Consider the following 57,671-nt stretch of genomic DNA (forward strand, 5'->3'; position numbering starts at 1 on the left):
GTGTTAACACAACCTGTGGCGCATCCAACATCTCATTCGGCCTGCCGAACCGTCACGCCATGAACGCGCACTTCCTTGCCATGGCTGCTGCTGCTGGTATGACTTCCGCGATCATGAACCCGCTGCACGAAGAAGAACTGGCCGGGATCCGTGCTTCTGACGTTCTGCTTGCAAAGGATCAGGACTGTCTGAAGTGGATCGGCAAGTACCGCGAGCCAGCCCCAGAAGGTCAAGCTGGCGCACGTGGCGAGCGTCGCAGCAGACGCAGACGGGCCTGATAGCTCCACAGAAATTTGGTAGTTATGAAAGGCTCTCTTCATGTCATTTTCGAAGAGGGCCTTTTTCATCTAAATAAAACAATTCTCTTTGATATCGGATATAGTTTTTTCTATTCCAAACAAAGACACTAAAATAAAAGTATAGCCCCACGTGTCACATGCCAACACGTACAATAACGCAAACAAGGGGCAAAGGTACGAGGAGAGATCCGTGGCTAAGAATGCACATATCGTCTTTACCCCTTCTGGTCGACGTGGGGACTTTCCGATTGGAACACCTGTCTTAACCGCTGCCCGCAGTCTGGGTGTCGATATTGATTCGGTTTGTGGTGGCCGTGGCATCTGCGGGCGCTGTCAGGTCGAAGCCGGTGAAGGCGAATTCGCGAAACACAAGATCGTCAGCTCCTGTTCAAATATGACAGGTTTTTCCAGCGTCGAAGAACGATATGCCAGTAAAAAAGGCATGAAAGAAGGGCGACGTCTATCCTGTCAGGCCATGATTGAAGGCGACCTTTTGATAGATGTTCCAGCTGAAAGTCAGGTCCACAAACAGGTCGTCCGCAAACGTGCAGATGTGCGTGAAATAGAAATTGACCCGCCTATTCGCCTGCATTACATCGAAGTTGCTGAACCTGACATGCACCATCCATCCGGCGACCTTGAACGCCTGGAAGATGCCCTTGAAGCACAGTGGGGGCTAACAAACCTGCACTGTGACCTTCGTACACTGCAAACGCTACAACCTGTTCTAAGAAAAGGGAAATGGCAGGTAACGGTTGCGGTAGAAAACGAGAAAACCATTATCGCAGTTTGGCCCGGCTATAAAGAAAATGCGTTTGGTATTGCCGTCGATTTGGGATCAACCACTGTCGCGGCACACTTGTGTGATTTACAAACAGGTGAAGTCACAGCTTCATCCGGCATCATGAATCCCCAAATTCGTTTTGGCGAAGATCTTATGAGCCGTGTTTCCTATGTAATGATGAACCCCGGTGGTGATAAGGAAATGACCGTTGCTGTCCGGGAAGCCCTGGATATCATCATTGGTGTGGTTGCAGACGAAGGCAAAATCGAGCGTTCAGATATTCTCAGCATGACCTTTGTGGGTAACCCCGTCATGCATCACCTCTTGCTTGGCATTGACCCGACAGAGCTTGGTGGTGCCCCCTTTGCCCTCACCCTGAATTCATCTATTGATCTCTATGCAAGTGAGCTGGGATTGAATATAAGCCCGGATGGCCGCGTTTATGTTCTTCCCTGTATTGCGGGTCATGTCGGCGCAGATACAGCGGGTGTCATTCTCTCCGAAGGCCCTCACCTTCAGGACGAAGTGACCTTGATCTGTGATGTCGGCACAAATGCCGAGATTGTTCTCGGTAGCAAAGACAGACTGCTTGCCTGCTCTTCACCCACCGGGCCTGCCTTTGAAGGTGCTCAGATCACCAGTGGACAACGGGCTGCACCCGGGGCCATCGAGCGTATTCGCATTGATCCGGAAACACTGGAACCCAAGTATAGAGTCATCGGTTGTGACCTCTGGTCCAATGAAGAAGGCTTTGCCGAGCAAACAAAATCAACCGGAGTTACTGGCATCTGTGGTTCCGGCATTATCGAAGCTATCGGTGAAATGTTCTTGGCTGGCATTATCCAGACAGACGGTATTATTGATGGATCACTGTCCGAAAAATCACCCCGTGTGAAGTTTAACGGCAAGACTTATGATTACGTGATCAGCGAGAACGAACCACTGATCACCGTCACCCAGACAGATGTCAGGGCAATTCAATTGGCAAAAGCTGCCCTTTATGCCGGGGTTAAGTTACTTATGGAGAAACTGGGTGTTGACAGTATCGACCGCATCCAGTTAGCTGGGGCTTTTGGCAGCCATATTGATGTTAAATACGCTATGGTAATCGGCCTGATACCCGACTGTGATCTGGAGCGCGTAAAATCAGCGGGCAATGCTGCGGGAACAGGGGCACGTATCGCCCTGCTCAACAAAGCTGCGCGTAAAGAAATTGAAGATGTTGTTCGTCGCGTTGAAAAAATTGAAACAGCCGTCGAGCCAAAATTTCAAGAACATTTTGTCAATGCCATGGGAATGCCCAATACTATTGACGAATTTGTTAATTTGGCAAAGGTCGTCAATTTGCCGGAACGAAAAGTCGGGGCACCTGCAACAGAAGGTACTGCCGAAGGCGGACGCAGAAGAAGACGAAGACGATAAAATTCGAATATGACAGATTATATCAAGGGGCGGATTTCATTCGCCCCTTTTTGTTTGCACTCTCACTCTTCAAGAAACCATAACCAAAAATCAATTTAACCTTAAAACTATTCCTTCAGGTTGATTTTTCAGACACATTTCGAACACAAACATTAACAAAAGTTAAGAAATTAACTTTTCATTAACTATTAAGTACTGTATAATCTGCATATGAACAGAAAAATGTCACAGGCAAGGCATCAATACCTTCGCTTCGAATTATCGTTATCCGAAGCGGAATAGAGGAGGCAAAAGGAAATGCCGACAACTGAACAACTGGAAACCCGTCTTGCTGAGGATAACATCACCCACCAGACTTTTGGGATAAGCAAACGTGCTTATGGTGGTGTCATTGCCTATCAGCTTGAAAAGCATGGATTTAAAGGCGCTCTTAAAGTCATTAAAGAGCAGGTTCAAACGCTGCAGACGACACACTAGTAACTGTTATAGTGTCTGCACCTACTTAAAAAAACCTGCAGACCCAAAGAAGCAGGGTTCTATGCTTTGCCATGCTCGCGTGTAAAAACAAATTCAGCAGCATTCGAGAGATCTGGCCGGTAAGAATACCCACCAGTCGTAAAGTCCTTTAACCCGTCAACTTTGTCGATTTTTTCTTGAATGATATATCGCGCCATCATGCCACGGGCCCGTTTTGCTGAAAAACTGATGATCTTGGCAACCCCGTCCTTAATTTCTTTAAAAACAGGGGTTACAACTTTCCCTTCCAGCTTATCAGTCTGCACAGCTTTGAAGTACTCATTTGACGCAACATTTACCAAAACCTTTTCCTCTTGCTGGGAAAGTTGAGCACTAAGCTCTTTCGTAATTTTATCGCCCCAGAAATCATAGAGATCTTCACCATGAGGATTGCGAAGTTTTGTGCCCATTTCCAAACGATATGGCTGCATTAAATCAAGCGGACGCAGCAAGCCGTAAAGCCCGGAAAGGATGCGAAGATGGTCCTGAGCATACTTTAATTCATCTTCGTTCAAGCTTTCAGCATCAAGGCCGACATAAGTATCTCCCTTGAAGGTATCAACCGCAACTTTGGCGTTATCCTGTGTGAATGGAAAAGAAAAATTGCGATAACGTTGATAATTTATATCGGCCAGATTTTCACTTATACCCATCAAGTTCCTAAGATCTGCACGGGTTAAATCTTTTGTTACGGAAAGCAGGTCCTTTATCTGCTCCTCAAACACAGGCTGAGATGTCATAAAATCAATTTTAGCAGCACTCTCATCTAGTTTTTTCGCAGGAGAAACAACAGCTAACATAAGGACCTCAGCATTTAGATTAAAAGGATTCAGATGACTTCCATAAGGTAAGAACTATAGCCCGATCAAACAAGAACCATAATAGCTTTCCATATATTTTTTTAGTTACAATATTCACGCTCTTTTGATCACAGGTACTCACTAAAGCCTTACATCTCAATTTACCATACCTATGTTAATGTCCGTATGACAGAAACAGGCCTATAACAATCCAGCGGAAAAACCTATGCAGCGTATCAAGCTTACATTCCAGAACTCTCACGGAAATGATCTTTCTGGAGCACTTGAATTACCTGATCAAAAGCCATTAGGTTATGCGCTTTTTGCACACTGTTTTTCCTGTGGCAAAGACATTCCCGCAGCAACAAGAATTAGCCGTAGCCTGGTAGAAAAGGGATTTGCTGTTTTTCGTTTTGATTTTACTGGGCTGGGCGGTAGCAACGGCGATTTTGGTAACACCAACTTCTCATCCAATGTTGCTGATTTGGTCGCAGCGTCCAAATTACTCAAAGACCAATATCAGGCCCCCAGCCTGTTAATAGGTCATAGCCTTGGCGGGGCCGCAGTCCTTGCCGCTGCGAAAGATATTCCCGAAGCAGAAGCTGTCATCACAATCGGTGCCCCAAGTGATCCTGAACACGTAAGCCATCTTTTTGCTGATCAGTTAGAAACCATTGAGACCGAGGGGGTCGCCCCTGTCCAGTTAGGTAGCAGAACGTTTAATATTACCAAGCAATTCCTGACTGATATCGCAAAACACAATATGAAAGAACACATCGGCAATCTGGGAAAAGCCCTACTGGTTTTTCATTCGCCATTGGATACGACAGTCAGCATTGATGAAGCGAGCAAGATTTTTACCGCGGCAAAACATCCCCGAAGTTTTATCTCTCTGGATAAAGCCGATCATCTGTTAACCGATGCCGCCGATGCAGCCTATGTCGGCCACACAATTGCCGCCTGGGTAGAGCGTTATATATCCTCTCCCTCTTCGTCTGGGGAAAAGACGCCAACACCGGAAAAAGGACATGTGATCGTCAAGGAAGAGAACAAGGCGTTTTTACGGCATATAAAAACAGATCATCACAACTGGCTCGCCGATGAACCCTTAACAATGGGCGGGGGCAATCAGGGACCTGATCCATATGAGATGTTATTGGCAGCACTTGGTGCCTGTACATCCATGACTATCCGTATGTATGCAAATCATAAACAATGGCCGCTTGACGACCTGGATGTTGAATTGTCTCACTCTCGGGAACATTGCCAGGATAGCGCTGACTACGAGCAATCAGGACAGCAAATTGATCTCATTACCCGCAACATCACGCTGATAGGCGAAGAACTTACCGACGAGCAACGACAACGTTTATTGCAAATTGCAGGTAAATGCCCGGTTCATAAAACATTGGAAAACAAGATTGTTGTACAGGACAACCTTACCCCCAAAGAGTAAGTTGCCCCATAAACAACGATATCACTTGAAATCCCCAGCCTCACCCAATATACAATTCATATATAAAACATATACGGATTCGTTAGATGGGAATTGTTAAGGTATCAAGTGAAATACACGAAAACATTCGTGTCGCCAGTAAAGCTATGACCAGATCAATCAATGCACAGGCAGAACATTGGATGAAAGTTGGTATGCTTGCAGAAAGAAACCCCGGGCTCAATTATGGTGAAATCCTGTCCTTGCTCCTCAAAGAAGCAGAACAGTCCAGTCACCCGGAAAACCAGAATATCCCCAAACACAAAAGTGCTGATAATCGGGCGACGGGAACTGATAAATAATGCAACAACCCGTTATTAAAACCGCGTCCGAAATTGCTAAAATGCGTATTTCTGGCGCCCTTACTGCTAAAGTACTGGAAGAGGTCGAAAAAATTATCACGCCTGGGGTCTCTACAATGGAGATCAATGATTTTTGTGACGATTTCATCCAACATGAAATCAATGCCATTCCGGGTAGTAAAGGACAATACGATTATCCCTTTGCTGTTAATACATCCGTCAATCACATTATATGTCACGGTATACCTTCAAAAACTGCAAAGTTAAAAAAGGGCGATATCATCAATGTTGATTTAACCGTTTTAAAGGGCGGATACTACGGAGATAGCAGCAAGATGTTTGCTGTTGGTAAAATTCAACCTCATGCCCAGAAGCTAATAGATATCACCCGGGAATGTTTGTATCAGGCAATACACATTGTTAAACCCGGCAAAACTTTTGGTGATATTGGCTTTACAATCCAAACTCTGGCTGAAAAAAATGGTTATTCCGTTGTTCAAGAGTTTTGTGGCCACGGTATTGGCGCAGAGATGCACGAACCGCCAGAGGTCAGACATTATGGTAATGCTGGTGAAGGAATTACCCTCAAAGAGGGAATGACCTTTACAATTGAACCGATGATCAATCAAGGCAAAGCAGCTATAAGACAACACCCTGATGGCTGGACCGTATCCACAAAAGACAGGCGCTTGTCAGCCCAATGTGAACATACGATACTGGTGACATCATCGGGGTACGAAATCTTGACTTATCGCGATGAAGAAAAAGAACTCATCCCCAGGATAACACCATGACTATTTGCTCATCATAAGTGGTGGCCCATTATCTTCCCAGCCTCTTTCCCATACTCACACGCGGTTCAATACGATACCCCAGACTTTCGTAAAGCTTTACTGCACCTTCATTGCCATCTCGAACCTGTAGATTCAATTTTGTACAACCAAGTGATATCAGTTCCTGCTCTGCCAGTGCGAGTAACTTGCTGGCAATGCCTTGCCGTCGATGAGACGGTGCCACGACGACACTGTATATCCAGCCACGACGACCATCATAACCCGCCATTGTTGATCCGACGATTGTTCCGCTGTCTTCCGCGATAAAAAGTAACCCAGGTTGGTAACTTTGTTTGTTATCAAGAATATCAGCCGCCCTATTCCAAGGTGACGGATTGGGATCATCCTCTTCCCATAACCGAATTATCCCTGCCCTGTCTTCCGGGCGATAAGACCTAATATTCATGGCTTCCTCTTTGTTGAATAGCGCGTACGGGTGCTTTCCTTAACAAGTCGCATATTTTGTCAAAATTGGCGGTTTCCGACTTGCCTAGAGTAAAGATATTGGTCTAGGGTTAGCCGACTTGAAAGAAGATTCTTTTAAGTATGTGCAATTAGGCGCTTGTTCTCAGGGCAGGGTGAAATTCCCGACCGGCGGTAACTTTTAGATACAGTATGTAGAAAAAAGAAGCCCGCGAGCGCCCTTGGCTTCAGGATCATTTCGGATCCAGAAATCAAGGGGTCAGCAGATCTGGTGAAATTCCAGAGCCGACGGTAACAGTCCGGATGGGAGAGGATAGGCAGGAATAGGCATGGCGATAAGCCTGTTTGTTCTGCGTGTGCGGATGATCTGTGTCTTTGTCAGATACACTTATTCGCCCTTTCTGAACACGCCCTGATTCTGGTTACGCCGCTTATTAGGAGTGACAACCATGAATCAGATCGCAAACGATCATAATAATACGCACCAGTCTCTGCTGGCGCAGTTCGGCACGCCATACGAAAGAGTAGAAAAGGCTCTTTCTTCCATGCGGGCTGGCAAGGGTGTTCTCGTCGTCGATGACGAAGACAGAGAAAATGAAGGCGATCTTATTTTCGCAGCCGAAACCCTCACCAATGAACAGATGGCAATGCTCATCCGCGAATGCAGCGGTATTGTCTGTCTCTGTATGACGGATGAAAAACTCCGCAGTCTTGATTTGCCACAAATGGTACAGGACAACAATTCGTCTATGGGAACAGGTTTTACCGTTACCATAGAGGCAAAAGTTGGTGTCACAACCGGGGTCTCCGCGGCAGACCGTGTAACAACGGTTAAAACCGCAATTGCTGATGACTGTAAGCCCGATGATTTGGCCCGGCCCGGCCATGTATTCCCTCTACGGGCAATGGCTGGTGGTGTTCTGACACGCCAGGGACACACAGAAGCAACCTGTGATCTCTCAGCTATGGCCGGATGGAAACCCGCCGGTGTTCTGTGCGAAGTGACTAATCCGGACGGGACAATGGCCCGCCTGCCCGAAATCATCGCATTCGGACAAAAACACGATCTGCCTGTTGTATCTATCGACGATATTATCTTGTATCGTAAAAAAACAGAGGCAGCCGCAATCGCCGTCTAGGTAACCAGCATTTTTTTGCTATCTATTCCAAAGAGGCCTCTTATCGATTATGAGGCCTCTTTCTTTTACAGATGCCCCCTCTTTTAAAGTTGCCCCATTTAAAAATTACCCCATTTAAAAATTACTGGGCAAGAACCAGATATTTTGAAAAGCATTCTTTAGGTATCCCTTATGAACACGAAGCATGGAGATACCGATGTCAGCCCAAAACTCAGATATTAAATCTAACTCACCGATTAAATTTATAGCGATTCAAACAGAACATGCCCGCCACATTCAATCAGGCGGTAGTGACGCGAACGGTTTAGCTCCAGAAAAGATGGTTTCTGACGGCGAAGGTTTTCCCTGCCGTCATTGTTTGAAAGGCATTGAAAAAGGCGAAGAAGTACTGGTGATTTCCTATCGTCCTTTTCCAGAAAAACAGCCCTATGCTGAATCTGGTCCAATTTTTATTCACAGCAAAGCTTGTGAAGCACACCATAGTAACGGCGAGATCCCAGAGAATATAAGATCACAGGGCGTAACCCTAATACGGGGTTACAACAGTGAAAACCGGATCGTTTATGGTACAGGAAAAACGATTAGATCATCAGATATTCGAACAGAGGCTTTAAAGATGTTCGAAGCAGATAACATTGCCTATATACATGCTAGATCTTCGACAAATAACTGTTTTACCTGTCGTATTGAACGCACATAATTTTTCTGAACCCAACAGATAAGCGTAAAATAAAAAAGCCCTGTGTTACAACAGGGCTTCTCTAATTTGAAAAAAATTTCTGTTACTGTACAAGGACCCAGCCACCATTGGTTTTCTTGGGTAGCATCGATGCGATATCAGCGTCCTTTTCAATTCGAAAATCTGTCGCAGACAGTATACGGCCATCCCCGGCGCGAAGTAAGCGCAGATTAACAAATACGCTATGCTCACTAACAGAGTAGGTTCCCGTTAAAACAGCCTGAGCATTTTGGCGACCAGCCAAAAAAGCCAAATCCCTAGAAAGCATCAACTCACCCTGACGGGGACGAACAGCTAATGAGTCGCGCATTTTAACCTCTGAAACACTATAGCCCAACTGTGCAATACGCCCGGAAAGCTGTTCGCTAACGGTACGCCCAAACGTTGAACTGGTCTCCAGCGCATCGATATCAACAATAGAAGATACGAGTACCGATGCATTCTGATCCAGCACCTGATTAGATGTCATGACCAAGGTATCTGCAGCTCGATAAACTTCTGGTAACAATTCAACTGTCGTTTTCGGACTTTCAACGGGTTCGCTGTAAATATTAAGCGATTCAGGTGAACATCCCGCTAATCCGATGACTAACGCAGCTGACAAAAAAAGACGGCTCATATTCGCAACTCCCTACTGCGTCACTATAGCAATGGTTTGAACGGGTAATTTTTCTACGGGCCCCGTTGCTGTCGCACGGGTTGGTCGATCAGCCGGTAAACTTGTCATATATAAAGAGAGCTCTTCTGGACGAATATACAGGACTTCTGATTTCTGATGAACCAGTTCAGCACCATGGGCAATTGACGTCGTCAAAACCATTTCAGCATCGGTCACTGCACCAAAGTCAATTAATCCACGAACAAGCTCGGTTACAACCAGTCCTGCCCCGATTGTACTTAACGATCCCCAATTACCGTACTCTTTGATACCAATAGCCGTTGCCAACCCAAAAACAGATTCCGGAGATGCTGGTAAACGATAGCCCTTATCGTCATAGAAGAAGCTCTGTACCTGGTAGTTCACGATAATTGCGTCTTTAGGCGAAGAGACAACAGGAACCCCCTTTGCCAGCAGCTCATTTTCCAAAATTCGTTTGAATGCCCTGCTAAAAGGCATATCAAAGGGTCCAGGCTGAACATAAAACGGTTTGGGGGACGAGTAGCTGGTTAATGCATTTTCTTTTCCGTCAGAAGAAACTTCTAAAACGGGAGAAACCCCAAAATCAGGCATTTCCGATAAATCAGTAACAATGCGTGTTGTTGATCTTTTCCCTAAAAGATTCCAGTCATTCCATGTCAGAACTTTGTATTGGCTGTGGGTCGTTTGTGGCTCTTGATCACGCTTCACCCAAGGCTTTCCACAAGCTGACAAAGTAAAGCTGGCAATAGCCAGAAGTATCACGGCTGGCTTCAACATGAAGCATCTCCAATACAGATTCAACACACGGCAAACTATGGCATTCTTTATTTATGCCTAACACCTGTTTACCGATAAACTCTTTCTGTACCGTTAATTTTCGTATGAAACTTAATTCAATTGTTCTTCAAATTGAACATTAAGGGTAAATTAATTCACGCCGCCTTCAGGTACCCACCCTGTTTGCCACTTTTCCAGAGGGGAAACCGTTGCCTTTTCACCGTTCTTGAAAAAGGAACTATCAACAGACCACATGGTCGCTGTGTTATTCTCTTTTCCTGAAACCTGTTCCAATACGGCTGTTGCATGCAAAATATTACCATTCACCCAGCTTCTCAACTGTGGTTCTCTTAGTTCATGATATCTCAGCAAGCCGCCTCTTTCTATGAGAGAGATAAAATTAGAAGCGTTTACAGCTTCATCAATGCAGTCCAGTTGCCGATCACCAACGTCGCTAAGAAAAGTACCAGCCTTGTCTTTATCGGTTCCATTCTGCTGGCCTGCGATATGCTCTATACGTCCAATAGCAACTGTTATTGCCTGGCGCTCTTCTGCCGGCGATAGTTTTTTGGCATTAAATAACTTTTGTATCTCTAACCATTGTCCCTCACTCAAGGAAACCTGACCTTTATGCTGACAGCCATGACCATAACAATATCCTATGTCATCAACAGCATAAGAAGTCGAAAGATGAGATAAAGCTTTTTCTGATGGTTTAGTAACTTTACAGCCAGAAACGGTCAGTAATAAAACCACACCAGAAATCAATAAGCTTTTGGACACAGTGAGCTCCACCCAAATAGAAAATAACCGCTGCACAAATGCCATTAGGTGGCACTTATTGCAATAAGATATCGCACGAAAACACTGCACGAGATAAAATCATTGTGTATATACGACCTATGAAGAGCAGTTATGCCAAAGAAGAACAGTTCGGCACGTAAAATTCTAGACAGTACAAGACAGATAAGCTACCAGCTTCATCTTGGAACTACTGATTTCATCATAGAGAGCTATAACGAACAGCTCACCCAAGGAGACACCAATGAGCCAGCTGCAAATTCCGACAGAAATCCCAGTTCACGACGATAACCGTGATTTGATGAATGCGCTGCTCATGATTGCCCAACGGGCAGGTGACATCATTATGGAAATCTACAACAGACCCGCGGGGATCGAGGTAGAGAAAAAAGATGACGCATCCCCTGTTACCGAAGCAGATAAAGCAGCAGAAGCATTTATTCTTGGCGCATTGAACACTGTCACACCAGACATTCCCGTTGTTTCAGAAGAAGCAGCTTCAGCAGGGGAAATTCCTGAAATTGACAATGGATTATTCTGGCTGGTTGACCCTGTTGATGGCACCAAAGAGTTTATCAGCAAAAATGGTGAGTTCACAGTCAACATCGGCTTGATTGAGAACGGGGTACCTGTTGCAGGTGTCGTCCATGCCCCGGCAAAGGGATTGACCTGGGTATCCGCAGACATCTGTGTTTTCTTTGAAGAAGGTTATGAGCCTGTTGTTGCACAGGTCCGCTCTATTCCAGCCGAAGGTGCCACAGTTATTGCGAGCCGCCGTCACGGTGATAACGACGATTTGAATAACTTCTTGAAAACACGTAAAATTCATGAACAAATCGGGGCTGGTTCTTCCCTCAAAATCTGTTTGATAGCAGCAGGCAGAGCAGATCTGTACCCGCGTTTTGGCCCGACAATGGAATGGGATACAGCGGCAGCCCACGCGGTTCTTCTCGCTGCAGGGGGACATCTCAGCGATGCGGACGGAGATCCTCTGACCTATGGAAAATTCAATTTCCGGAATCCATACTTTGTTGCCGAAGGTGAGCATCTGGATGCCGGTTTTGATTTGTCTGACGAAGATCTTCCCGCAGAAGAGAACTAAACCGAAATACACCGATGGCGACAGTCTCTCAAAGTAGATATCCAAATATCTTTACCGCAGATCAATCAGGATTGGATCATGCGTGTGCTTTACTGCGTTCGGGTGGGCTCGTCGCCTTTCCAACAGAGACTGTTTACGGGCTAGGAGCCAATGCAACAGACGCAAAAGCCTGTGCATCCATCTACAAAGCCAAGGGAAGACCAAGCTTCAACCCCTTGATCGTACATTTCCCGGACCTGTCAGAAGCTGAAAAGCGCGTAGTCTTCAATGAAAAGGCACAAAAACTGGCCCCAATCTTCTGGCCCGGCCCTTTAACATTGGTCCTGCCCCGCACAAAAAGCTGTGACATTGCCGACCTTTGCTCTGCGGGCCTTCCAAGCCTGGCAGTACGTGTGCCCGGTCACCCGATAGCACACGCCCTCCTTGAACAGTCTGGTCTTCCGCTTGCAGCCCCCAGCGCCAATGCATCCGGAAAGATAAGCCCAACCAAATCAGAGCATGTTGCTCACTCGCTTGGAGACAAAGTATCCTGTATCCTTGACGGAAAAGACACGGCTTGTGCAGTTGGCCTTGAATCAACCGTCATTGATTTAACAGGGGAAATCCCAGTACTTCTTCGCCCTGGAAATATAACCAAAGAAGAAATAGAAGCTGTTATTGGTCCCATCCAAATGGGTAAATCCTTGATGGAAAGCAAAGCTGAGTCTTCACAAGATAACCAAGCGACTGAAGATACCTTTGAAAGCCAGAATGCACTTAAATCTCCAGGCCTTTTGAAAAGTCATTACGCCCCGACACTTCCGCTGCGCTTAAACGCCACAGAAGTTACCGCCAGTGAAGCACTGCTCGCTTTTGGTCACAAACCACTTTTGGGGGCTGCATATTGCCTCAACCTAAGTGAAAAAGGCGATCTATTAGAGGCAGCAGCAAATCTCTTCTCTGCCCTTCATGAACTGGATCAAAAAGAAGGTGTCCAAGGCATTGCCACAATGCCAATCCCGAATACTGGTTTGGGCCTTGCCATTAATGATCGGCTAAAACGCGCCGCTGCCCCCAAATAATACAGCCTCTAAATTTAGCCCTTTAGTATTCCAAACTCTTGCAACGCGCTGTTCATCAATGCCGGGTCTGTAAAGTGAATAGCTTTGAATCCCAGATCCTTGGCAACCATAATGTTATCTTCACGATCATCAATAAAAACACACTCTTCAGCTTTTAAAGAAAAATCAGATAACAAACGGTGATAAATCCTTGGGTCCGGTTTTGCCAGCTTAACAGTACCCGAGACCGTTATGCCTTTGAAATATTCCAAAAAAGGAAAACGTTCTTGCGCATAGGGAAAGGTCTCTTCAGACCAGTTAGTTAAGCCATAAAGTGGTGTCTGTTGAACATGAAGCTTCTCAAGTGTTTCAACTGTCCCTGTAATTTCATTACCAAGAGTATCCGGCCATCTAGTTAATAACAGAGCAAGCGCATCCTTATATTTGGGAAACTTCCCCTGAAGCTCACCAATAACACTGGAGAAACTTTCCCCGGCATCAAGCCTGTGATTTGCCTCAAATGTAAAAACATCACTCAGGAAACATTCCATTTCCTCTGTACTGGAAAATTCTGATTGGTAAAGGTAACGCAAATTCCAATCGATCAGCACACCACCAAAATCGAAAACGACATTTTTTATCATGAATCTCTCTAGAAAAATTTGTTAGAACAAACGGGAAAAAGAATAATTCTGGCCCCCCAGAGAAAAGAGATTTAGGCTAGACCAATCCCTTTATCAATTAACCTTGCAAGAAATCCTGTCAAAATAATGGCCGACAAAAACATTCTTTCGATGCTACCGCAAAAGTTCCTCTCTGATCTGGAAGTTGCTATCGGTGTCAAGGCGATGATAACGAACCAAGATGATATCGCGCCTTATATGATTGAACAAAGGGGACGGTTTATCGGGCAAACGTCTTTGGTTGTGACCCCAGCCACAACACAAGAAGTATCGGATATTGTCAAACTATGCGCGGAACATAGTATTGGCATTGTTCCCCAAGGCGGCCATACCGGGCTCGTGAGCGGTGGCATCCCCTTTGCGGGTGATAATGCAATTGTCCTGAGCACAAGCCGCTTGAACAAAATACGAACTATCGATCCCACCAATAACACAATGGTTGTCGAATCTGGCTGTATTCTACAAACAATACAGGAACATGCTGCACAACATGACCGCCTGTTTCCCCTATCACTTGGCGCAGAAGGAAGTTGCCAGATCGGCGGTAATATCGCAACAAATGCCGGCGGCATTAATGTCATCCGATATGGGAATACAAGGCAACTGGTACTGGGGCTGGAAGTCGTTACCCCGACGGGCGAAATATGGAATGGTCTCAGGGCCTTGCAAAAAGACAATACAGGCTATGACCTGAAACAGCTCTACATTGGATCAGAAGGCACTCTCGGAATTATCACAGCAGCAGTTCTCCAACTATTTCCAAAACCGAAAGAGCAACAAACTGCCGTTTTGGCTATTAAAGAACTAGAAGACGCCCTGCCCTTACTTAATCTGGCTCAATCAATGCTCGGTGATGCGCTGACTTCGTTCGAGCTATTGCCACGAATTGGCATAGATTTCTCTCTTAAACATGGTCAAGGCGTGGTTGACCCAATTGAGGGGCAATACGACTGGTACATCCTGATGGAAGCTTCTGTTGCCATTACCCATTCCAATCTAAAAGATCTTTTCCAAAACTACCTGGAAACGGCCTTTGAAAAAAATTGGGTACAAGATGGTGTCTTGGCGCAAAACAAATCACAGTCCGATAGCTTTTGGTTACTCCGGGAAAACATTACCCTATGCCAGAAACCAGAAGGTGGCTCCATAAAACACGATATTTCCGTACCTGTTTCATCGGTACCAGCCTTTATCAAAACAGCTAATGAAGCCGTTCGGAAAATGATTCCAGGTATCAGACCCCATCCATTTGGACATTTGGGTGACGGCAACATTCACTATAACTTGTCCCAGCCCATAGATATGAACAAAGAGGATTATTTAAATCACTGGGAAGAGGTAAACAGAATTGTGCACGACATTGTACATAGCTTCAACGGATCAATCTCAGCGGAACACGGCATAGGGCGTGTCAAACGCGATGAAAACCAGTATTACAAATCAGCTGTGGAAATGCAGTTGATGCAGAATATTAAAACAGCTTTGGACCCAAAGGGCATTATGAACCCCGGAAAATTAATACCAGTCAGTTAAATTTACGCAAAAGTACATTCAATTATGATTATTAGACCCCATACTCCCAAAGACGCAGTCACTTTGTTGCAACTGTTTCACGATACAGTCCACAACGTAAATATTCAGGACTATACTCAAGAGCAAATAAATGCTTGGGCACCGGAAAGTTTCGACCTCAATCGCTGGCAGGAAAGAACAAAAGGTTATTTTATTTTCGTTGCAGAGGACGATAGCGGTATCGTTGGTTTTGCCGAACTTGAAACCAATGGTCACATCGATTGCTTTTATGTCCACCATCAAAAACAAGGGCTTGGAATCGGACACAAGCTAATTGAGGCGGTAGAGGAAAAAGCCAAAACCCTCAACCTAAATGAAATATATGCCGAGGTAAGCATTACAGCACGGCCATTTTTCGAGAAAAAAGGTTTCAAAATTCAAGAAGAACAAGAAGTTTCTATCAGGGGGCAAAAGCTTAAAAACTATAAAATGAATAGATTTCTTATATAGCTGACAACTGATATCACACCATCTGACAACATCTGATACAACGGGTAAAAAAAGCCCCGGACAATTGACCATTCCGGGGCTTTTACTAATACGAATGAAGCTTATTTCATTGTTGGCATCATAAATTCCGCACCACTACGAATGCCCGTTGGCCATCGGGTTGTGACCGTCTTTAAACGTGTGTAGAAGCGAATACCTTCGGGACCATGCATGGAATGGTCACCAAACAGGGATCTCTTCCAGCCACCAAAGGAATGGAACGCCATCGGCACCGGAATTGGCACATTTACACCAACCATACCAATTTGGATTTTGTGCGAAAATTCACGTGCAGAATCTCCGTCGCGGGTAAAGATAGCGGTGCCGTTCCCATATTCATGATCGTTGACTAGCTTAACAGCTTCATCAAAGGTATTTACACGAACCACAGCCAACACCGGACCAAAAATTTCTTCTTTGTAGATGGTCATATCCGGCGTAACGTTATCAAACAGGCAACCGCCAATGAAATAGCCGTTTTCAAGACCTTCCGGTTTTTTACCGCGACCATCGACAACCAGCTTTGCCCCTTCATTCACACCAGCATCAACAAAGCCAGTGACTTTTGCCAAGTGTTCAGCAGAAATCAAAGCACCCATTTCAGCATCCGCGACTTCATAGTGCGCGATCTTAAGGGCTTCAACTTTTGGCGCCAATTTCTCAACAAGGGTGTCCGCAGCTTCATCACCAACGGCCACCGCAACTGAGATCGCCATACAGCGTTCACCGGCAGAACCGTAGGCTGCACCCATAAGCGCATCAACAGCCTGATCCATGTCGGCATCCGGCATCACAACCATGTGATTCTTTGCGCCCCCCAGAGCCTGAACGCGTTTTCCGTTTGCCGTGCCGGTTTTATATACATATTCAGCAATCGGGGTTGATCCAACAAAGCTGACAGCCTTGACCCGCTCGTCTTCGAGCAAGGTATCAACCGCTTCCTTATCCCCATTAACAACGTTAAGAACACCATCAGGCAAACCGGCTTCTTTCAAAAGTTCCGCAAGGCGCAGCGGACAAGATGGGTCTTTTTCAGAGGGCTTGAGGACAAAGGTATTACCGCAAGCGATTGCGATTGGGAACATCCACATCGGAACCATTGCCGGAAAGTTGAACGGTGTGATCCCCGCACAAACACCAACAGGCTGACGCGCTGAGTGACTATCAACACCTGTGCCAACATTCTCACTATGTTCGCCTTTCAAAAGGTGCGGAATGCCACAGGCAAACTCGACAACTTCCAAACCACGGGTAATGGACCCAACGGCATCACTGATCACTTTACCATGTTCAGCACTCACCATAGCCGCTAGCTCATCCATGTTCTGTTCAATAAGCTCTTTAAACTTGAACATAACCCTTGCACGTCTTAACGGGGGTGTCGCTGCCCACCCTGGCAACGCAGCTTCTGCCACAGCAATGGCATCACGAACCTCATCAGCAGACGCCAATGCCACTTCTCCAGAAACCTGCCCCAAAGCAGGATTGTGAATTTTAGCGGACCGACCGCTGTTTCCAGCAACTTTTTGCCCGTTAATAAAATGTCCGACTTGTTGGCTCATCAGCCTACTCCCACATTGATAGTTACGGCTATTTTCAAGCTGTAACAAAGTTTTCTAGTTTACATTTATCATTTTGAATTTTGGGTATTCTCGCTTTATGGCGTTAGCAAAAATAGCTTTAGTTCTTCGAGAACATTTATAAGTTTGCGGCCTCTTGTTCATATATCCAGTTTTATCTATTCTCTATATCCAGATATATTTTTATTCGTTGAATAGTATATGTTTTCTGCAAATAATTCATACATCTGCTCATTAAAAGCAGGTGCTAGAATTAGAAACAAACAGAGACAACAAAACCAAACATTCCATAAAATATAATTTCAGAATAAATATTCCATACACAAAAAATGTCAAGTCTTATGAACAGATTAAAGCGACGCACAAAGGGCACAGGATAATGTCAGAAAGCCTTTTTATTTTGGACAAAGGAAGTACAGAATCTCTTCAACTTCAAATCAGAAGGCAGTTTGTCTCTGCGATATTGGGGGGAAGTCTACCCGCCGGAAAACCGGTTCCGTCCAGCAGAAAATTAGCTGAACAACTTGGCGTATCCCGTATTACAGTGACTCAAGCCTATAATTCCCTGATTGACGATGGATACCTTACATCCAAAGAACGTAGTGGTATCTATGTTAGTGATCGTCTCACCCTTCCGCTAACAACGGAACAATCAAGGCAAAAAAAGAGAAGTTCTTCATCTGATCCGGCTTTTCAAAAAATGAAACATCGACCAAGTCACCAGCAAAACATTGAAAAGCCTGAAAACTGGCGAGACTATCCTTACCCCTTTGTGACGGCTCAGGTTGATAAATCGCTCTTCCCTATTGCGGCATGGCGGGAATGTTCCAGACAAGCGTTAAGTCTGAATGCAATGGCGGATTGGACCGAAGATCGCCTGGGGATTGACGACCCTTTTTTAATTGAACAAATCAGAACCAGACTACTTCCCACGCGAGGTATTCATGCCAGTGAAGAGGAAATTCTGGTAACGGCAGGTGCCCAAAACAGCCTTTATATCCTGTCCCGCCTTTTCCTCAACAACAATACTCTGTTTGGCATGGAGAACCCCGGTTATCCGGATCTGCGTAACATTATTCAGCTAATTGGGTCCCGTATTCAATATCTGGAACTGGACAATCATGGTTTAATTCCTGATCAGCAAATAGACACCTGTAATGTCCTCGCCGTAACCCCAAGCCACCAGTTCCCGACAACCGTCACAATGCCTTTACAAAGAAGAAAGGCATTACTTGATCGGGCCGAGGCAAACAATACGCTGATCATTGAAGATGACTATGAGCCCGAACTAAATTTCGAAAGTTCCCCAACCCCTGCCCTGAAATCTTTGGATACCACCGGACGTGTTGTATATGTTGGAAGTCTTTCCAAATCGTTCTTTCCCGGATTACGACTTGGCTATCTTGTTGCCTCAAAAGAAATAATTCGCGAAGCAAGGGCACTCGGCCGTCTCGTGCATCGACACACACCAACAAACAATCAGCGCACTATGGCACTGTTTCTCGCGCTTGGACACCATGATGCTTTGCGGAAAAAGTTAAAAAGAATATATAAAAACAGGTGGCTAGAGATGAGAAATGGGCTGGAATCAATCGGCCTCAATTTCCAACAGTCATCCGGGGGATCCAGTTTTTGGGTAAAGGGATTTAAAAGCTTGGATAGCAAAGAGCTCTTGCAGAAAGCTCTTCGGAAAGGCGTTGTTCTGGAACCTGGCGCCATCTACTATTTTGATGCTATCCCCCCCAAACATCATTTTCGCTTGGGCTATACAGCAATTGAACGCGCTTCAATAGCAGATGGTCTAAAAGAGCTTAACTCTGTGTTGAATGAGCTAAGGAAAGCTTAATGAAGCGTTGGCCCAGCAACTGGAACCAAATCAAATTCTTCGTCGCTCAACAATTCCGACATAACCATAACACTATCATTCTTTTCGCCACCGTCCTGATCGGAAGCATCGGAATGCATATAAAATGAAAGCATCCCCTGATTGAGAAATGGTGTCGGACGATAATGCTCAACATCAGTTGTATCTATGCTCATTTCATCAGAATTATCGCTAAAGTCACTGGCATCATCCAGCAGCAGATCAGATATCTTTGATGAAATCGTTTTAATGGATCGAAGGGATTGGTTCAGATCACCGCAATCAGGCTGTGCGTTATTTTCAAAAGCAACTGAATTGGCAAGCATATCCTGCAAAGCATGTACTCCTTGCTCAGAACCAGCCGGAATACTCAAAAGGCCATCTTCTATTTTGACCAGACTTTCTTCTCTGAATGTCTCAGCGAAACTTTCTCTCAATTCTGCGACAGCAACCATAATACCCTCCTACAAGCAGGGTAATTTTAATAAATAAAATCTAAAATTTACGTTAAATATTTCTTGACGAAAATTAACCATAAATTGTGATTCGAATTGTTTTGCCGAGTAGATACAAACAGCTTAAAGTTTTTTTAATGACAATCAGTTATCCATGATTTTGAATCACATACTGTAAGGGAGATCTAAAAGGTGAGTGAATCAGCTGAGGATCGCAGGGTATTTCCAAGGGCCGAAGTGGTTTTGGCGGGGCGCGTCGATGGTAACCTTCGAAAAAAAGACTGTGCTGTAATGGATATCTCACTGACCGGTGCAAAACTTGAATTTGATACCCCGTTAACAGGTGAAACCATCGAAACACTCCGCTTTTCAAAATCAGCGGCCCTCAATGTTTCCGTGGCTTGGGATCATGGTACAAACGTTGGTGTTAACTTTACAGATGCCCCCCATGATATCGCCAATGTACTAGAGCCTCTTTTACCAAAGAGCTGTTTCGAGCCTTTTGATAATAAACATTAAGAACCCGAATATCTCCTGAATTTAATACAAAAAATCCTGTGAAATTATTCCACAGGATTTTTTTACTAAAAGCTCAATAACAAAGAAGGTGTTAAATATCTTCTTCCTCACCGGGAAGTCCCGGTAACCCACGTTCTTTCCGTGGTGTTCTACCAAAAAAGTCGCGGTAACATTTCGAGAAATGAGACGCAGAAACAAACCCACATGCCAGCGCAACATCAATCACAGACATATTTGTCTGTAACAGAAGAAGACGTGCTTTGTTTAATCTCAGTTCCAGATAATATCGTGCAGGAGAACGGCTAAGGTATTTACGGAATAACCGTTCAAGTTGTCTTGTGGAGAGGCCAGCATCTTTTGCCAGTTGAATACGTGTCAACGGCTCTTCCAAATTTTCTTCCATCAGCTTGATAACCGCCAAGAGTTTTGGATGCCTGACCCCCAAACGTACAGGCATAGACATGCGTTGCTGGTCATGCTCGTCCCGGATACGGTCATGCATAAATTGATTTGCAACTTCCCCAGCCAATTCATGGCCATGCTGGGAAGAAATAACATTCAACATCATATCAAGTGAGGCAGTACCGCCAGCACAGGTAAAGCGATTACGATCAATCTCGAACAGTTCAGGTGTAACTTCGATCTCGGGAAAATCCTCCAAAAACCCGGCCAGATTTTCCCAGTGAATAGTACAGCTGTACTCATCAAGAAGTCCGGCCTTTGCCAGAATGTGAGCCCCCGTACAAAGCGCGCCAATATCAACACCCTTTCGCTCTATACGACGTAACCAGGAATGGATCCGACGGTCAGCAATCTTATGTGCATCTTCTCCACTGCAAATAACAGCGGCATGGAAATTATCCAGCTCATCAAGGTTAATGTCAGGAGAAATCGGGATACCACAGGACGATAGAACAGGTTGATCATCAACACTGACCAAATTCCAGCTATAGAGCTTTCTTCCCGCTTCTCTATTCGCCAGTCTCAGAGGTTCTATCGCAGACGTAAAAGCAATAAGAGAAAACTTTGGAACCAGAAAAAAAACAATGCGCTGAGGCAATTCTTGCGGGGCTTTTCTAATCATCTCTAAACTTTCACCTGACACGCATATTAGCAATATGAAGAAATTTATTAGTAAGTGCGTACAAAGTACCGTTAGGAAGAAGAATAACAGTATTCTCTTGCCTGATCCTTAAAATACACACTTAATTTTCATGTTGAGCTTTTTACTCTTTAAAATGCCAATTATCAGAAAGTTTATAAGTAAACAAGAACCGAATACTACTTTTATTACCCCAAAAGAAGAAAAGGCGACAAAAGCCGCCTTTTCCAAATAAATAAACTTACAATGAGTGCTTAGGTAAAAGCATCAGGCATGGACTCTTTTTTCTTTGTTATAAACTCGTTCAAAGCTTCGTCAATTGATGCATCTAGATCTGGTGCTACATATTGCTCCAAAGTCTTCTTCACAACCGCACTTGCACGTTGATAGGCATCAAGTGATCCTTCTGATTCCCACTGCTCAAATGAATTGTTATCAGCAATATTTGAGCGATAGAAAGCAGTTTCAAAGTTTGCCTGTGTATGCGCACAACCAAGAAAATGATTACCGGGGCCAACTTCACGAAGCGCATCCATTGCCTGACCATTTTCGGTCAAATCATAACCTTCCAACATACGCTGCATCATACCCAACTGGTCAGCATCCATTACAAGCTTCTCGTAGGATGAAATCAAACCGCCTTCGAGCCATCCAGCAGCGTGAAGGGTAAAGTTCACACCAGCCAATGACGTTGGAACGATTGTATTTGCTGACTCATAAGCAGCCTGAGCATCAGGGACTTTAGAACCGCAAAGCGATCCGCCAGAGCGGAACGGAACACCAAGACGACGGGCAAGCTGTGCCATACCATAGAGAACCAGCGCGGGCTCAGGAGTACCGAAGGTAGGCGCACCAGATTGCATAGAAATCGAGCTTGCAAACGAGCCCAAAACAACAGGAGCTCCTTTACGAACCATCTGTGCGAATGCGATCCCGGCCATCCCCTCGGCCAAGGATTGGGCCATAACACCAGCAGCTGTTACAGGGGCCATGGCACCAGCCAGAATAAACGGCGTGACAATACAAGCCTGCATATGGCGCGCATATACCTTTAATGCACCCAGCATCGTATCGTCAAAGGTCATCGGTGAGTTCGCGTTGATCAAACTGATCATCACCGTATTGTTTTCAACGAAATCATCGCCAAAAACCAGCTTTGACATAGCAATGGAATCTTCTGCTCGTTCCGGTGCTGTCACAGACCCCATATAGGGCTTGTCTGAAAAACGCATGTGTGCATAAAGCATGTCCAGGTGACGTTTGTTCACCGGAATATCAACAGGCTCACAAACTGTACCGCCAGAATGGTGAAGTGCAGGCATTGAATAAACCAGCTTCACAAAATTCCGGAAATCTTCAATTGTTGCGTACCGACGACCGCCATCTAGATCACGAACAAAGGGAGGACCATATACAGGGGCAAAAACCGTGTTTTTACCACCAATAATCACAGATCTTTCTGTGTTACGGGCATGTTGTGTAAACTCGCTTGGTGCATGCGCACACCATTGACGCGCCAGACCTCGCGGGAAACGAACACGCTCCCCCTGAACATCACAGCCGTTATCTTTTAAAATTTGAAGGGCTTCGGGATCATCACGAAATTCAATCCCGATCTCTTCAAGAACTGTTTCCGCATTGTATTCAATAATTTCAAGTGCTTCTTCGTTCAGCGTCTCGAAATAAGGAATATTACGTGTAATATATTTCAGTTGCTCTGAAGAGCCACCAGATCTGGCGGCACGTCGTGAAGCAGCCCCACCGCCACTACGACCTCGACCGGCGCGCCCCGCGCGACCTGATCTTTTTTCTGTATCACTCATTAAATGCCCTCCTGTAGAGATCTCGAATATTCCCTTCTGGATGATCAGGCTCTGTCTAGATTGCGACGGACAAAAAACCAAATGCGGCAAGAAGGGTTAACAAGCTCATTTCCCTATTAAAAACCATGAGAACAAACGTAGTTTCTGCCCCATTAAACCATATTTTTTGAAAAAATTTAAACTGTCCTCGCACTGAATGATCAAAGCATGTGCGAGTCGATTGTTTATAAAGGCTGACGCAAAACGACTTTCTTTGTCCTTTAAAGGTCAAATTCTGTTAAAGTTAAAATGTCGTAAAAGATCATTGATGTCGTAAACTGCAAGTGTGGTGACGCAAACCGATAGGACGTTAAACCGACGGATCATCATCATAATACCAGGATGTAATCGGTGATTGTTACAATACAGAAATGCACAAAACTTTTTGTCATTTAACAACAAAGTACCGAAACATAACAAACAACTTTGACCCTGTGCATAAGCACGTTTAGTCGCATTAATTTGGAGTCAGGCGATGAAATCTCACTACAAAGCCGTCGTTATCGGTGGTGGTGCTGTTGGTGTTGGTACACTTTACCACTTGGCAAAAAAAGGTTGGTCAGATGTTGCGCTGCTAGAGCGTCACGATCTGACATCTGGTTCCACCTGGCACGCTGCTGGCCTGCTGCCTCTGTTCAACATGAGTTACTCTGTTGGTAAAATCCACCAGTACTCGGTAGATCTCTATTCTCGTCTGGAAGAAGAAACCGGCCTGAACTCTGGCCTAAAACAGGTTTCCAACATTCGTCTGGCCCGCACACAGGACCGTATGGACGAATACAAATACTACGTTGGTGTGGCCAAAACACTTGGTGTCAATGTTAAGTGGCTTTCTGTTGAAGAGCTCAAGGAAATCTGGCCTCTGTGTAATACAGACGGTATTCTTGGCGCAATCCAGCACGTTGATGATGGATATGTTCAGCCTGCTGAGCTGACACAGGCTCTTGCAAAAGGTGCCCGTAACAACGGTGCTGAAATTCACCAGCACACAACTGTTATTGGTCTGGAGCAGCAAGATGATGACAGCTGGATCGTTCAAACTGACAAAGGCGATATCTCTTGCGAGCACGTGATTTCCTGTACAGGTAACTTTGCCCGCAAAACCGGTGAAATGGTTGGCCTCGACATTCCTGTCATTCCGGTTGAACACCAGTTTATTGTTACTGAGCCACACCCGGACATCAAAGCACGTCACGCAGAAGGCCTTCCAGAAATGGGCGTTCTTCGTGAATCAGATTCTTCATGGTATATGCGTGAAGAAGCTGGCGGCCTGTTGCTTGGCCCATACGAAGTTGGCGCACCTTGCTGTTATGTTGACGGCCCAGCACCAGACGCAAAGTACGAACTCTTCAACGGTGAGCTAGAGCGTCTGATGCCATACATCGAGACAGCTTTCGAGCGCGTACCTGCCTTTGCAGAAGTTGGTATCAAAGAAGTTTACAACGGTGCGATTGCCTACACACCAGATGGATCACCAATTATTGGTCCTGCATGGGGCCTGAAGAACTTCTGGCTTAACGAAGGTCATTCATTTGGTATCACAGCAACCGGTGGTGCAGGTTGGCAGTTGGCAGAATGGATCATCGATGGTGAGCCGACAATTGATATGTCCGGTGTTGACCCCCGTCGTTTTGGTCCTTATGCAGGCCGCGGTTTCTTGAAAGAGAAAAACGAAGAAGCCTACGCAAATGTCTTTACCGTTCACTACCCGGATGAATCCCGCCCGGCAGCTCGCGGTCTAAAGCGTTCCCCTTGTTATGATCGCATGAAAGAACACGGCGCGGTTATGGGAACAATCTTTGGCTGGGAACGTCCAAACTGGTTCGCCCCGGAAGGTTATGGCCTGACCGCAGAAGACCTGAACCAGGATGACACAATCACCCGTGAAAACCACGCCCCTGCTGAAGAAGGTAAACTGCCAGTAGAGAAATGGTCTTTCCGTCGCTCTAACTACTTCGAACATGTTGGTAACGAGTGTAAGAACGTTCAGGAAAATGTCGGTCTTCTCGACATGTCTGCTTTCTCCAAATTTATCGTCAAGGGCAGAGGCGCTGAAGCATGGTTGAGCAGTCTTGTTGCGAACAAGATCCCGAAAAAGATCGGTCGTATGGCCTTGACCCACATGCTGACCCTGCACGGTGGTGTTCGCGCTGAATTCACTATCCTGAAAACAGGCAAGCAGAGCTATTATCTCGTATCTGCAGGTGCACAGGAACGCCATGACTGGGATTACCTGACAAAACTGAAGCCAACTGATGGCTCTGTTGAACTAGAGAAAATCACAACTCAGCAAGGTGTCTTCATTATTGCCGGACCTAAATCCCGTCTATTGATGGAAAAACTGTCTGATGCTGACTTCTCGAACAAAGCCTTCCCGTGGCTGACAGCACAACAAATCTCTGTTGGTATTGCCCCTGTCACTGCGGCACGTGTTAACTTTGTTGGTGAATATGGTTGGGAGCTTCATCACCCGATCGAAATGCAGAACTACCTCTTTGATCTTCTGATGGAAGCTGGGGCAGAATTTGGCCTTAAGCCATTTGGTATCCGTGCAATGGATTCAATGCGTCTGGAAAAATCCTATCGCTTGATCCCGACAGAAATGTCCATCGAATACGCCGCGCTTGAAACAGGTCTTGATCGTTTTGTTCACCTCGACAAAGAAGACGATTTCATTGGTAAAAAGGCATTGACCGAATGGAAAGAACGCGGCTTTGACAACCAGTTTGTTACGCTGGAAGTTCATGGCGTTACCGATTGTGATGCCCGTGGTTCCGAGCCTATCTACCAGAACGGTGAAATGGTTGGTCGTGTGACATCCGGTGGCTACGGTTTCCGTACTCAGAAATCCATTGCGCTTGCAATGGTTCGCCCGGATCTGGCTGAGATCGGCACTGAACTGGATGTCTATATTCTTGGCGATCTCTTCAAAGCTACTGTTGTTGAAGAATCACCATACGATCCAGAAAACAAAATCTTGCGTAACGTCGAATAATCTCGACTGACGTCTAGAAATCAAAAGCCGCAGAATTCCCACTCTGCGGCTTTTGTTATTTCGTAGTACAAACCAAATGCATCTACCGCCCAGCAGCGTACCCTTGCATGGAACGAGGATTTGCAGCTGCTTTCAATAAGCCATTTTCTTTGGAAGCTGCAGCCATACGCCCCAGTGACCAATCTGGCTCGACAACAACGTTATGTCCGCGGCGCTTCAATTCTTTTATTGTTTCAGACGGAAAGCGACCTTCTAGTGAGAGATTTCCAGGATCACATTCACGTGGATAAAAGGAGCTCGGGAAATGTGACGTCTGAAATGCAGGTGCATCAATTGCTTCCTGAAGGTTCAATCCAAAATGCACATGACGCAGGAAAAAATGCAGGGACCATTGGTCCTGTTGATCTCCCCCCGGTGTCCCAAAAGCCATGTATGGTACACCATCTTTCAGGGCGAGAGAGGGGGTTAACGTTGTTCTTGGTAATTTCCCCGGAGCAATACAGGCAGGAGAAGTTTCATCCAGCCAGAACATCTGCGCCCGGTTTGTCAGACAGAACCCCAGTCCCGGAATAACCGGCGAAGATTGAAGCCATCCACCGCTTGGTGTCGCAGAGACCATATTCCCCCAGCGATCAATAATATCGAGATGACAAGTATCCCCTTTCACACCACCTTTATCATCTGGTGTCGGCTCATCATTAAAACGCGCAACTGTTGGCTCACCAAGATCGGTATTATCTTTACCTTCGTCGGTGGTCCCTTTGATACGAACCACGACATTCCCACCTTTACCCGGAACAGTTCCCGGCCTGATTTCCAGAGAAGCCTGATCCGTAATCAGCTTACGGCGTTCATCGTTGTAGGCATCCGAAAGCAGGACATCTATCGGCACATCCACAAAATTTGGATCGCCATAAAAGGCTTCGCGGTCCGCAAAGGCAAGCTTTGCACTTTCCGTTACAAGATGCACAAATTCGGGTGATTTTTCATCCAGCGCATCCAGGTCAAAACCTTTTAACAACGCCAGTTGCTGCAAGAACACCGGTCCCTGCCCCCACGCCGCCGTCTTACAGACTGTATACCCATGGTAATCAAATGTAAGCGGCTCTTCATAAGAAGCGGACCAACTGGCCAAATCATCCTTACTTAACAAAGCTTTGTGTCGGCGTCCGGTTGTATCCATAACCTCAGCCGTATCACAAAACGCCATAATAGCTTCTGCAACAAAACCTTCTGACCAAATCTTTCGCGCAGCTTCGATTTGCCCCTCTCGGCTATCCGAAGCAGCTTCGGCCTCTGAAATAATACGGTCATACATTTCGGCCACTTCAGGATTTTTAAAAAGCGCCCCTGCTTCTGGCACTTTCCCGTCTTTAAGATAGATATCAGCAGAAGACGTCCACTCGGTCTCAAAGAGGTCCTTCACGCGGTTTATGGTATGGGCAATATTTGGAACGATGGAATAGCCATCGCGCGCATAGGTAATGGCGTAAGACAAAACATCGCGCAAAGACATGGTACCGTAATCCAACAGCATTAACATCCAGGCATCAAAAGCACCCGGTACCACAGCAGAAAGCATCCCAGAACCCGGAACGATAGACAGATCCAATGCCTTATACGCCTCCAGAGTGGCCTTTTGAGGGGCAGGTCCCTGTCCGTTAATCACTTTCACGGGCCCCTTTTCCGGGGCGACAATAATTGGAACTTCCCCACCCGGGCCATTCAAATGTGGCTCAACCACCTGTAATGCAAAGCCCGTTGCAACCGCAGCATCATAAGCATTTCCACCCCGTTCCAGTATGCCCATACCAGCTGCTGTTGCCAGCCAATGAGTAGATGTAACAACACCAAAGGTTCCCACAATCTCGGGGCGCGTGGTGAATTCGCTCATGAATATTTCTCCGAACTGAGTTAGATACCCTGCGTACAGGACTTCAAAGAGACCGATGCTGCGCAGAAACAGTGTTTCAACCCAGCGAAACTTGACAATGACCATAGATCATGTTGAAAATTGGTACAACCAATATATCGATTTAATTATTCACCCCAAACATTGATCAGGCACTTTTGGAACTCGTAGACTAAAACCTTAATAAAAATAAACCAAAGCTGCGATAACACTCGCTTCGTTAATACTGCTCAAATTTATGTAGTCAGGCTTTAAATAGATGGATGCACTCCTTTCAACAGATCTGCTTATACTCGCAGCTGTCTTATTGGCGACAGGTGTTGTTGCCGGATTAATTGCGGGCCTGCTGGGTGTCGGCGGCGGGATTGTTATTGTCCCAGTCCTGTATCACCTTTTCAGCCTGATTGGCGTCGATGAATCTGTCCGGATGCACACCGCAGTTGGCACATCCCTAGCGACAATCCTTGTCACTGGTTTTGCCTCTGCCCGATCCCACTACAATAAAGGTGCCGTTGACACGGACTTGCTGAAAAGCTGGGGGCCCGCCATCGCAATTGGCGTTCTGATAGGCGTTGTCGTTGGTGGCAATATCGGGTCCGAAGCTCTGATCGCCGTCTTTGCAGTCATCGCCTTGATCGTAGCATTAAATATGGCTTTCCGTCCCGATGGTACGCACATTTCAGATCAACTCCCCGGCTCCCCCTTTAAACAGCTTATCGGGGTTTTCATCGGTGGCATCTCTGTCCTGATGGGTATTGGCGGTGGGACATTGTCTGTGCCTATTCTCACCCTGTTCAATTACCCTATTCGCAAAGCTGTTGCGACAGCATCTGCTATTGGCCTCATCATTGCTGTTCCCGGTTTTCTTGGGTATATCTACTATGGGCTTGGACTACCGGGCAGACCGGATTTTTCACTCGGCTATGTCAACCTGATCGGCTTTGCCCTGATCATTCCAACATCGGGGTTCTTTGCCCCGATCGGCGCAAAGATTGCCCACGCAATTCCACCAAAACTTCTGAGGCTGTCTTTTGCTTTTTTCCTCTTCATCACGAGCTTGCGCATGATACATGACTTGCTAACATAGGAACGCTGCCGTAGAAGGCAGTTATAGGAGAGCAAGTATGACAGAGCAAAGTCGATCCGTAGCGTTAGAACAAGAAGCTGAAACGAACGATAATTCAGTTTCAACAGCACGCGCCTATGAAGACGTTATCGCCAAGATCAGAAAACTGATCAGCGACGAAGATATGGGCCCCGGTGATGCTCTCCCGTCTGAACGACGCCTAGCAGACTTGTTTGCTGTCTCACGACATTCTGTCCGCGAAGCCATTCGTGTTTTACAGGAACAAGGTGTTCTCGCGCCGAAACGGGGAAGTGGCAACTACATCAGATCCTCCTCACGAGAAGAGTTAATCCGGGCTTTATCCTCTTTGGTATCAGGAGATGCCCGGCGTCTATTCGAAGTCTTCCAACTGCGTGAATTAATCGAACCACAAATTACAGCCCTTGCCGCCGAAATGATCCTGCCGGAACAGCTGGAAGAAATGGATCAGTTGGTTAAAACACAGATGACGACGGAAGATCTAAGTGAGCTTCAAAAAATCGACAGGAACTTTCACGCCCTCATCGCCAAGGCAACAGGGAATACACTCTTATCTGATTTAATGGACAAGATCAGCGCATCTATAGATCCATCACGTACAGAGGGCCATCAAAGTGAAGAACGTCGTATTGCTTCCATCACCGGTCACTGCCGGATCTTAGCTGCACTTCAGGCCCACGAACCCGATGCCGCAGCCGAAGCAATGCGGGATCATATCAACGATATCAAGCACGCAGTTTCACCCGACACCCCATAAAGCTCTATTCAGCTGTTAGTACCGTTGGATTTGGATAAAGCTCGTCCATTGAGACACTGCGCCCCGTATCAAGAACGATACGTGCGTGATAACGCTTCAAAGCCCGCGCATCCGCAGCTCCACAACTATGGGCGATAATGCCAACTTCTTTGCGCATGTTCTCAGCATAGCTTGCAACGCGTACTGACTTTGTTTCCGGATCAAGACCAAACTGTAGTTTCTTGTTGTGTGTGGTCACCCCGGTTGGACAGGTATTCTTGTTACACTGCAGTGCCTGAATACACCCGAGCGCAAACATAAACCCACGTGCAGAATTAACAAAATCAGCCCCGGCACAATAGGCCCACGCCACATCAGACGGATTAATCATCTTGCCACTGGCACAGACTTTAATACGATCACGCAATCCGTGTTTAATCAAGGTATCCACCACATGGGGCAGACTTTCCCGCAGAGGTACCCCCATGTTATCGATCAAGCTCATCGGGGCAGCGCCTGTTCCCCCGTCAGCGCTATCAATCGTGATAAAATCCGGGGCACTTTCAACACCACGCTTTTTGATTTCCTGACACAGGTTTTCAAAAAAACCGTAAGCGCCCACAACCATTTTAAAGCCAACTGGTTTACCCGTGGTATCACGGATATAGGCGAGCATATCTAGCAGATCGCTCTCTGATTTTACCTCGGGGTGGCGATTTGGGCTTATGGCAGATTGGCCAATGGGGATACCGCGAATTCTGGAAATTTCTTCAGTGACTTTTTCCCCCGGTAAAATCCCGCCCTTTCCCGGTTTGGCACCTTGGGAAAGTTTAAGTTCAAACATTTTCACCTGATCATGCGCCGCAATCTCCCGAAGCTTATCTTCGTCAAAGCCACCTTCAGGCTTGCGAACGCCAAACTTGGCAGTTCCGATCTGGAACACAATATCAGCCCCCCCTTCCAAGTGATAGGGGGACAAGCCTCCCTCCCCCGTGTTCAGCCAGATACCGGCTTTTTTCGCCCCCTTAGACAATGCTCGAACAGCGGGTATGGAAATCGCCCCGTAACTCATTCCTGAAATGTTAAAAATACTGTCGGTTTCATAGGGCTTCTTACAATAAGGGCCGATCACAACATTTCCGGGCTCTATCGCGTCTTCTTCTTGCGTGGGAAAAGGGCAGTTTACAAAAAATACTGTCCCCGCAGGTCTAAGGTCACGGGTTGAGCCAAAAGCCACGGTAGAATCTACATTTTTAGCTGCGCGATAAACCCATGATCTTTCGGCCCGGTTAAAGGGCATTTCTTCACGGTCCAGAGCAAAAAAATACTGGCGAAAGAACTCCCCCAAATGCTCAAAGAAATAGCGAAAGCGTGCAATGACCGGATAATTTCGGCGCAGAGTACTCTCGGTCTGCGTTACATCGGTAATATAGGCATAGACCAGCCACAGAAAACCTGCGCCAACCGCCGTTATAAAAAGAAAAGAGAGAAGTTCCAGAAAAGTAACAACAAAGTCAGGTATCTGTTCCATTAAAATCTCTCCCCATTATCATTTTTCATTTAACAAACTATAATAGGAAAACTCTCTTAAAAGCCAGTCACAAGAAAAGTAGTGGTTTGTAACTATCTCAAGCTTATATTCAACTGCCACCCTATCTGGCTGGTTCTCAAGAAAATAAAAGCGCTGGAAACCCAACGCTTTTATCTCGAAAAACCTTTTGAACGTTAATATGTTCAAATCAGAGTTAAATATGCAATGCATGGCCCAAGGTTTTAAGCGCCGCTTCCTGAAAGGCTTCGCTTTGTGTCGGGTGGGCATGGATTGTTCCGGCGATATCTTCCAGACGTGCGCCCATCTCTAGGGCAAGGGCAAAACCTGCAGACATTTCGGAAACACCCGCACCAACGGCCTGAATACCAAGCACCAGATGATTATCGGCCCGGGCAACGATGCGGACAAAACCTTCTTCACGTTGAGCGGACATAGCGCGACCATTAGCCTGAAACGGGAAGAGATCGGTTTTAATATCATGCCCCAGTGCTTTTGCTTCTGCCGGGGATAATCCAGCTGTTACTATTTCCGGATCAGTAAAACAAACTGCAGGAATGCAGACTTTATCCCAAGTACGCTTTTCACCCGCAATGATTTCAGCAACCATTTCCCCCTGTGCCATCGCACGGTGGGCCAGCATTGGTTCTCCGGTAACATCCCCAATAGCAAAGGTACCTCGCATGGAAGTCTGGCATTTATCATTGATATGAATGAAGGGGCCATCCATACGCAAATCAATCTCTTCCAGTCCCCATCCCTCGGTTACAGGCTTGCGACCGACAGTCACCAGGATTTTATCTGCAGCAACCTTTACGTCTGTTCCCGCACTGTTTTCCACCAGCAAGGCATTCCCCTTTGTGGAAAGCCCCTTGGCTTTGGCCTTGGTCATAACCTTGATCCCAAGACTGCTCAATCGTTTGACAACCGGGCGCACCAGATCCTTGTCATACTGTGGCAGGATGGATTTGGCAGCTTCAACAACCGTAACTTTGGCGCCAAGTTTTGCATAGGCAATGCCAAGTTCCAGCCCGATATAGCCACCGCCAACAACAGCCAGCTTTTCCGGCACTTCGGTTAACGACAAGGCTTCGGTAGAAGAAATGACCTTATCCCCGAACGGCAGGAAAGGCAGCTCTACAGGCTTGGAACCTGTTGCAATCACAACGTATTCAGCACGAATAATCTGTGGCCCCGTCGGTGTCGCAACCTCGACCGTTTTACCATCCCGGAATTTGGCCCAGCCCTCAACGGTCTTAACCCGGTGCTTTTTCAAAAGTCCGGCAACACCAGAATTCAGACGACTGACAATGCCATCTTTCCATTCCATGGTCTGTGCAAGATCAATAGATGGTTTTGCCGTTGAGATTCCAAGTGCGTTCTCGCCGGACAAATGAGCGACTTTATCGAATTCTTCCGCGGCATGGATTAGGGCTTTAGAGGGAATACATCCCACATTCAAACAGGTCCCACCGGGTTTCCCCGCCTCGATAACAACCGTATCTATGCCCAGTTGCCCCGCACGAATGGCACAGATATATCCACCAGGACCAGCACCGATAACCAGAAGCTTGGTTTTAATTTCCTTCACCGCTTAGCCCTCCATAAAAATCATTGCCGGTGTTTCGAGCAGGGATTTGATCCGCTGAACAAAAACAGCCGCATCCCAGCCATCAATGACCCTGTGGTCAAAGCTGGAAGAAATATTCATCATCTTGCGTGGGACAAAATCCGTTCCGTCCCACATGGGGCGTACCGCCATTTTGTTAACCCCAAGAATGGCGACTTCCGGATGATTGATAACAGGGGTCGTTGCAATCGCCCCCAAAGGTCCAAGCGATGTAATGGTGATGGTCGAACCGCTCAGCTCTTCGCGGGTTGCGGTCCCTGCTTTGGATGCCGCAGCCAGACGATTAACCTCTGCGGCACAGCCCCAAACGTCTCTTGCCTCGGCATGTTTAATAACCGGTACAACCAAACCGTTTGGTGTCTGTGCTGCCATGCCGATATGAACCCCGCCATATTGGTGAACAACCCCTGCTTCATCATCAAAAATCGCGTTAAGATTAGGCTGATCAGCGACCGCCTTGACCAAGGCCCGCATCAAGAAAGGCAAAAGGGTCAGTTTGGGATGATCTTCCGATCTGTTTTTGTTCAGGGTTGTCCGCAGTTCTTCCAAGGCCGTCATATCGACCTCTTCAACAATCGTAATATGCGGAATACGCGATTTTGAAATCGACATCTTTTCCGCAATTTTACGCCGCAACCCCACGACCTTAACTTCTGAAACAGAGCTATTGGGGACAAGTCCCCCTTTTGGATGAACCGCTACGCTGCTACCGTCAAAATAGGCATCCAGATCCTCGTGAGTAATCCGTCCGGCTGGCCCCGTTCCCGCGACCTGCCGAAGATCTACGCCGCCATCCTGTGCACGTTTTCGCACCGCAGGGGATGCAATGGGCTTTTCCCCTTCTGCTCTGGCCGGGCCAACAGGCTGCTTGCGGACCTGCGAAGCTGAAGGCTTTTCGATCTCGACTTTTGTTTTGGGTGGCTCAACGACAAAGCTCTGACTCTGTTTTCCAGACGTTTTTTTCTCTACTTCTGCTGACTTGGGCACGTCGGGTTCAGCCATTTGAGGCTTTGATGCGCTGTCTTCCGTTGAGTTACCTTCACCATCAACTTCGAGCTTGATAATAGGCGCACCAACGGACATCACGTCCCCGGGTTCAGCCCCAAGCCAGATGATGCGCCCATCCACAGGGGACGGAATTTCAACAGTTGCCTTGTCTGTCATAACGGCCGCTAGGACCGCATCTTCCTGTACCACATCACCAACAGAGACTTCCCATTCAACGATCTCGGCTTCGGCAACACCTTCACCAACATCTGGAAGCTTGATTACATATTCACCCATTGATCAGGCCTCCATTACTTTTTCAAGCGCACGACCAACTCTTTCCGGTCCGGGGAAATAAGCCCATTCCTGTGCATGTGGATAGGGAGTATCCCATCCGGTCACCCGTTGAATCGGGGCTTCGAGATGATAGAAACATGTTTCCTGAACACGAGAGAGAAGTTCACCACCAAAACCGGACGTCAAGGTTGCTTCGTGAACCACAACACAGCGCCCCGTCTTTTTAACCGACGCGATGATGGTTTCTTCATCCAGAGGCAACAGACAGCGAAGGTCGATAATCTCGGCATCAATTCCGGTTTCTTTGGCTGCTGCTTCAGCAACATAAACCATTGTACCATAGGCAATAATGGTAACGTCCGCCCCTTCACGGGTCACTTTGGCTTTGCCCAGTGGCACATTGTAATAACCATCGGGAACTTCACCCAGCTCGTGTTTCGACCAAGGTGTCACGGGTTGGTCATGATGACCATCAAAGGGCCCATTATAAAGACGCTTTGGTTCCAGATAGATAACGGGGTCATCATCTTCAATCGCAGAGATCAAAAGCCCTTTGGCATCCGCAGGATTGGACGGCACCACTACCTTGAGGCCGGAAACCTGGGTAAAGACTGCCTCGGGGCTTTGGCTGTGTGTTTGTCCCCCAAAGATCCCCCCACCTGTTGGCATTCTGATTGTTATCGGGGCCGTAAAGTCACCTGCAGAGCGATACCGCAACCGTGCTGCTTCGGATACAATCTGGTCATAGGCCGGATAAACATAATCGGCAAACTGGACCTCGACACAGGGACGCAAGCCATAGGCAGCCATGCCAATCGCCGCGCCAACGATGCCGGATTCATTAATCGGCGCATCAAAGCAGCGGTTTCTGCCGTACTTTTCCTGCAAACCGTGGGTACAGCGGAACACCCCCCCGAAATAGCCAACGTCTTCGCCAAAAACGACAACGTCATCATTTTTCCCCATCATGACATCCATTGCATCACGAATGGCTTCAATCATCGTCATTCTGCTCATGAACTAAATCCCCGCTTCCTGACGTTGACGCCGTAAATGTGGCGGCATTTCTTTGTAAACATCTTCAAACATATCACGTGTAGAAGGCGACCCCCCGGAATGGAGTGTGCCATGACTTTCAGCTTCTTTCTGGGCAGCAAGCACCGTGTCCTTGATTTCGGCCTGTGTCTGTAAGTGGCGTTCTTCCGACCAGATACCCTTGCTGATCAGATGCAGTTTCAGGCGTTCAATCGGATCACCCAATGGCCAGGCATCTGACTCTTCTTTGGGGCGATAAGCGGCGGGATCATCCGAAGTTGAATGCCCACCTGCGCGGTAGGTCACATATTCAATCATCGTGGGGCCAAGGTTCAAACGTGCACGCTCTGCCGCCCATTTTGCAACGGCATAAACAGCCAGATAATCATTCCCATCAACACGCAGAGCTGGAATACCAAAACCATGGCCACGTGCGGCAAAGGTTCCGGACCCACCTTTGGCAATTCCCTGAAAGGTCGAAATCGCCCACTGATTATTCACCACATTTAGAATAACAGGCGCTTTATATGTAGAGGCAAAAACCAATGCAGCGTGAAAATCTGATTCAGCGGTGGATCCATCACCAATCCATCCCGCAGCAATCTTGGTATCGTTTTTAATAGCCGAGGCCATCGCCCAGCCAACAGCCTGAATATATTGCGTGCCCAGATTGCCCGAGATAGAGAAAAAACCGTACTCTTTCTCGGAATACATAATCGGAAGCTGACGACCTTTTAGCGGATCTTCCTCGTTAGAATAGATCTGGTTCATCATCTTGACCATCGGGTAGTCCTGCGCCAGCAAAAGACCAGCCTGACGATAGGTCGGGAAATTCATATCCCCTTTATCCAATGCACACTGAAAAGCAGTCGAAACAGCCTCTTCACCAAGATGCTGCATATAAAATGATGTTTTTCCCTGTCGTTGTGCCATCATCATACGTGCATCAAAGGCCCGTAACGTCATCATGTGGCGCAAGCCTCTGACCAATTCGTCGTCGCTCAACAAATCAGCCCATGGGCCTACGGCGTTTCCATCGCGGTTCAAGACCCGAATGATAGAATAGGCAAGATCTCTGATATCCTCGGGCGAGACATCAACATCAGGACGCCTTACAGAACCAGCTTTGGGGATCGTAACATTGGAGAAATCCGGGGTATCACCCGGACGAAATTCAGGCTCTGGCACATGAAGATGAAGCCGTTTCTTTTCACTCATCTGTTGTCTCCGGCATCTATTTCCTCGTGTAATATATCTTTCAATATATTTTTCTCTGGCATTTGTCGCTCCCTGGGTTCAGCCCTCTTTTGCCGATTTCAGCTTGTTTATAAGTTCGGGCATAATCTCTGGCAGTAATTATGACATATTAACGCTGGTGATTATTCCCAAAATCATTATCATAGGCAGCAAATTAAGCTATTAATCTCTAAAATTAACATCATAAGTAGTTATTTATGGAACTTGATGCGATTGACATAAAGATTTTGCGAATCCTTCAAACCGAGGGACGTATTCGTTCTATTGAACTGGCTGAACGTGTCGGTCTGTCGCCAACCCCCTGTGCACGGCGTGTAAAAATGCTTGAAGATGAAGGTGTTATCACTGGTTATGCTGCACGGGTCGACCAAACCAAGCTTGGTTATATGATCAACATCTTTGTTTCGGTCGAACTGGAAAAACAGGCGTCGGAGAATTTGAAACAGTTTGAAGAAGAAATAGATAAATTTGAAGAAGTTGTTGAATGTTACCTGATGACAGGCAGCCAGGATTTTTTGCTGAAAGTTGTCGCAACAGATCTTATGGCGTTCGAAAAATTCCTTCAGGAAAAACTTACCCGGATTCCAACGATCAGGGCTGTCAGGTCTCGTTTTGCCCTGCGTAGCATTGTAGAGAGAAATGCACTTCCCAGCCCGCAAAGGCCATCCAAGAAGTGAGAGAACCAAATGACAGTTAAACACACCGAACATTATTGCTCCTGTTGCAACGCCCCAAGAACCTAGTGATCACTTATGACAGATGACAACCGCATAAGTTGATCAACAATACCTATAATACCATCGAATAGAAAAAAGAGATACGAAAATGGCCACCACAATAATGTGATGGCCATCAAAAAAATTCTACTTTATCTTTGTTGCTACTTTTTACTCGGCGGCTTCTGGTAACGCATTACGATTGCGGATCAATAAATCACCAATGCTATTTGCTTTGTGTTCCACCAAGGTATCTGGACCACCCCAGATAGGAACCGCACGACCAAGTCTAGCCATAATGTCATAGATAATGAACTTGGCGACACCATTCCCGCCACGGGTTCCTTCATATAGCAGCTGAAGAGGGTATGCAGCATTCCCGAGAACAGGGATAAAACCCAAAAGCAATGCGAACCAAGGCCGGCTTGTTCCCCGGGCAGTAGAAGCAATGATACGACAGCTCGTATAGATCGTTCGTACAATCACCCCGCCACTAAAATAACCGATAATACCACCTAAAAGGCCGATCACATCAAAAGCCCCCAAGCCAAAGACAATGGCCAGAGTTGTAACTTTTACAAATGGTTTCAGCGCCATTAATACACCAAAGTCAGTGATGTAAAGGCTGCTCTCACTGTTTTCCATTTCATGCTTTAAAACATTGGCTTCGCGCTCGGTAAGCTGACGGCGCTTTTGCCAATCTTCGATACTGCGTCCAACCAGTAACCTGCTCAACTGGGTTCGATAGGATGGCAAAAACATAAAGGCTTTTATTTTTGGCAGCAAGGTTCCAAGCTGCTTGATCAATTTGCTCTCTTTAAAGAACGAACCGACTTTCTGCGCAAGCTTGCTTACACCTTCCTTGGCTTGCCTGCCATACCAACGTAGAGGGTGTTTTTTGTAATAGTGCGTTTCTTCTTCAGAGATTTTCCCACGGGCAAACTTTGATTGAATGCTTCGTTGAAGGCGTGACATAAAACGCCAATCATCGGGTTTATGAATCAAACCTGAAACATCGACACAAAGTGCTTCGTATTCCTGTTCGCTCATCACATCCAGAAGCGCATTTTTGTTTTCAGCAATGTAATCACGGAGTTTGGGCACATCCACATCATCATAAAGTGGGCGACCATTCACCACTGTGCGCTGTAAATAGTAAGTAAATAAAAGCTTAGGATTGGCCGGGAACAACGCAGGTACACCGGATTCCAAATCAACCCAGACCCAACGTTTCTCACCCGCATCAGTAGTTTCTAACAGAAAATTACTGGTCGCAACGGGATTACCATAACCAGCCTGCCATGCAAGACCGTCAAACCCCGCATCAAGAAGCAATCCCTGCAAAGGTTTCATCACATTCTCTACCAGATCCTGAATTTCAGTTTCTTTGAGTGAAGAATAAGGATGATGCAATGACGGTGCCCGACCATCAATAAATTCCATCGTAATCTCATTGGCACGAAATTCTTCGTTCCAAGACACAGAAATAATCTCTGCGATACGCAGTTTACCAGGCAACCACAACTTCATAAGGGCGGAAAGAACACGGCGACGGCAAGCAGCCTCAAGGATTGATCCCTGATGCCAGATATAAGGGTTGTTCGCGCCAAAAATCACATTGTGAACAAGGCCAGCCAACGTGGAACCGACAAATATCTTACGCGCTGTCGCTCGACCATCAGGCAGATGATCCAGATAGACAGTAGCCGATCGGCCAGCACCAATCTTTCGGTCTTTTAAACTCGACATTTAATTATTTTCCAACCCTTGTACGGTGCCCGTATTCGCCCCTTCGGTTCATAAAAAACCGAAAATAGAAATCAAAGCTGCGGGGAAATTTTTCGCGAGCAGCCTATATCTATACTTTTTTTGTGGAAAAAACCACCCATTGCGAAATAAAAATGTCACTTTTATGCCTCAAAAGATTCATTTCAAGTCTATCATGTTGCGAAATATCAATTAAGCGAACTCAAAATCCATATAAAGAAATCCTGATATAGCTTGCGTCACCAACAAAAAGAGCATAGTTTCCTCAGTAGATATCAATCTCAATTTTGTGCGGCGAGTAACCATGGCCAATAAATTTCTAGATCTCTTAAAAACACGCGACTGGCTTCTTGCTGATGGCGCAACAGGCACTAACCTTTTCGAAGTAGGTCTGGAAACTGGCGACGCGCCAGAGCTATGGAACGTCGACGAACCAGAAAAAATCTACAACCTGCAAAAGTCATTTGTTGATGCTGGCTCTGACATTATTCTTACCAATACCTTTGGCGGCACACGTAACCGCCTCAAACTTCACAAGGCAGAAGATCGTGTTGCAGAGATAAACACTGCCGCAGTTAAAATTACCAAGCGAGTTGCTGATGAAGCGGGCCGCCCTGTTGTTGTTGCCGGGTCAATGGGCCCGACAGGCGATATCTTTGAACCCGTCGGATCACTGACACGCGAAGAAGGCATTGCAGCCTTCCGTGAACAAGCCGTTGCACTGGCCGAGGCTGGCGCTGATGTTCTCTGGCTGGAAACAATTTCTGCACCGGAAGAACTGGAAGCTGCTGTTACTGCATGCAGTGAAACCGGTTTGCCAATCGTCACAACACTGAGCTTCGATACCAATGGCCGCACCATGATGGGCCTCACCCCCGGTGATTTTGCCAGACGCGTCAAAGAACTTTCAACAGTACCTGTAGCCTATGGCGCCAACTGTGGCGTCGGTGCATCTGAAATGGTAACGGCCCTTCAAAACATGGCAATGTGCGCACAGGAAGGCGATGTTCTGGTTTCGAAAAGCAACTGCGGCATTCCCGAATATGTTGACGGAGCCATTCGCTACACAGGAACCCCCGAATTAATGGCTGACTATGCCAGAATTGCGGTTGATTCCGGTGTCAAGATTATCGGCGGTTGTTGTGGAACCTCCCCCAACCACGTCAAACACATGCGTGAAGCGCTGGACAACCATACACGTGGTCCCAAACCAAGCCTCGACGAAATCATCTCGCGCCTTGGGGAAATCTCTAACGGTGCACGCGAGATGAATGAGGCAGGCCCGCTCGGCGCAAAACCGACAGAACAAACAGGTGGTGGCCGAAGACGTAGAGGGCGTGATCCGAAACGCAAAGCTGCCGATGACGGCAAATTCCCTGGCCAAGAATAACTATAAAGTCAGGAATAACTATAAAATCAGGAATAGTTAGAAATTCAGGAATAGCAGAAAAACTGCAGAACAATTCCCATGTAGAAAGGGGCCTCGATCCGAGGCCCCTTTGTCATTCTCAGGAAAAAAACTCGTCGTAGAGCTCTTTCAAGCGCTATTATTATAATAAGCTCTCTAACTCTTCGATCGACGTCACGACGTGATCAGCAAGTTTGGACAACTCTTCGCGTCCCGTTGTTCCAGTCAGAACACCAACTTTCAAACCCGCCTTCGCATTAACGCCCATTTCCATGTCGTGCAAGTTGTCTCCGACAACAACAACATTTTCAGGCCCCAGCTCCATTGCCTTACAAAAACCCAAGACCATACCCGCTGTGGGCTTCAGTCCGTGACCAGAATCGTACCCGGCAATAAAGTCGAGCTTATCAATACAATCAAATCGTGACAAAGACCCCCTAGCCCCCTGCTCACTGTCACTTGTAGCGACACCAAGCTTAAGCCCACGTTCTTTCAAACGTACAAATAGAGCTGATAGATCCGTCACGGGGACAGCAGCGGTCTCTCCGTCCTCCTGAAAAATTGCTTCGACCTTGCGAATTAAAACGTCATAATCCGCATTGGGCAAAAACTCGCACCACTTCGCAACGATTTCACCATTACTGCTCGCTGCCAACATGGATCCGGGCAAAACCCGCCCTTGTTCAGCATCATACCCGGTCGCACTCAGAAGCTGTGACGCGAGTTCTTGATCTCCCTCAGCCGCCATCAAAGCTGCTTTTTTATTCAAGGGCATCCAGCTTTGTTCATAGTCCAGAAGGGTTCCATCCTTGTCGAACAGGATTGCCTTAATCGTCATGAGATCAAAACCCTTTATTCTGCCGCATCTGCAATCGAGCTTTGACGAAGAATACCTTTGTATATTTCCTCATCTCCAACGACGCCAACCAATACACCATTTTCGGCAAGTAAAACCGGATTACCTGTCGCCTGTCGTAATTCGATAGCTCTTTTCATTGTGAAGTCCGGCGATGTCACGACAATACTGGAATCCGGCACGCTATCAATCGGCTGATCACCTTCAAAGGTAATTACAGGAAGCTCTTCTTTTTCTTCAAAGGTAACTTTCTGTACAGCACCCTTACCATCTACTGTTACTTTGAAGGCATCGTATTTATCCAGAATAAGACGATCACCATCCTTGCGAAGATCACTGACTGATGTCATCAAAGACGCGCACCGCAACACATTCAGCGGGTTCATATGGGCGACAAATTCGGCTACATACTCATTTGCAGGGTTCAGGACAATCTCTTCCGGCTCCCCATACTGAACAATGCGGCCACCCTCCATAATCGCAATATGTGACCCAATCTTAAGAGCTTCGTCCAAATCATGGCTCACAAAGACAATCGTCTTCTTCAGGTTTCGCTGCAATTCCAGCAACTCATCCTGTAAGTGATCACGGATCAGAGGGTCCAAAGCCGAAAAAGGCTCATCCATCAACAAAATATCCGCATCTGTGGCAAACGCACGCGCCAATCCAACACGTTGTTGCATCCCACCAGATAGTTCATGCGCGTATTTGTCTTTCCATTGATCAAGACTAACCATCTTGAGCTTCTCTTCCACAATGGCTTCGCGCTCGGCTTTTGGCATGCCTTTAAGCTCTAGCCCCAAGCCAACGTTCTCTGACACCGTCCGCCATGGCAAAAGCGCAAATTGCTGGAAGACCATGGAAACGCGTTCCATACGCATGTGACGCAGCGTTTTTTCATCGCACGATGCAACATCGACAAGGTTATCACCATCGCGAACGAGCACTTCGCCCCGCGTGACTTTGTTCAGACCATTTACGGCGCGGAGCAGTGTTGATTTTCCGGAACCGGAAAGCCCCATAAGGACGCAAATTTCGCCTTCTTCAATTTTAATAGATCCCCCAGCAACACCAAGAACGCATCCGGTTTTCTCCAGAATTTCTTCCCGTGTTTTGCCCGCATCAACCATTGGGATGGCTTCTTGCTGATTATCGCCAAAAACAATATCGACGTTTTTAAATTCTACAGCTGTCATTTTAATATTCCATCCCTACCTTAAGCACCATCAACCGGCGCATTACGCTGCTTACACAGACGATCCAGTAAAATCGCTACGACAACAATCGCAAGTCCTGCTTCAATCCCCATATCGATCTGGCGAGAGTTCAATGCACGAACAACAGGCTTACCAAGACCGCTTGCACCAACAAGAGCACCAATCACCACCATAGATAGGGAGAGCATAATACACTGCGTTACCCCAGCCATAATTGTCGGCAGAGCGTAAGGAATTTCGACCTTCCAAAGTAACTGCTTCTTTGTCGCGCCAAATGATTCAGCAGCCTCAATCAGGGGCTTTGGCACCGAAGAAACACCGAGATGTGTCAAACGCACAGGCGCGGCAACGGCAAAGATGACTGTCGCAACGAGCGCAGGCACCATGCCCAAACCAAAAAGCGTCATGGCCGGGATAAGGTAAACGAAAGTAGGAATTGTCTGTAGAAGATCAAGAACTGGTCGTAACAATGAATACAGCCAGGGACGGTGGGCAGCCGCAATCCCAAGTGGCACGCCAGTGATCATGCAAACCAGAGTCGCATAAACCACAAGGACAAGAGATTCTATTGTTTCTGTCCAGTATCCAAGATTAACAATGAACAACAGTGAAAGGAAAACAAATAAAGATAGCTTCCACGTACGTTGCAGATATTGGGCAAGAGCAGTAATCAAAATAATAAGTACGATAGATGGCACAAATAAAAGCATATCCACAGTACCATCAATCAGGAAGCTACCGCCATCCGTTATTGCGTCAAAAAAGCCCGCAAAATTATCGATCAAAAAGTCAAAAAAACTTTCACCCCATTTCCCAACGGGAATTTTATGGTCAACTAACCATTGTTCGATGCCGGACATTGCTAATCCCTCTGCTCATAAGTGAACTCGGAAATTTACTGAGTTCTTTTATCGTTATATCCAGTTAACACAACGAAGTTGCTCTTACACAAGCTCACCGCTATCACTGGTTTTATTTTTATTTAACATACAAGAGGGCCGACAGAATGCCAGCCCTCTGTAAAATAAATCTGGCTTAAAACTTAAAGACCAAGATGGCTCTTTACTGCTGCAAGGCCATCACCACCATCAAATGTGGTAACACCAGCGAGCCATGCATCCAATGCGCCCGGGTTTGCTTTCAACCACTCTGTCGCAGCAACTGGTCCTTCTTTACCATCATCAAGAATGGCACCCATGATCTCGTTTTCCATGGCAAGTGTGAAGCCTAGATTGCCCAGAAGTTTACCCATATTCGGGCACTCACTGGCATAGCCTTTTCTAACGTTCGTATGAACATTCGCGCCACCAAAGTTAGGGCCGAAAATGTCATCACCACCAGTTAGATAAGTCAGTTCGAAGTTTGCATTCATTGGGTGTGGTGCCCAACCAAGGAAAACAACCCCCTTATCACGACGGGTAGAACGCGCAACCTGCGACAACATACCTGCTTCGGATGATTCAACAACCTCAAAGTCTTTGAGGCCAAAGGTATTATTGTCGATCATATCCTGAATAAGACGGTTACCGTCGTTACCTGGTTCGATACCATAGATTTTACCATCAAGTTCATCTTTGAACTTGGCAATATCTGCAAAATCTTTCAGACCCTTGTCAGCAAGATAAGTCGGAACGGCAAGTGTGTATTTAGCCCCTTCGAGGTTAACACGAACTGTCTCAACAGAACCTTCATCACGGTAAGGTGCGATGTCGGCCTCCATGGTTGGCATCCAGTTACCAAGGAATACATCAACATCACCGTTCTTAAGACCAGCATAGGTCACAGGAACAGAAAGAATTTGAGTTTCCGGCTGATAACCAAGCCCTTCCAGAACAACAGATGCTACGGCTGTTGTTGCAGTGATATCAGTCCATCCAACATCGGAAAAAGTAACAGATTGGCAGCTAGCTGGCTCCGCAGCTTGCGCCCCAGTTGTAAAACCAGCTGCAGCGATGGCCAGTGTGCTAGCCGAAATCAAGTGTTTGAGGTTCATTCACTTGTCTCCATTTTTTGTGCCACAAGAGGACCCCGTGGCTCTAATTGATTTTAGCAAGATACCTGCAAGTTCATTATTATTCTAGCAGGATTCTTTTGCCTGATTAACTCCCTAGTACGACCGAAATCATTGTCGTCACTTCACTATCAATAATTTATTTTGATTGAACGTTCAATCAAAATAAATTATTGATAGATATAACGCAGTCATCAACCCAAGAACGTAAGTTATGATTTTTTAAATGAAATCAAAAACTAAGTTCAAAAAAATGCGTAACGAAACAGGACACTAAATACACGTTTTTTTTGTTTCAATGTCTCCCCTAAGAACTGAAACATTGAATAAAAGGATACAAGACCTTGCCAAAAGTCGGAATGGAAGAGATTCGGAAAACCCAGTTGATCGAAGCAACAATTGCTATGATCCACGAGGAAGGTTTTACCAATGCCAGCATTTCGAAAATAAGCAAACGTGCAGGCCTGTCTTCTGGAATTGTTGCCCATTATTTTGACGATAAATCCGGTTTATTAACCGCAACGCTTCAATACCTCATGCGTAAATTGGGGGAAGAAACAAAAAAGCAGTTAGAAAATGCCAACACACCAATTGAGCGCCTGCTTGCCGTCGTGAATTCAAATTTTTCTGATGAGCAATTCAAACCTGGCGTGGTTGATGTCTGGCTGGCTTTCTGGGCTTTGGTTCCAACGTCGGAAAAACTTGGACGCCTGCATAAAATCAACGAACGACGTATGCAAAGTAACTTTCAACATGCGTTAAAGCCTTTGCTGCCCGAACAGATGGTCGCAAGCACAGCAACGGGTCTGGCTGCCATGGTCGAAGGGCTCTGGATACGCTGTGCCCTGACAGAAGGCGGGGTCACCCCCAAAGAGGCAATCACTATTATGGAAAGTTATATCAGCAGCCAGATACTGGCCCATCAAAAATAACTTCGCATATTTAAACAACACAGCAGAACAATACTTTAAAACTTTAGGATCAAAACAATGGCAAAGCTTCCTACTCAACAGCTTTACATCAACGGCAAATACACAGACGCAACATCCGGCGAAACATTTGAGACGATAAATCCGGCAACAGGGGAAGTAATCTGCGAAGTTCAGATCGCTTCTCAGGCTGACGTTAATAAAGCTGTTGATGCTGCCAAGGCTGGTTTCAAAATCTGGTCCAAAATGAGTGGCACCGAAAGAAGCCGTATTCTTTTAAAAGCTGTTGCCCTGCTCCGCGAACGCAATGACGAGCTTGCTGCCCTTGAAGTCGCTGATACAGGTAAACCAATGCAAGAAGCAAACTGCGTTGATGTCGAATCAGGTGCAGAGTGCATCGAGTATTTTGCAGGTCTCGCAGCCTCTATCAACGGAGAGCACATTCAGCTCGCAAATGGCAACTTTGCCTATACCCGCAAAGAACCACTGGGTGTCTGTGCTGCCATTGGCGCATGGAATTACCCCATCCAGATTGCTTGTTGGAAATCCGCACCTGCCCTTGCCTGCGGAAATGCGGTTATTTACAAGGCATCTGAAGTCACCCCGCTCACCGCGTTGAAGCTGGCCGAAATTTATACCGAAGCAGGTTTGCCGGATGGTGTTTTCAACGTTGTGTCTGGTTTAGGTCCTGTTGGTCAAATGCTGGCCGAGCACGAAGGTATCGAGAAAATCTCTCTGACAGGTTCTGTTCCTACGGGCAAGCGCGTCATGGAATCAGCCTCTAAAACCCTCAAACACGTTACTCTGGAACTTGGCGGCAAGTCCCCACTGATCATCTTTGATGACGCGAACCTGGATAATGCAGTTTCCGCAGCAATGCTGGCAAACTTCTACACTCAGGGAGAGATCTGTTCCAACGGTACCCGCGTATACGTCCATGAAAATGTTAAAGAGGCCTTCCTTGAGAAATTGATCGAGCGAACCTCAAAAATGATCATCGGCGACCCGATGGATCTGGAAACCCATGTTGGCTCGCTTATCCATAAAGAACATATGGAAAAAGTTCTGAGCTATATTGAGATAGGCAAAAACGAAGGCGCGACCCTTGCTTATGGCGGTAACAGAGTGACAGTCAAAGGCTTTGAAGAAGGTTGCTTTGTTGAGCCAGCAATCTTTACCGACGTAAAAGCAGACATGCGGATCGCCCGGGAAGAGATCTTTGGCGCCGTTATGTCCGTCATCACCTTTGACGATGAAGACGAAGTTGTTAACGCCGCCAACGATACCCAGTTCGGCTTGGCAGCGGGCGTCTTTACCCAGGACATTAACCGCGCACACCGGGTTATTGAAAAACTGGAAGCTGGTACCTGCTGGATCAACAACTACAACATCACACCAATTGAAATGCCCTTTGGTGGTTACAAACAGTCTGGTATAGGTCGTGAGAACGGAACCACAGCAATCAACCATTTCACTCAACTAAAATCTGTTTATGTTGAGATGGGTGATGTGGATTGCCCTTATTAAGCCAGAAAGTTAGCTAGATGCCTTTTGCACTTCACGAACGGTTAGAAGCAGATACCCTTTTTATCAAAGACCTTACCCACAGTAGGGTCCTTTTGATGAACGACAACCAGTACCCATGGCTGATCCTGGTACCGCGCTATCCCAACCTTCGTGATTTGCACGATCTATCAAAAGATCAACTCACCGAAGTGATGGAAGAAGTCCGCCTAGTTTCTGACATTTTGGTGGAGGAATTCAAGGCCTTTAAGATTAACGTCGCAGCCCTTGGGAATATGGTACCGCAACTCCATATTCACGTTATTGCGCGTTATGAGGATGATCCGGCCTGGCCTGGTCCGGTCTGGGGCGTTCACCCCGCAAAGGCCTATGACAGTAACAAGGCACAGGCCTTAAAAGTTATACTTGAAACCGCAATCGAACGTGGGAGCATTAAACCTGAGTAAAATTGCCTCCCTGAGCCAGGCTCAAGTCGTTTTCCTCAGACTCCTGCCTAACCATATCCCACAAGACGATTGCGGTTTCCTTTTTCGACCTTACTCACATAAGTCCGGATGAGTTCCCGCAGTATATGCTTGTCAGGTCGAGCAATGACCTAGCAAACATTATGCGCTTACTTCTTAGTCAAACAAGACACCAAATTGTCACCCAGGCTCGTCATAAGTGAGTTATAGGCTTTAGGTCCCTTCGCAAGGTTTGATCCCAATGGATCTAACTCACCAATGTTCGTATCAAGATTTTCAGCCAATACATCTACCACAACTGGTTTGAATTGCGGCTCCTTGAAGATACAAGCGGCCTTTCTTTCCCTAATAACCTCACGTAATTCTGTAATCCGCTTGGCACCAGGTTTTCTTTCCGCATCAATAGTAACTGACCCAACCGCAGAAAGGGAAAATTCTTTTTCAAAGTATTGATAAGCATCATGGAAAACCAGATAAGGCTTGTCCTGTACAACTGACAACTGACCATCCAGATCTTGCTTCAACACCCCCAGATCAGCCGTAACCTTTTTCACATTGGCTTGATAGGTAGCGGCATGTTCAGGGTCAATTTTGGCAAGTTCATCACCAACTCTTGCTACGATTGCCTTGGCATTGTCGATAGAAAGCCAAATGTGTGGATCAAACTGTCCGTGATCATGATCGTGATCTTCTTCATGGACATGATCACCATCGTGCTCATCGTTATGATGTTCTTCATCATTATGTTCATGTGCATGGTCTTCATCATGAGCGTGCTCATCATGGGCGTGGCCATCATGATCTTTTTCATGGTCGTGATCGTGCGTTTCATCATGATCATGTTCAGCCGCATGGTCGTGTTCACCCCCATGCTCATGCTCTTCTTCGTGATCATGGCCACCATGGTCATCATGGTCGTCATGCTCATCATCGCCGTGATTATGGTCATGTTCCCACTGTCCAGAACTACGATTTTCATGAAGAGTGATACCTTTAATGTTCATCAGCTCCAGAACTGTTTTTTTCCCTTCTTGCTGGGAAAGAGGCTTCTTCAGAAATGTTTCGAGACCTTCTCCAACCCAAACAACCATATCAGAATCATTCAACGCGCGAACCTGGGAAGGACGCAGACTATAGCCATGCGGAGAAGCACTTTTATCCATAATAAGTTCAGGTTCTCCTACTCCTTCCATTACTGACTGCACAAGAGAATGAATTGGCAGGATCGAAACCGCGACTTTCGGCGCTTCGCCTGCAATAGCATTCATACTAAGTCCAGAAAGAATAGAACTAGCCAGTAAAGAAACACGAAGAGGATTTCGTAACCCTGATTTTCTAGAGAGCATCATAATGAACCTTGTAACGACACCGAACTCGGTGATGAAAAGTAAGATAATGGGATAAATTCCAACAATGATATGTTATAACATTTACATCAATGTCAAGACAGGATATTTATAGGGCATGAAAAACTTTGATACTGTTTCTCTCTCTTTTTGTGGCGGATCTCACGATCATAAACACTGCATAAAAACTGCTTTAAATGAGGCGGAAGAACTATGCCTGACTCGTGGTGTCCGCTTGACTGAGGTTCGTAAACGTGTGCTAGAACTGGTATGGGAAAGCCACAACCCCGTAGGTGCTTACGATGTCCTTTCCAAGCTTTCTCAGGAAAGCGGAAAAACAGCCCCACCCACAGTTTACAGGGCTCTGGATTTTCTTTTAGAACAAGGCCTTATACACAGAATTGAATCTATGAATGCCTATGTGGGCTGTTCTCATCCATCAGAGGAACATTCTGGCGTATTCCTTATTTGCAATAACTGTGGTTGTGCTGCTGAAGTTCATGACTCAGCAATAGATCAAGCGATTTTAAACAAGACAGATAGTCTTGGCTTTAAAACCGATCAGCGCATGTTGGAAGTTCGGGGTACCTGCCCGGATTGTCACTCTACACAATAAGACAAAGAGCCCTTGGCTAAAAATTAGCGACACATACCATGGAAGATATCCTTAGTGATAAAGCCCCTGATTTCAATGAACCTGGCTGTGGCTGTGGACATGACCACAACGCCCCTGAACCAAGTGGAGAGCCACTTATACAAGCCGAAAATCTGACAATTAATTTTGGTGGAAAAACAGCTATTCACAATGTCAGCCTAACAGTTCACAAGAATGAAATTGTTACGCTTATCGGACCAAACGGCGCCGGAAAATCAACATTGCTTCGTGCCTTGTTACAAGCACTGAAACCAACATCTGGCGAGGTTTGGCGGAAACATGGTCTGGTCATTGGTTATGTCCCGCAAAAACTGAACATCGATCCAATTATGCCAATGACTGTGGAACGTTTTCTGTCCATACCAGACAAACGACCTCTTTCAGAGCGAGAAGCTGCCCTACGTGATGTTGGTGCACTCCACACCTTGAAACAAGCAGTGCAAAGCTTATCAGGTGGCGAGTTTCAACGTGTTCTTCTTGCCCGTGCCATCCTTCGAAAACCTGACATCTTGGTATTGGATGAACCTGTTCAAGGTGTTGATTTTCAAGGACAAACAGAACTCTACAAACTAATTTCCCGTCTCAAGGAACAATCTGGTTTTGGTATATTAATGGTCTCACATGACCTACACATTGTGATGGCAGAAACAGATCGCGTTATTTGCATCAACGGGCATATCTGTTGTTCTGGTGCACCGACCCAGGTTAGCGACAGCCCAGAATATCTCGCTCTTTTTGGCAGACAAACAAAACCGGGCCTCGCTGTTTACCATCATCTTCATGATCATTCCCATGATTGTGCCCATGATCACCCTCTTGCAACGTCAAACGAGACATGATTTTAGAAGATTTTTTCCTGCGCGCCCTTGTTGCCGGTATAGGTGTCGCCTTGATTTCCGGCCCCTTGGGGTGTTTTGTTGTCTGGCGCAGAATGGCCTATTTTGGCGATACACTCGCGCACTCTGCCCTCTTAGGTGTCGCGCTTGGCCTGTTACTGGGGTTTAATCTAACCGTTGGCATTATTGGAACAGCAATTGCTATCGCCCTAACGGTCACACTTTTTCAACATCAGAAAAAGATCGCAAGTGATACGTTACTGGGTATCATGGCTCATTCCAGCTTGGCGGTCAGCCTCGTTGTCCTTGGGCTTTTGCAAGGATATCGGGTTGATCTGTTATCCTATCTCTTTGGTGATGTACTTGCCGTCAATTATCAAGATATTTATTGGATTTACGGTGGCGGCGCTGTTGCCCTATCCCTCTTGGCGTACATCTGGAAAGATCTTCTGGCCCTCACACTCCATGAAGAACTTGCACGCGCAGAAGGCATCAACGTAGCTCTTATCCAGACCCTGTTTATGGTAACCGTCGCGATTGTTATCGCCATTGCCATGAAAGTCGTTGGTGTATTGCTTATCACCTCTTTGCTGATTATACCTGCCGCTGCTGCAAGGCGGTTTGCAAAAACGCCGGAACAAATGGCAATCATTGCATCCTTGATTGGTAGCCTTTCAATTATTTTGGGTCTCTTTGGTTCTTTAGAATGGGATACGCCATCCGGCCCCTCTATTGTTGTAGCCGAAGTAATACTCTTTCTTGGCGGATTAATTTTTGGTGGCTTATTACTGGGTAAAAAAGCACATACCACATAACCCTGAATAAAAGTCATCGAACGCCCGACCTATGTTCCCGGTCAGATCTTAACTTAAACAGGGCACTGGTGTTCCTTGACTTCATTCAACAACCAGTCACGGAATTTTTTAATCTTTGGAATATTCCGACGCGCCTTGGGATATACCAGCCAATAGCCCCGGCCTTCGTCACAACAAATGTGATTGAATGGCTGGATTAAAGTGCCCCTTTTCAAAGCATCACGATAAAAGGTCGGCGTTAAAATAGCCACCCCTTGTCCTGCTTCAGCTGCTCTTGCCTCTAGCATTTGAATGCTCATCCTGCTGCGTTTATTTCCACGAAGTTCATCTGATTTCACCCCGACAGAATCAAACCAAAGTTTCCACCAAGGATCCGAGGCATCAATCAATGGCAACTGCAATAAATCAGCAGGTTTTTCAATTCCGCCAGCTGATTTGGCTAAATCAGGACTCAACATGGGAGAAAAGCTGGCTGGTATTAACAAATGCGCTTCGACACCCGGCCATTTTCCATCGCCTGATCGTATCCCGATATCAAAATCTTCACGTGTAAAATCAACAAGGGCCATAGAGGTATCAAGGCGAACCGCAAGATCTTCGTGGAGGATTTGAAAATTACCGATCCTTTCAGCCAAAAAATTGGTCGCAAAAGTCGTGACCGTCGTTATAAACAAAAGATTATGGCTTGTATCCTCGGCCATAACAAATGCCGCACGCAATAACTCAAAAGCTTCCGTTATAATTGGTGCAATGCGCTCGCCGGTTTCCGTCAAACAGACCTGCCGCGGTTTCCGTAGAAAAAGTGGCGTTCCCACTCTCTCCTCAAGAATCTTTATTTGATAACTCACAGCAGCCTGAGTCATTCCCAGTTCTTCAGATGCACGGGTGAAGCTACCGTGACGAGCAGCGGCTTCAAATACACGCAAAGACGAAAGAGGGGGTAATTTCGCAGGCATTATACATAAAATCTCCTTATGCATAATGATTAAAATTTAGTTGGATATTAAAGCTATCATTACGCACATTAGTATCAAGAAGAAACGAATTTATAAGGAAAATGGCAAAATGTCCACTGCACATAATCCATGTGATTCACATTGTATACCCCCATTGACGAAAGATAGAAATATCTTACACCATTCCATTAACATATTAAAAAAATTATGGAAATCAGAGAACAAGAAAAAAGTAATGAGTTTCAAAGATATGCATTATCTGCCAGCACACATCAAAAAAGATATTGGATTTTGGTGCGTTCAAGCTAAGGATCGCCCTACGTTACCCCAAACTAACAAAGGTTGAGTATTATCTTGCCTCATCAGTAAACGAGAACATTACACTTAATTAGCTTATCGATTGCTTCACTAAGCTGTGATCTGGTTTTGGGTGCCGTAATGCAAATTCTAATAAAATCAACTGGCTGGGGCACCGTCGTAAATAATGTCCCAGGAACCACATCAATTCCTGACATACGAAGCTTGTCAACAGCGTCATCAACCGCCCCAGAGACCTTGAGCCAAAGATGAGGGCACGGTGATTTCTCCCAATTCACCGCCCCTCTCTTTTTTAATCGCGATTTTGCGAGGTTCCACCGGGTCTCAATTTCGTGCCTTTGCCAGTCAGCCCTGGCAAAGGCACGTCCATTCAAGATCCAAGAATTCGCCAATTCAGTCATAAACGGGCTCATCGCCCAATTCGTTGCATGAACCTCGGCATTAATTGGTCCAAGAAGTCTTGGGCATCCACTAACAAAACCATAGCGAAGCCCGGGTGCTACTGACTTGGAAAGACTGGAGATCAAGATAGAATGATCTGGCAAATGAACAGATAACGGCTCATAGCCACTCAAAGGGCCATAAACATCATCTTCTATAACAATAATATCGTGCCGTTTAATAATCTCGATAATATCCAAACGACGCTGTCGGGAAGACGTAAATCCTGTCGGATTATTCAAGTTGGGATTAAGCACAAGGATTTTTCCGCCACTTGCTGTCAGAGCCCCCTGTAATGCAGAGGGCACTATGCCCTGTTCGTCACAATCAATCCCCATCAACTTTAGCCGCAGTTGACGAGCTACAGCCTTCATACCCGGAAAGGTATATTTTTCAACAAGCACCTTTCCTCCCGGCTCTCCTAAAGCAAGTAAAGAAGCCAAAAGTGCCTGTTGCCCACCGGCACAAGGAACAATATCTCGCGGTTGCACTTCACAACCACGCCAGGACAACCACTTACTCGCGGCAAATCTGGTCCGGGTTAACAAATCTGGTGAATGATAGGAAAGTGCCTGAGTTCCAACACCTGCGTTAACAGCCTCAAGAAGTAAATTTTGTGTATTTAGGTCATTGGGATGAACAGCAGGAATATTCGTCGACAAATCAATAGTATTGCTTGAAATCGTGTCTTTTAAGGCAAAAAGCTCTGCTTCTCGACTTGTTGCCAATACATAGGTCCCTCGCCCCACTTCTCCACCAATCAAGTGTCGTCTTGTAGCTTCCTTGTAGGCCTGACTAACCGTACTGACATTTAGTTGTAGTTCCCAAGCCAGATCACGATGTGTCGGCAAGCGATCCCCGGCCAACAGTTCTCCTTGTTGAATGGCCCTAGAAATAGCATCAACAATTGCCAGATATTTGGTTCTTATCGCGGGGTTTAAATCAGGTTTCCACATGTTACGCACTTTATTGTATGCCACACAATATTAATATTGAACCATACAATCAAGTTGCTACTCTTATAAAAACCGTAATGACAGACAATCAGCTTCTCATCATCGACTACAGAAACTGGACTGCTGAACCAATATTAAGAAAGATCCGACTATGTTTACCAAACACCAGCTTGAAAGTGCTGCGCAATATATCTATCAGCATATGTCTGCAACCCCGCAATATAGCTGGCCTCAGATAAATACCAAAGCAGGCTGCACAGTCGTGGTCAAACATGAAAATCATACGCCCATTGGTGCTTTTAAAGTACGTGGTGGACTGACATTTATGAGCTGGCTACGTGCCAATCACCCTGATATTCAGGGCATTATTACGGCAACACGCGGTAACCATGGACAGTCGCAAGCTTTTGCCGCGACTATGGCCGGGATCAAGCCCGTCATTGTGGTTCCCCATGGTAATTCCCAGGAAAAAAATAACGCCATGCGGGCCTTCGGCGCAGAACTAATAGAGCACGGGCAAGATTTTAATGAATCTCTTCTGGAAGTTAACCGATTGGCAAAAGAGAAAAATCTTTTTGTCGTCCCCCCTTTCCACGAACAGATCATGCTCGGCGTTGCCACTTATGGATTAGAGCTGATGACGGCACACCCGGATTTGGATCGTATTTATGTTCCCATCGGTTGTGGGTCCGGTATTTGCGGAACTATAACCGCGAGAAATGCTCTGAATTTGAAAACAAAAATAATTGGTGTTGTTTCTGACCAATTTCCAGCTGCAAAAAAATCCTTTGAAAGCCGTCAAATTATAAATACGGAAGTTGCATATTCCTTCGCTGACGGAATGGCTGTTCGTTCACCAGTACCCGATGCCTATAGCATCTATTCAAAAGGTGCAGAAAGCATTGTAGAGGTCAGTGATGATGAAATTGCCGAAGCAACCAGAATTTATTTTAGCGATACCCATAATACAACAGAAGGAGCAGGAGCAGCCGCACTTGCCGCAGTGTTGAAAGAAAGTAATCAACTGACGAATCAAAAAGTGGGGGTAATTCTTACAGGCGGAAACATAGACACAAACCAGTTTAGGGATATTTTAGACGGGAAAACACCGTTCTAATCGCCTTGCCTTTGTCCTCGGAAAACAGGATCTAATTCACGAAGCTCCCATCGACAGGGATTTCCACCTCTGAAAATATTGAATGAGTAGATATGTAAACAGAAAAACGTTTCATGAAGGGGGCAAATTGCCCCCTAAGATAATGATAAAGCGCTGCAGAATTAATTTTCTCTAATCGATTGGGATTCACTTTAAATCCGTGTTTTTCTTTGTAAAAGGAAACAGAAAAATCAGTCGATAAGAACGAGCCTATTTCTCCATTGCCAAAGGCCTTAAATACCTCTTCAACACTATTAAATATTCGTCCTCGACGCCCATCCATGTATTTTTCTTGCCAAAAAATACCTCGTACATACCCTATCGGTAACTTCGAGACCATACTTGGATTTGGATGCCCCCAAAGAGAGTTCGTTATCGTAAAAATTGGTGTATCTGACCGTACAAATGGTTGTTGATATTTATCTTCAACTATTTTCAAACGATAAAGCTCTCCGTCGACAGAAGCATTATTAAAAGCAGCAAGAGCTCGTCGACCAGGCAGGGCCTCTACCACAATATCACACCCCAATGCTTTATAGATTTTGTTAATTAGCCTCTCACCAGTATCAGACAAAACACTCTCGCTGATACTAGCCAGCTTTTGAGGGCAATCATCTTTTTCCCCTTCAGCAAAAGCACCTGAAGAAAAACTGATTATCAACGTAGCAAATATAAAGCGTATCATAAAATGAATCACAGCAACCCACGAAGAGAGAGGGGGGTGTTAATTTTAGAAGCAGGATATTAACTTTCGATTACTTTTTGTTAAAGCACGATTTGCAAAAGGAAATTTAATAGTATTTCAGCAATCGCTTGACGACATTACAATAGAATCAAAGAAAAAAGGGCTGTAGCAAATGCCACAGCCCAAGTTTAGCTAACCTGACACAAACACCTAAAATGTCAAGCCGCCTTCCAATTCCTCTAATACCTCAATTTATAGTATTATGGCAACGTATAAGTTAAATTTGCTGAAACAGATTAGGAGTTTACCATCCGGTAAATAATTACCCTCACCGACGTTTTCACCCTAAAAAAAAGAAGGGGAAGCTTATGCTCCCCCTTGTAAGTAATTGCCTAATCCCGATAAGATTCCCAATTTTTAGCACGGTTATATACTAAAAAACATACGGGCGTGGCTAAAACCAACCAGAAACACCACGAGGCACAGATACTCAGCAGAGTGTCATTACATTCCTCAGAGCCAAGGCAATGAGTAAGTCTTTACGTTTGTATAGCTCTTCATGGCCTCGATAACGCCCTCTTTATATCCAAGGCCGGAATCTTTGATGCCCCCGAAAGGTGACATTTCAATACGGTATCCAGGAACTTCCCATACGTTCACCGTTCCGGTACGCAGTTCTTTAATGAACCGCTGAATGTATTTGAAGTTGTCGGTGCAAACGCCAGATGAAAGACCGAAAGCCGTAGAGTTTGACACACGGATCGCATCATCAATGTCTTTCACGCGGATAATCGGAATGGCGGGGCCAAAGGTCTCTTCCCGGACCAGTTCACAATCGAATGGAACATGGTCAACAACCGTTGGCGGATAAAGTGCCCCCTCACGGTTATTACCATACAGAAGCTTTGCCCCGACTTCGACCGCATCATTAACACGTCGCTCAAACATTGACGCGGATTCAGCATCAATAACGCACCCCAGATCCGTTTCAGGATCCATCGGATCGCCGTATTTGATCTTCTGTGCTTTTTCAAGAACAAGCTTGGAAAACTCATCCGCGATTTCTTCGACAACCAGAATACGCTTAACGGCTGTACAGCGCTGTCCAGAGTTCTTTGTTGCACCTGAAACTGCTAGTTCAGCAGCCTTATCAAGATCGGCATCTTCCATCACGATAAGTGGCGCATTACCACCAAGTTCGAGAACAGTCCGACGATAGCCTGCATTTTCAGCAATGTACTTTCCAACAGGCACACCACCGGTGAAGGTCACAAGCTCAATATTCTCGTTTCGGATAAACTCGTCACCGAGATCTTCAGGAAGGCCTGTAATAATCGTCAGCATTTCCTTGGGAAGGCCTGCTTCATAGATAATATCGGCCAAAATCAATGCCGTAAGCGGTGTTTTCTCTGTCGGCTTGCAAACAATACAGTTGTTTGTGGCAATTGCCGGCGCAATCTTGTGCGAGATCATATTCAAAGGATGATTGAACGGTGTGATCGCAGAAATTGCTTTCAATGGCTCACGCTCAGTGAAGATCTTACGGGATTTTCCCTGAGGAGTGATATCACAAGAGAAGATCTCGCCATCATCCAGAATACACATCTGACCAGCAAGTGTGTAAACGTCATAGGCCCGGCCAACTTCGTAAAGTGAATCCTTCTTACAAAGACCTGATTCAGCCGTGATGATGTCAGAAATTTCTTCTTTACGTTCGTTGAGGATCTCTGCAACGCGGAAAAGAATTTGCTGACGTTCATAGCGTGTCAGTTTTGATTCGTAATTTGCCGCAATTTCAAAAGCTTCCTTTGCATGTGCTGCTGTACCGCGAGGAACAGATCCGATCACTTCGTTTGTGTAGGGATAATGCACAT

The 57,671-nt window shown here is 46.1% G+C and carries 52 protein-coding genes and 1 riboswitch (1 of these 53 running past the window's edge); of the genes, 26 read left to right on the plus strand and 26 right to left on the minus strand.

All coding sequences use genetic code 11. The annotated features are described in order from the left end of the window. The 3 genes from WH95_RS16925 to WH95_RS16935 all read left to right on the plus strand — a co-directional run. Nucleotides 1–278: methyltetrahydrofolate--corrinoid methyltransferase (locus WH95_RS16925; RefSeq protein WP_046509528.1), on the plus strand; the 278-nt coding region annotated here is incomplete at its 5' end. Nucleotides 279–489: 211 nt separating this feature from the next. Continuing rightward, nucleotides 490–2,505, plus strand: coding sequence for an ASKHA domain-containing protein (locus WH95_RS16930; RefSeq protein WP_046509529.1), 2,016 nt, complete (start codon nucleotides 490–492; stop codon nucleotides 2,503–2,505). Nucleotides 2,506–2,802: 297 nt separating this feature from the next. Further along, entirely contained in the window at nucleotides 2,803–2,982 is a 180-nt protein-coding gene (locus WH95_RS16935; RefSeq protein ID WP_046509530.1) for a hypothetical protein, read from the plus strand. A gap of 59 nt (nucleotides 2,983–3,041) precedes the next feature. Here the strand turns inward: WH95_RS16935 and yaaA are convergent, their stop codons facing one another. Further along, nucleotides 3,042–3,821 (minus strand): peroxide stress protein YaaA, encoded by a 780-nt coding sequence (gene yaaA, locus WH95_RS16940; RefSeq protein ID WP_046509531.1) that lies wholly within the window; start codon nucleotides 3,819–3,821, stop codon nucleotides 3,042–3,044. 226 nt (nucleotides 3,822–4,047) lie between these two features. On the opposite strand from yaaA, the gene WH95_RS16945 reads away from it, so the two are divergent. The 3 genes from WH95_RS16945 to map all read left to right on the plus strand — a co-directional run bounded on the left by WH95_RS16945 (nucleotide 4,048) and on the right by map (nucleotide 6,412). Further along, nucleotides 4,048–5,277, plus strand: coding sequence for a bifunctional alpha/beta hydrolase/OsmC family protein (locus tag WH95_RS16945; protein WP_046509532.1), 1,230 nt, complete (start codon nucleotides 4,048–4,050; stop codon nucleotides 5,275–5,277). Nucleotides 5,278–5,363: 86 nt separating this feature from the next. Then, complete coding sequence (locus WH95_RS16950; protein ID WP_046509533.1) at nucleotides 5,364–5,618, plus strand: ParD-like family protein; 255 nt, start codon at nucleotides 5,364–5,366, stop codon at nucleotides 5,616–5,618. Then, complete coding sequence (map, locus tag WH95_RS16955; RefSeq protein WP_046509534.1) at nucleotides 5,618–6,412, plus strand: type I methionyl aminopeptidase; 795 nt, start codon at nucleotides 5,618–5,620, stop codon at nucleotides 6,410–6,412. The genes WH95_RS16950 and map overlap by 1 nt, the downstream gene beginning before the upstream one ends. Nucleotides 6,413–6,440: 28 nt before the next feature. Here the strand turns inward: map and WH95_RS16960 are convergent, their stop codons facing one another. Further along, complete coding sequence (locus WH95_RS16960; RefSeq protein ID WP_046509535.1) at nucleotides 6,441–6,857, minus strand: GNAT family acetyltransferase; 417 nt, start codon at nucleotides 6,855–6,857, stop codon at nucleotides 6,441–6,443. A gap of 154 nt (nucleotides 6,858–7,011) precedes the next feature. After that, nucleotides 7,012–7,193, plus strand: a riboswitch (FMN riboswitch). A gap of 130 nt (nucleotides 7,194–7,323) precedes the next feature. On the opposite strand from WH95_RS16960, the gene ribB reads away from it, so the two are divergent. Both ribB and WH95_RS16970 read left to right on the plus strand, forming a co-directional pair. After that, entirely contained in the window at nucleotides 7,324–8,013 is a 690-nt protein-coding gene (gene ribB, locus WH95_RS16965) for a 3,4-dihydroxy-2-butanone-4-phosphate synthase (protein ID WP_046509536.1), read from the plus strand. A gap of 196 nt (nucleotides 8,014–8,209) precedes the next feature. Then, nucleotides 8,210–8,713: a DUF1203 domain-containing protein gene (locus tag WH95_RS16970; protein WP_046509594.1), complete on the plus strand. Its 504-nt coding sequence runs from the start codon at nucleotides 8,210–8,212 to the stop codon at nucleotides 8,711–8,713. An 82-nt stretch (nucleotides 8,714–8,795) separates the two neighbouring features. Here WH95_RS16970 and WH95_RS16975 read toward each other — a convergent pair whose 3' ends face one another. From WH95_RS16975 to WH95_RS16985, 3 genes are all read right to left on the minus strand, one after another. Next, nucleotides 8,796–9,371, minus strand: coding sequence for a FlgO family outer membrane protein (locus WH95_RS16975; RefSeq protein WP_046509537.1), 576 nt, complete (start codon nucleotides 9,369–9,371; stop codon nucleotides 8,796–8,798). Between the two features lie 12 nt (nucleotides 9,372–9,383). Continuing rightward, nucleotides 9,384–10,169 carry a hypothetical protein gene (locus WH95_RS16980; RefSeq protein WP_046509538.1) on the minus strand — a complete coding sequence of 262 codons (786 nt, stop codon included), beginning with the start codon at nucleotides 10,167–10,169 and terminating at the stop codon, nucleotides 9,384–9,386. 150 nt (nucleotides 10,170–10,319) lie between these two features. Next, nucleotides 10,320–10,952, minus strand: coding sequence for a hypothetical protein (locus WH95_RS16985; RefSeq protein WP_157845995.1), 633 nt, complete (start codon nucleotides 10,950–10,952; stop codon nucleotides 10,320–10,322). 262 nt (nucleotides 10,953–11,214) lie between these two features. Between WH95_RS16985 and cysQ the strand changes: the two genes are divergently transcribed. Continuing rightward, a complete protein-coding gene (gene cysQ, locus WH95_RS16990) occupies nucleotides 11,215–12,072 on the plus strand; it encodes a 3'(2'),5'-bisphosphate nucleotidase CysQ (RefSeq protein WP_082114212.1) in 858 nt (285 codons plus the stop codon). A 14-nt stretch (nucleotides 12,073–12,086) separates the two neighbouring features. Then, nucleotides 12,087–13,133, plus strand: coding sequence for an L-threonylcarbamoyladenylate synthase (locus WH95_RS16995; protein WP_046509540.1), 1,047 nt, complete (start codon nucleotides 12,087–12,089; stop codon nucleotides 13,131–13,133). A 14-nt stretch (nucleotides 13,134–13,147) separates the two neighbouring features. Here WH95_RS16995 and WH95_RS17000 read toward each other — a convergent pair whose 3' ends face one another. Continuing rightward, complete coding sequence (locus WH95_RS17000) at nucleotides 13,148–13,756, minus strand: HAD family hydrolase (protein ID WP_046509541.1); 609 nt, start codon at nucleotides 13,754–13,756, stop codon at nucleotides 13,148–13,150. 126 nt (nucleotides 13,757–13,882) lie between these two features. Between WH95_RS17000 and WH95_RS17005 the strand changes: the two genes are divergently transcribed. Both WH95_RS17005 and WH95_RS17010 read left to right on the plus strand, forming a co-directional pair. Then, nucleotides 13,883–15,328, plus strand: coding sequence for an FAD-binding oxidoreductase (locus WH95_RS17005; protein ID WP_082114213.1), 1,446 nt, complete (start codon nucleotides 13,883–13,885; stop codon nucleotides 15,326–15,328). A 24-nt stretch (nucleotides 15,329–15,352) separates the two neighbouring features. After that, nucleotides 15,353–15,817 carry a GNAT family N-acetyltransferase gene (locus WH95_RS17010; RefSeq protein ID WP_046509542.1) on the plus strand — a complete coding sequence of 155 codons (465 nt, stop codon included), beginning with the start codon at nucleotides 15,353–15,355 and terminating at the stop codon, nucleotides 15,815–15,817. A gap of 101 nt (nucleotides 15,818–15,918) precedes the next feature. On the opposite strand, the gene WH95_RS17015 is transcribed toward WH95_RS17010, so the two are convergent. Then, the gene (locus WH95_RS17015; protein ID WP_046509543.1) at nucleotides 15,919–17,418 is read right to left on the minus strand and encodes a CoA-acylating methylmalonate-semialdehyde dehydrogenase; all 1,500 of its coding nucleotides are present in this window, start codon (nucleotides 17,416–17,418) and stop codon (nucleotides 15,919–15,921) included. Nucleotides 17,419–17,815: 397 nt separating this feature from the next. Here WH95_RS17015 and pdxR point away from each other — a divergent pair, with 397 nt between their 5' ends. Next, on the plus strand, nucleotides 17,816–19,282 hold the full coding sequence (pdxR, locus tag WH95_RS17020; RefSeq protein WP_046509544.1) for a MocR-like pyridoxine biosynthesis transcription factor PdxR: 1,467 nt from the start codon (nucleotides 17,816–17,818) through the stop codon (nucleotides 19,280–19,282). Here the strand turns inward: pdxR and WH95_RS17025 are convergent. After that, nucleotides 19,279–19,755, minus strand: a complete 477-nt coding sequence (locus WH95_RS17025) for a hypothetical protein (RefSeq protein ID WP_046509545.1) — start codon at nucleotides 19,753–19,755, stop codon at nucleotides 19,279–19,281. The genes pdxR and WH95_RS17025 overlap by 4 nt on opposite strands. A 192-nt stretch (nucleotides 19,756–19,947) precedes the next feature. Here WH95_RS17025 and WH95_RS17030 point away from each other — a divergent pair, with 192 nt between their 5' ends. Beyond that, nucleotides 19,948–20,274 (plus strand): PilZ domain-containing protein, encoded by a 327-nt coding sequence (locus WH95_RS17030; protein WP_046509546.1) that lies wholly within the window; start codon nucleotides 19,948–19,950, stop codon nucleotides 20,272–20,274. A 91-nt stretch (nucleotides 20,275–20,365) separates the two neighbouring features. On the opposite strand, the gene WH95_RS17035 is transcribed toward WH95_RS17030, so the two are convergent. Further along, nucleotides 20,366–21,358, minus strand: coding sequence for a GlxA family transcriptional regulator (locus tag WH95_RS17035; protein WP_046509547.1), 993 nt, complete (start codon nucleotides 21,356–21,358; stop codon nucleotides 20,366–20,368). 272 nt (nucleotides 21,359–21,630) lie between these two features. Then, on the minus strand, nucleotides 21,631–23,199 hold the full coding sequence (locus tag WH95_RS17040; RefSeq protein WP_046509548.1) for a trimethylamine methyltransferase family protein: 1,569 nt from the start codon (nucleotides 23,197–23,199) through the stop codon (nucleotides 21,631–21,633). Nucleotides 23,200–23,713: 514 nt separating this feature from the next. Between WH95_RS17040 and WH95_RS17045 the strand changes: the two genes are divergently transcribed. Beyond that, nucleotides 23,714–26,233: a GcvT family protein gene (locus WH95_RS17045; RefSeq protein ID WP_046509549.1), complete on the plus strand. Its 2,520-nt coding sequence runs from the start codon at nucleotides 23,714–23,716 to the stop codon at nucleotides 26,231–26,233. An 82-nt stretch (nucleotides 26,234–26,315) separates the two neighbouring features. On the opposite strand, the gene WH95_RS17050 is transcribed toward WH95_RS17045, so the two are convergent. Beyond that, nucleotides 26,316–28,127 (minus strand): gamma-glutamyltransferase family protein, encoded by a 1,812-nt coding sequence (locus WH95_RS17050; protein ID WP_046509597.1) that lies wholly within the window; start codon nucleotides 28,125–28,127, stop codon nucleotides 26,316–26,318. Between the two features lie 277 nt (nucleotides 28,128–28,404). Here WH95_RS17050 and WH95_RS17055 point away from each other — a divergent pair, with 277 nt between their 5' ends. Together WH95_RS17055 and WH95_RS17060 are read left to right on the plus strand one after the other, a co-directional pair. Continuing rightward, nucleotides 28,405–29,232, plus strand: coding sequence for a sulfite exporter TauE/SafE family protein (locus tag WH95_RS17055; RefSeq protein ID WP_046509550.1), 828 nt, complete (start codon nucleotides 28,405–28,407; stop codon nucleotides 29,230–29,232). Nucleotides 29,233–29,269: 37 nt separating this feature from the next. After that, complete coding sequence (locus WH95_RS17060) at nucleotides 29,270–30,007, plus strand: FadR/GntR family transcriptional regulator (protein ID WP_046509551.1); 738 nt, start codon at nucleotides 29,270–29,272, stop codon at nucleotides 30,005–30,007. A gap of 4 nt (nucleotides 30,008–30,011) precedes the next feature. On the opposite strand, the gene WH95_RS17065 is transcribed toward WH95_RS17060, so the two are convergent. The 5 genes from WH95_RS17065 to WH95_RS17090 form a co-directional block, all read right to left on the minus strand. Then, nucleotides 30,012–31,517, minus strand: coding sequence for an FMN-binding glutamate synthase family protein (locus WH95_RS17065; RefSeq protein WP_046509552.1), 1,506 nt, complete (start codon nucleotides 31,515–31,517; stop codon nucleotides 30,012–30,014). 214 nt (nucleotides 31,518–31,731) lie between these two features. After that, complete coding sequence (lpdA, locus tag WH95_RS17075; protein ID WP_046509555.1) at nucleotides 31,732–33,126, minus strand: dihydrolipoyl dehydrogenase; 1,395 nt, start codon at nucleotides 33,124–33,126, stop codon at nucleotides 31,732–31,734. Between the two features lie 3 nt (nucleotides 33,127–33,129). Further along, nucleotides 33,130–34,449 (minus strand): dihydrolipoamide acetyltransferase family protein, encoded by a 1,320-nt coding sequence (locus WH95_RS17080; RefSeq protein ID WP_046509556.1) that lies wholly within the window; start codon nucleotides 34,447–34,449, stop codon nucleotides 33,130–33,132. Between the two features lie 3 nt (nucleotides 34,450–34,452). Further along, nucleotides 34,453–35,466 carry an alpha-ketoacid dehydrogenase subunit beta gene (locus tag WH95_RS17085; RefSeq protein ID WP_046509557.1) on the minus strand — a complete coding sequence of 338 codons (1,014 nt, stop codon included), beginning with the start codon at nucleotides 35,464–35,466 and terminating at the stop codon, nucleotides 34,453–34,455. 3 nt (nucleotides 35,467–35,469) lie between these two features. Next, nucleotides 35,470–36,702, minus strand: a complete 1,233-nt coding sequence (locus WH95_RS17090) for a 3-methyl-2-oxobutanoate dehydrogenase (2-methylpropanoyl-transferring) subunit alpha (protein ID WP_046509558.1) — start codon at nucleotides 36,700–36,702, stop codon at nucleotides 35,470–35,472. A gap of 236 nt (nucleotides 36,703–36,938) precedes the next feature. On the opposite strand from WH95_RS17090, the gene WH95_RS17095 reads away from it, so the two are divergent. Further along, nucleotides 36,939–37,418: an Lrp/AsnC family transcriptional regulator gene (locus WH95_RS17095; protein ID WP_046509559.1), complete on the plus strand. Its 480-nt coding sequence runs from the start codon at nucleotides 36,939–36,941 to the stop codon at nucleotides 37,416–37,418. Nucleotides 37,419–37,628: 210 nt separating this feature from the next. On the opposite strand, the gene WH95_RS20765 is transcribed toward WH95_RS17095, so the two are convergent. After that, on the minus strand, nucleotides 37,629–39,206 hold the full coding sequence (locus tag WH95_RS20765; RefSeq protein WP_052742116.1) for a hypothetical protein: 1,578 nt from the start codon (nucleotides 39,204–39,206) through the stop codon (nucleotides 37,629–37,631). Between the two features lie 322 nt (nucleotides 39,207–39,528). Here WH95_RS20765 and bmt point away from each other — a divergent pair, with 322 nt between their 5' ends. Then, nucleotides 39,529–40,614: a betaine--homocysteine S-methyltransferase gene (gene bmt / locus WH95_RS17105; RefSeq protein ID WP_046509560.1), complete on the plus strand. Its 1,086-nt coding sequence runs from the start codon at nucleotides 39,529–39,531 to the stop codon at nucleotides 40,612–40,614. 160 nt (nucleotides 40,615–40,774) lie between these two features. Here bmt and WH95_RS17110 read toward each other — a convergent pair whose 3' ends face one another. From WH95_RS17110 to WH95_RS17125, 4 genes are all read right to left on the minus strand, one after another. After that, on the minus strand, nucleotides 40,775–41,470 hold the full coding sequence (locus WH95_RS17110; RefSeq protein ID WP_046509561.1) for an HAD family hydrolase: 696 nt from the start codon (nucleotides 41,468–41,470) through the stop codon (nucleotides 40,775–40,777). A 14-nt stretch (nucleotides 41,471–41,484) separates the two neighbouring features. Further along, nucleotides 41,485–42,684 carry a choline ABC transporter ATP-binding protein gene (gene choV / locus WH95_RS17115; RefSeq protein WP_046509562.1) on the minus strand — a complete coding sequence of 400 codons (1,200 nt, stop codon included), beginning with the start codon at nucleotides 42,682–42,684 and terminating at the stop codon, nucleotides 41,485–41,487. A 20-nt stretch (nucleotides 42,685–42,704) separates the two neighbouring features. After that, nucleotides 42,705–43,565: a choline ABC transporter permease subunit gene (choW, locus tag WH95_RS17120; RefSeq protein WP_046509563.1), complete on the minus strand. Its 861-nt coding sequence runs from the start codon at nucleotides 43,563–43,565 to the stop codon at nucleotides 42,705–42,707. Between the two features lie 182 nt (nucleotides 43,566–43,747). Further along, entirely contained in the window at nucleotides 43,748–44,698 is a 951-nt protein-coding gene (locus tag WH95_RS17125; RefSeq protein WP_046509564.1) for a choline ABC transporter substrate-binding protein, read from the minus strand. Between the two features lie 362 nt (nucleotides 44,699–45,060). Here WH95_RS17125 and betI point away from each other — a divergent pair, with 362 nt between their 5' ends. The 3 genes from betI to WH95_RS17140 are packed head-to-tail and all read left to right on the plus strand — an operon-like array spanning nucleotide 45,061 to nucleotide 47,615. Continuing rightward, nucleotides 45,061–45,648 carry a choline-binding transcriptional repressor BetI gene (gene betI / locus WH95_RS17130; protein ID WP_052742117.1) on the plus strand — a complete coding sequence of 196 codons (588 nt, stop codon included), beginning with the start codon at nucleotides 45,061–45,063 and terminating at the stop codon, nucleotides 45,646–45,648. A 57-nt stretch (nucleotides 45,649–45,705) separates the two neighbouring features. Then, nucleotides 45,706–47,172, plus strand: coding sequence for a betaine-aldehyde dehydrogenase (betB, locus tag WH95_RS17135; protein WP_046509566.1), 1,467 nt, complete (start codon nucleotides 45,706–45,708; stop codon nucleotides 47,170–47,172). Between the two features lie 17 nt (nucleotides 47,173–47,189). Then, the gene (locus tag WH95_RS17140) at nucleotides 47,190–47,615 is read left to right on the plus strand and encodes an HIT domain-containing protein (protein WP_046509567.1); all 426 of its coding nucleotides are present in this window, start codon (nucleotides 47,190–47,192) and stop codon (nucleotides 47,613–47,615) included. 167 nt (nucleotides 47,616–47,782) lie between these two features. On the opposite strand, the gene WH95_RS17145 is transcribed toward WH95_RS17140, so the two are convergent. Continuing rightward, nucleotides 47,783–48,982 (minus strand): zinc ABC transporter substrate-binding protein, encoded by a 1,200-nt coding sequence (locus WH95_RS17145; protein ID WP_204247822.1) that lies wholly within the window; start codon nucleotides 48,980–48,982, stop codon nucleotides 47,783–47,785. A 115-nt stretch (nucleotides 48,983–49,097) separates the two neighbouring features. Between WH95_RS17145 and WH95_RS17150 the strand changes: the two genes are divergently transcribed. Genes WH95_RS17150 through WH95_RS17160 form a run of 3 tightly spaced genes read left to right on the plus strand, consistent with a single transcriptional unit; the run spans nucleotide 49,098 to nucleotide 51,285 of the window. Then, nucleotides 49,098–49,595 carry a Fur family transcriptional regulator gene (locus WH95_RS17150; RefSeq protein WP_046509568.1) on the plus strand — a complete coding sequence of 166 codons (498 nt, stop codon included), beginning with the start codon at nucleotides 49,098–49,100 and terminating at the stop codon, nucleotides 49,593–49,595. Nucleotides 49,596–49,633: 38 nt separating this feature from the next. Next, nucleotides 49,634–50,473, plus strand: coding sequence for an ATP-binding cassette domain-containing protein (locus WH95_RS17155; protein WP_082114214.1), 840 nt, complete (start codon nucleotides 49,634–49,636; stop codon nucleotides 50,471–50,473). Continuing rightward, on the plus strand, nucleotides 50,470–51,285 hold the full coding sequence (locus WH95_RS17160; protein WP_046509569.1) for a metal ABC transporter permease: 816 nt from the start codon (nucleotides 50,470–50,472) through the stop codon (nucleotides 51,283–51,285). Before WH95_RS17155 ends, WH95_RS17160 begins: the two co-directional genes overlap by 4 nt. Before the next feature lie 53 nt (nucleotides 51,286–51,338). Here WH95_RS17160 and WH95_RS17165 read toward each other — a convergent pair whose 3' ends face one another. Then, a complete protein-coding gene (locus WH95_RS17165) occupies nucleotides 51,339–52,241 on the minus strand; it encodes a LysR substrate-binding domain-containing protein (protein ID WP_046509570.1) in 903 nt (300 codons plus the stop codon). Between the two features lie 362 nt (nucleotides 52,242–52,603). After that, the gene (locus WH95_RS17175; RefSeq protein WP_046509572.1) at nucleotides 52,604–53,956 is read right to left on the minus strand and encodes an aminotransferase-like domain-containing protein; all 1,353 of its coding nucleotides are present in this window, start codon (nucleotides 53,954–53,956) and stop codon (nucleotides 52,604–52,606) included. A 151-nt stretch (nucleotides 53,957–54,107) separates the two neighbouring features. Between WH95_RS17175 and WH95_RS17180 the strand changes: the two genes are divergently transcribed. After that, entirely contained in the window at nucleotides 54,108–55,073 is a 966-nt protein-coding gene (locus tag WH95_RS17180; RefSeq protein WP_046509574.1) for a threonine dehydratase, read from the plus strand. 31 nt (nucleotides 55,074–55,104) lie between these two features. Here the strand turns inward: WH95_RS17180 and WH95_RS17185 are convergent, their stop codons facing one another. Continuing rightward, nucleotides 55,105–55,797, minus strand: coding sequence for a hypothetical protein (locus WH95_RS17185; protein WP_046509575.1), 693 nt, complete (start codon nucleotides 55,795–55,797; stop codon nucleotides 55,105–55,107). Between the two features lie 513 nt (nucleotides 55,798–56,310). Beyond that, nucleotides 56,311–57,671, minus strand: the 3' portion of a protein-coding gene (gene phnY, locus WH95_RS17190; protein WP_046509576.1) for a phosphonoacetaldehyde dehydrogenase. Its footprint extends 73 nt past the window's final position; 1,361 of the gene's 1,434 nt are visible here — the last part of the coding sequence; its start codon lies beyond the right edge, outside the window — the gene reads right to left on this strand; it ends in the stop codon at nucleotides 56,311–56,313.

This window comes from Kiloniella litopenaei (assembly GCF_000982415.1).
Lineage (GTDB): Bacteria > Pseudomonadota > Alphaproteobacteria > Kiloniellales > Kiloniellaceae > Kiloniella > Kiloniella litopenaei.

Excerpts from the sequence above, each read along its gene's own strand:
- WH95_RS20765 (WP_052742116.1), bottom strand. The coding sequence starts at position 39,206 with ATGTCGAGTTTAAAAGACCGAAAGATTGGTGCTGGCCGATCGGCTACT.
- map (WP_046509534.1), top strand. The coding sequence starts at position 5,618 with ATGCAACAACCCGTTATTAAAACCGCGTCCGAAATTGCTAAAATGCGT.
- WH95_RS17040 (WP_046509548.1), bottom strand. The coding sequence starts at position 23,199 with ATGAGTGATACAGAAAAAAGATCAGGTCGCGCGGGGCGCGCCGGTCGA.
- WH95_RS16995 (WP_046509540.1), top strand. The coding sequence starts at position 12,087 with ATGGCGACAGTCTCTCAAAGTAGATATCCAAATATCTTTACCGCAGAT.
- WH95_RS17175 (WP_046509572.1), bottom strand. The coding sequence starts at position 53,956 with ATGTGGAAACCTGATTTAAACCCCGCGATAAGAACCAAATATCTGGCA.
- WH95_RS17000 (WP_046509541.1), bottom strand. The coding sequence starts at position 13,756 with ATGATAAAAAATGTCGTTTTCGATTTTGGTGGTGTGCTGATCGATTGG.
- WH95_RS17180 (WP_046509574.1), top strand. The coding sequence starts at position 54,108 with ATGTTTACCAAACACCAGCTTGAAAGTGCTGCGCAATATATCTATCAG.
- pdxR (WP_046509544.1), top strand. The coding sequence starts at position 17,816 with ATGTCAGAAAGCCTTTTTATTTTGGACAAAGGAAGTACAGAATCTCTT.
- WH95_RS17005 (WP_082114213.1), top strand. The coding sequence starts at position 13,883 with ATGGCCGACAAAAACATTCTTTCGATGCTACCGCAAAAGTTCCTCTCT.
- WH95_RS16945 (WP_046509532.1), top strand. The coding sequence starts at position 4,048 with ATGCAGCGTATCAAGCTTACATTCCAGAACTCTCACGGAAATGATCTT.
- WH95_RS17050 (WP_046509597.1), bottom strand. The coding sequence starts at position 28,127 with ATGAGCGAATTCACCACGCGCCCCGAGATTGTGGGAACCTTTGGTGTT.
- WH95_RS16975 (WP_046509537.1), bottom strand. The coding sequence starts at position 9,371 with ATGAGCCGTCTTTTTTTGTCAGCTGCGTTAGTCATCGGATTAGCGGGA.
- choV (WP_046509562.1), bottom strand. The coding sequence starts at position 42,684 with ATGACAGCTGTAGAATTTAAAAACGTCGATATTGTTTTTGGCGATAAT.
- WH95_RS16960 (WP_046509535.1), bottom strand. The coding sequence starts at position 6,857 with ATGAATATTAGGTCTTATCGCCCGGAAGACAGGGCAGGGATAATTCGG.
- WH95_RS17140 (WP_046509567.1), top strand. The coding sequence starts at position 47,190 with ATGCCTTTTGCACTTCACGAACGGTTAGAAGCAGATACCCTTTTTATC.
- ribB (WP_046509536.1), top strand. The coding sequence starts at position 7,324 with ATGAATCAGATCGCAAACGATCATAATAATACGCACCAGTCTCTGCTG.
- yaaA (WP_046509531.1), bottom strand. The coding sequence starts at position 3,821 with ATGTTAGCTGTTGTTTCTCCTGCGAAAAAACTAGATGAGAGTGCTGCT.
- WH95_RS17165 (WP_046509570.1), bottom strand. The coding sequence starts at position 52,241 with ATGCCTGCGAAATTACCCCCTCTTTCGTCTTTGCGTGTATTTGAAGCC.
- bmt (WP_046509560.1), top strand. The coding sequence starts at position 39,529 with ATGGCCAATAAATTTCTAGATCTCTTAAAAACACGCGACTGGCTTCTT.
- WH95_RS16950 (WP_046509533.1), top strand. The coding sequence starts at position 5,364 with ATGGGAATTGTTAAGGTATCAAGTGAAATACACGAAAACATTCGTGTC.
- WH95_RS16970 (WP_046509594.1), top strand. The coding sequence starts at position 8,210 with ATGTCAGCCCAAAACTCAGATATTAAATCTAACTCACCGATTAAATTT.
- WH95_RS16980 (WP_046509538.1), bottom strand. The coding sequence starts at position 10,169 with ATGTTGAAGCCAGCCGTGATACTTCTGGCTATTGCCAGCTTTACTTTG.
- WH95_RS17025 (WP_046509545.1), bottom strand. The coding sequence starts at position 19,755 with ATGGTTGCTGTCGCAGAATTGAGAGAAAGTTTCGCTGAGACATTCAGA.
- WH95_RS17045 (WP_046509549.1), top strand. The coding sequence starts at position 23,714 with ATGAAATCTCACTACAAAGCCGTCGTTATCGGTGGTGGTGCTGTTGGT.
- WH95_RS16935 (WP_046509530.1), top strand. The coding sequence starts at position 2,803 with ATGCCGACAACTGAACAACTGGAAACCCGTCTTGCTGAGGATAACATC.
- WH95_RS17150 (WP_046509568.1), top strand. The coding sequence starts at position 49,098 with ATGAAAAACTTTGATACTGTTTCTCTCTCTTTTTGTGGCGGATCTCAC.
- WH95_RS17110 (WP_046509561.1), bottom strand. The coding sequence starts at position 41,470 with ATGACGATTAAGGCAATCCTGTTCGACAAGGATGGAACCCTTCTGGAC.
- WH95_RS17055 (WP_046509550.1), top strand. The coding sequence starts at position 28,405 with ATGGATGCACTCCTTTCAACAGATCTGCTTATACTCGCAGCTGTCTTA.
- WH95_RS17060 (WP_046509551.1), top strand. The coding sequence starts at position 29,270 with ATGACAGAGCAAAGTCGATCCGTAGCGTTAGAACAAGAAGCTGAAACG.
- WH95_RS17145 (WP_204247822.1), bottom strand. The coding sequence starts at position 48,982 with ATGATGCTCTCTAGAAAATCAGGGTTACGAAATCCTCTTCGTGTTTCT.
- WH95_RS17160 (WP_046509569.1), top strand. The coding sequence starts at position 50,470 with ATGATTTTAGAAGATTTTTTCCTGCGCGCCCTTGTTGCCGGTATAGGT.
- cysQ (WP_082114212.1), top strand. The coding sequence starts at position 11,215 with ATGAGCCAGCTGCAAATTCCGACAGAAATCCCAGTTCACGACGATAAC.
- WH95_RS17125 (WP_046509564.1), bottom strand. The coding sequence starts at position 44,698 with ATGAACCTCAAACACTTGATTTCGGCTAGCACACTGGCCATCGCTGCA.
- WH95_RS17010 (WP_046509542.1), top strand. The coding sequence starts at position 15,353 with ATGATTATTAGACCCCATACTCCCAAAGACGCAGTCACTTTGTTGCAA.
- WH95_RS17095 (WP_046509559.1), top strand. The coding sequence starts at position 36,939 with ATGGAACTTGATGCGATTGACATAAAGATTTTGCGAATCCTTCAAACC.
- WH95_RS17065 (WP_046509552.1), bottom strand. The coding sequence starts at position 31,517 with ATGGAACAGATACCTGACTTTGTTGTTACTTTTCTGGAACTTCTCTCT.
- choW (WP_046509563.1), bottom strand. The coding sequence starts at position 43,565 with ATGTCCGGCATCGAACAATGGTTAGTTGACCATAAAATTCCCGTTGGG.
- betB (WP_046509566.1), top strand. The coding sequence starts at position 45,706 with ATGGCAAAGCTTCCTACTCAACAGCTTTACATCAACGGCAAATACACA.
- WH95_RS17035 (WP_046509547.1), bottom strand. The coding sequence starts at position 21,358 with ATGATTAGAAAAGCCCCGCAAGAATTGCCTCAGCGCATTGTTTTTTTT.
- WH95_RS17085 (WP_046509557.1), bottom strand. The coding sequence starts at position 35,466 with ATGAGCAGAATGACGATGATTGAAGCCATTCGTGATGCAATGGATGTC.
- WH95_RS17155 (WP_082114214.1), top strand. The coding sequence starts at position 49,634 with ATGGAAGATATCCTTAGTGATAAAGCCCCTGATTTCAATGAACCTGGC.
- WH95_RS17090 (WP_046509558.1), bottom strand. The coding sequence starts at position 36,702 with ATGAGTGAAAAGAAACGGCTTCATCTTCATGTGCCAGAGCCTGAATTT.
- WH95_RS17015 (WP_046509543.1), bottom strand. The coding sequence starts at position 17,418 with ATGAGCCAACAAGTCGGACATTTTATTAACGGGCAAAAAGTTGCTGGA.
- WH95_RS17080 (WP_046509556.1), bottom strand. The coding sequence starts at position 34,449 with ATGGGTGAATATGTAATCAAGCTTCCAGATGTTGGTGAAGGTGTTGCC.
- WH95_RS17185 (WP_046509575.1), bottom strand. The coding sequence starts at position 55,797 with ATGATACGCTTTATATTTGCTACGTTGATAATCAGTTTTTCTTCAGGT.